The following is a 57,671-nucleotide window of genomic DNA, read 5'->3' as shown; positions in this document are numbered from 1 at the left end:
CCTATAGTTGCTGTGGAATCTTTATCAAATGATGTTTTATAATCTGAATTATAAATTTTATTTAACTCTTGATTTTCAACTACAACTTCATTTTTAGTATCCAAACTATCCAAAGCTTTCATTTCTTCGTTCGCAGAATTTACAACATGTAATTGCTTTACAAACCATGCATTTCCATTGGCCTCTAAATTCGTTTGCACTTTATCTTCTCCTACAATTATATATTTAGTGTTTAGCATATTTAACACTTCCATATTATTCTTAGCTATTTGGTAATCAAACAATTCTTGATAACGTTTCATTTTAGCTGCATGATAGCCTCCTATAGATTTATGAAAATAAGAAGTTCGTCCATCTTGCATCGGATCTGTACTGAAATTACCAACACGATAATATGAAGTATCTTCTAAAATTTCTTTATCGGCTGCATTTGCTGTAAATGGTTTTTGTACTTTTCTGGCTGATGTAAAATCTTCTTTATTTACGTACTTCATATCTACAGAAACTAAATCAAACAAAATTAAAGCGGCAAGAGCTACTAAAACAGGTGCCTGTTTTATCTTTTTATTCAAGAAAAACCATAACAATCCGCCTGAAATTAAAATCAATATAAACGAACGTAAACTGTCATAAAACAACATTGATTTTCTATCAGCAATTAACGCATCAATTAATACTGGCAATTGCTGGTATTGCGCATCTCTAATTCCTTCAAAAGCAAATAAACTTGATCCGAATAAGGTAAAAAACAAGGTGATTCCTCCCATTGTGTAAAATGCTTTTTTAAGTGCATTTTCTTTTTCTTCAGATGAGATTTCTGATGAGAAAAAATTTCTTAAAGCTAAAATACCCAGCAACGGAACACATAATTCTGCTATAACTTGGATTGAAGATACCGCTCTAAACTTGTTGTATAACGGAACAAAATCAATAAAAAAATTAGTAATCCCTGAAAAATTCTTTCCCCAACTCAGAACAATAGAAAAAATAGTTGCTGAGACCAACCAGTACTTTAGCTTCCCTTTTACTAAGAAGATTCCTAAAAAGAATAAGAAAAATAAAATTGCGCCGATGTATGCAGGTGCTTCAACGATTGGTTGTTTCCCCCAATAAGTTAACACTTGACTCGAATAATCTTTCGCCACACTTTTACCAGCATTTTGCTCTAAAACTTGGTAAAAATCTGAATTTTCATCTAGCTTTTCTACAGTTCCTCCACCCATAAAACGAGGAATTATTAGATTAAAAGTTTCCCAAATTCCATAGCTGTACTCGGTAATATAACTTTTATCTAAACCAGAACTCACTTCTTTTGGACTTCCATCTGGATTAATTGTTAATTCTGATTTTCCTCTTGTACTGAATTCAGAATATTCTTTCATTGATAGTAGCCGAGTCGCGTTTACTCCAATTCCAATAACCATCGCCCCAATTAAAACAGCTGTTTGCTTTCCAAACGTTGGTAATTTTTTCGATTTAAAGGCTTCTATAAACTCAACAACTCCTAAAATCAATAAACAAAACCCGAGATAATAGGTCATCTGCGGATGATTGGTGTAAATTTCTAAAGCCATCGCGAGTGCAGTAACTACAAAACCGAGTAAGTATCTTTTTTGAAAAACATATAAAACTCCTGCTATTACCATAGGCATATACGCAATTGCATGTGCTTTTGCATTATGACCTGCTCCAAAAATAATGATTAGATATGTTGAAAATCCAAAAGACAAACTACCGATAATGGCTAATTTCCAATCAACCTTTAAAGCATTGAGTAAAAGAAAAAATCCAAGAAAATATAAAAAAAGATAATCTGCAGGTCGTGGTAAAAAACGCAACACTTTATCAACATATAACATAAAATCATTCGGAAAATATGTACTTACCTGATACGCTGGCATTCCGCTAAACGCATTTCCTAACCAATAAGGCTCCTCTCCTTTTTCAGCTCTGTAATCAACAATTTCTTTAGCCATTCCAGAAAATTGTGTGATATCACTTTGCTTAATTTGTTTTCCGCTTAAAACTGGATTAAAATACAATAAGGATGCAATTACAAATACAAATACCGTAATTGCATAAGGAAAAATATTTTTAAAATTCATAGTTAGTCTATTTCTTCAAAATCCACATACTCTCCAACTGAGTCGTTACTTTTTTTGTCGTTTTGTGGCTTTTTATCAATAACTGTTTCGCCTTCTTTTACTTTTGATTCTTGTTTTGACTTACCAAATTGCTGTTCTGCTTTTTGCTGCATTTTATCTGCCATCTTTTTCATTAAATAAGGCGCAAATAACTTAGCAAAAAATTTAAAAGCGTAGTAAATTATAAGGATTATAAGGATTGTTTTAATAAAATTCATAGGTCCTGCTTGGTGTATCTCTGTCATAAAAATAATCTTCTTCTTAAAAACAATCAAAAATAACAATTTGAACTAAATTGATACGTTAATAGTTTGGTAATCTTGTATGGATGATTAATTTTTTTACTGTATGTTTGTAATATCCCTAAATTGTTATGTTTTTAGTATGATTAAAAGGCTTTTTGTATCTTTTTTCTTATTGATTTCAGTTTGTGCTTCTGCACAATATACAGAAGTTATCAACTCAAATAGACCAGGTTTTTCTGAAAGTCCATATAGTGTTGGGCAAAATGTATATCAATTTGAATCAAGTTTGTTTTTTAGAAAAGCAGATGCTATTCCAACTTTTAGTAATCCACAAGCGTTAGGGTTAAACCTTCATATTAGAACAGGATTATTTACCGAAAAACTTGAATTAAGTCTTACAACTGCTTTACAAAACGATAAATTAGCTTTTAAAAACGTTTTTGAATCTTCTTATAACAAAACAGGTTTATCACAACTTACCTTAGGTGCAAAATATTTAGTTTTCAGACCTAAATACGATAAAAAGTCAAAAGAGATTAGAAGCTGGAAAAAAAGACATTCTTTTGATTTTAAACGATGGATACCTCATGTTTCTGCCTATGCAGGTGTTAATTTTGGAAGTATCTTATCTGATTACCATGAACGTGGAGGAATTACACCAAAAATAGGAATTTTATTACAAAACGAGTTTTCTAACAAACTGAACTTGGTTACTAATATTTATTATAATTATATCGGTGGTTATTTACCAGAATGGTCTTTTATATTAACAGAAACTTACAATTTTAATGATTATTGGTCTGGATTTGTCGAATATCAAGCTCTATTTAACGAAGTTGAAAAACAAAGTAATTTAGGATTAGGAGCTGCTTACTTATTTAGCAACAACTTACAAATTAATGCTTCATTAAAAGCCACTTTACAAGAAGAAACTGTTGGGATGTACACGAGTATAGGTGTTTCTTATAGAATAGATAATCATAAAGATAAGTTTATCGAACTAGATGAATTTGGTAATAAAGTAGAATCAATAGAAAAGAAAACATATAACAAAGGTTTCTTTGGAAGATTATTTGATAAAATTGGTGGTGTCTTTAAGAAAAAAGACAAACCAAATCCTAAAGTTGATTTAGATATTTCTAAACCTCAACCAGAAGATGGAAAGGAAACAGGCAGAGGAAGAAAACGTCAAAAATCTATTTTAGATGATATTACTAAAGCAGATAAAAAAGATAAAAAGAAAGTGTCTAAAGCAGAGAAAAAAGCTGCTAAAAAGAAATCAAAAGCAGAAGAAAAGGCGCTTCGTAAATTGGAAAAAGAAAAAATAAAAGAAGAAAAAAATAAAAAGAAAGAGCAAGAAAAACTCGAAAAGGATATTAAGAAATTAGAAAAAGAGCTAAAAGAGGAAGAAGAGAAAGCTAAACAAGATGAGCTAGATAAAAAATATCAAGAAGAAAAGAAAAAGCAAGAGGAAGAAAAAAAGAAACAAGAAAATAATAAAAAGAATGACGGATAGAAATTATACTTTTGTCTTATGATTCAACTAAAAGAAATACAATCTAAAAAGGAAATGAAACAATTTGTTACATTTCCTTTTTCATTATACAAAAACAATAAATACTGGGTTCCTCCTATTATTAAAGACGAAATAGAAAGCTTTGATAAAACTAAAAACCCTGTTTTTGAACATGCTGATGCTCGTTTTTTTATTGCTAAAAAAGAAGAGGAAATTGTTGGGCGAATTATAGCAATCATCAATAATCATGAAGTAGAAAAGCAAGGCATTAAAAAAATGCGTTTTGGTTGGTTTGATGTTATTGACGATATAGAAGTTACAAAAGCTTTGCTTAGTAAAGTGAAGGAAATTGGTCTTCAAAACAATTTAGAATATATAGAAGGACCTGTAGGCTTTAACAACCTCGATAAAACAGGTGTTCTTATTGATGGTTTTGATCATATTGGCACGATGATTACTTGGTACAATCATCCGTATTACAAAGATCATTTAGAGCAATTAGGCTTTAAAAAGGAGAAAGAATACCTCGAAAATAAATTCGATTTTAAAAATGTTGATGGTGTATACTACTCAAGAATTTCAAACATCATTAAAAAAAGATTTAAGTTAAAACCACTTAATTTTTCATCAACTAAAAACATTATGCCATATGTTGATGAAATGTTTGATTTGTTTAGTAAAACCTACTCGAAACTATCAACATTTGTTCCGATTTCAGATGCTCAAATTCAGCATTTTAAAAAGAAGTATATTAGTTTTATCAATCCTGAATACATTAAATTTGTAGTAGATGAACATGAAAAACTAGTTGCTTTTGCAATCGTAATGCCTTCTTTTTCTGAAGCATTACAAAAAGCAAATGGTAAACTATTTCCTTTTGGTATTTTTCATTTACTGAAGGCAAGAAAGAATGCCAAAGATGTTACATTTTACTTAATTGGTGTACATCCCGATTATCAGAATAAAGGTGTAACAGCAGTTATTTTTGAAGAATTTTATAAAACGTTTTCTGAAAAAGGAATTAAGAATTGTATTCGCACGCCCGAATTAGAAGAAAACGAAGCGATTCGTAAAATTTGGGAGAATTTTAACCCAATTATTTATAAAAGGAGAAGAACTTACAGATTAGACATATAATACAATGCAACTTTTTTATAATCCTAACATAGATAACCATACACAACAAATCGTTTTTAATAAAGATGAAAGTCGCCATATCGTAAAAGTTTTACGTAAAAAAGAAGGAGATATATTACATATTACAAACGGTAAAGGATTTTTATTTTCTGCGGAAATTAATATAGCCAGTGACAAAAAATGTATCGCTTCTATTATTAAATCTGAAGAAAAATTAAAAGGCTGGGATTATTATTTGCACATCGCAATTGCTCCAACCAAAAATAACGATCGATTAGAATGGTTTTTAGAAAAAGCTACTGAAATTGGCATTGATGAAATAACGCCTATTATCTGTCAAAATTCAGAAAGAAAAGTATTAAAAATGGAAAGGTTAGAGAAAATTACTCAATCTGCCATGAAACAATCTTTAAAGTTTACATTACCCATATTAAATGAACCTATAAAATTTTCTGAGTTTGCAAAACTGAACTTTGATGATGATGTTTTTATTGCACATTGCGAACCATCTGACAAAAAATTCTTAAAAGAAGTTGTAAAACAAAACTCAAAAATCACCATATTAATAGGTCCCGAAGGTGATTTTTCACTAGAAGAAATTCAAAAATCCATAGATAAAAATTTCATACCCATAACTTTAGGGAAAAGTAGATTACGTACAGAAACTGCTGGTTTAGTGGCTGTACAAAATGTTTCATTTTTACATCAATAATTCGTTTTTTTTAGTATTTTGGAAGTAAAATTCCCCAAAAATTGAATACTTCAGATTTTTTTAACCTTTTTTTAATTGTTAGTGCTATTCATGGTTTTGCCTTTAGCATCATTATGTTTTTTTCAAAGAATGGAAAAGATAAAAGTATGAGGTATTTATACCTGATGATATTATCTATTTCATTAAATAATTTTCAATCTTGGGCTCTTGCCAATTATTTATTTCAGCATAAATTTATCTTAGATTATTTACAACTTCCTTGGCACTTTTTGAGCGCTCCTTTTTTTTATATGTTTCTCGTACATTATGTAGATATTGCAAAAAAAAGCATAAAAATATTAAAGGTTATTATACCTCTTTTTTTACTTGCTTGTGTTTTACAAATAGGTTTTGTATTATATTTTAAAGACAAAGGCACGCATGAAGAATTAGATTTAATGTACGAAAAATACACTTCTATAGAAGAAGTACTAAGTTTTATAACTTCTGTAAGTATTTTTACTTATTCTTTTTACATTCTATACAAAAAGGAAAAACTTTTCCTTAAAATATTATCTTACGATAATTTGAAATGGGTTTATACTTTCTTTAAATTATTAGTCTTTGTTTATGTATTCTGGATACTAGCTCTAATCGTAAAGTTTTCTCTAAACTTTACGGGTTTTTTATTTTCCTACTATCCTCTAAGAATCTTTACAACTATTATTATTTTCTTACTAGGCTATCAAGGAATAAGGCATTTGAGAATTTTTAAAGAGCGAAAACAAATTCGTGAGAATATAGAGATTGAAAACACAGAAGAGACTAATACTCTTGAAATCCCTACTTCAATTAATGATGTTTCTGATGAACAGTTTATAAAAATAGATAATTTTATAAATGAAAATAAAAAATATTTATGCCCAAAATACACATTACAAAACGTATCTCAAGATTTAGGTATTGGTCTTAGTACTTTGTCTGCCATTATAAACAACAATGCAAATAAAAGCTTTGTTGATTATATTAATGAAATGAGAATTAATCAGGCAAAAAAATTACTGGTAGATCCTAAATACAACAACTATACTATAGTTTCTATTGGATTAGAATCTGGTTTCAACTCAAAATCAACTTTTTATAACGTTTTTAAAAAACATGTAGGCTGTACGCCTTTACGATATAAAGAATCCAAAAAATAATTCTTAACGTTTACATAATATAAAACTTGTCCTAAAACGTCCAAATTGGACGTTTTAGGACTCTCTTTATATTCTAAATATTATATTTGAGTAGAATTTTTTATTATTATTAATTAAAATAGCTGAAGGGGTTTTAATTTTATAAAAAGTAATGAATTCTAACAATACTTATTGGGGTAGCCCTCGTTATCTCAGTGTGAAAAAGGGGAAGATAAAAACACCATTACTAAAGTAGTGGTGTTTTTTATTTGCATTAAAGTTAATCCTAAAACGCCCTTAATCAGTACCTTTTAATATTGCTTGATTAGTAAAAAACATTCACACACTTTTATCTTAAAAAGAATACACCTATTCTAAAACACCTATAACACACTAATTATTAGTTTTTTATGTAAATATATCCAGATTCATCCAAATTGGACGATTTAGGACTTTAATTTTTTAATTCTAGTTAACTTTAACCTACAAAACCTTAAACCTCTATAATTATGAAAACATTATTTTTAAAAACCGCCCTACTATTAGCAGTAGTCACATTTTTTAACTGCTCCAACAACGACGATCCACAAGACCAACTTCCACCCATTACTCAAACTGGAGCGAATACTTTTGGGTGTATTATTAATGGCGAAATATTAACCCCTAAAGATGGTAGAGGAGTTCCTCAAGCTAAAGGTTTATTTGTGGCTCATTATTCCAATAATAATATAGTTTTCGATGTTGGAAACTTTAAAGATGATAACGGAGACAGTATATATATATATATATATAATTTAACTTCAATAGGAACATATTCTTTTGGCTTAAGTACTGGGCAAAGTATTTCAACTTTTGAACCCGATTTTAATCATTGCTGGACGAGAACTTTTGATACCACAACAGGCGGAAAAAAGTATTTATCAAACATCAATTCAGGAACTATCATCATAACTCGTTTTGATCCAATAAACTTTATAATTTCAGGAACTTTCGAATTAACAACTTTTGAAGAAAATGATCCTAACAATACAATTGAAATAACCGATGGTAGATTTGATATTAACTGGTCTACAATATAAAAAGACGGTTGCTACTAACAACTGTCTAAAAACATTAAATGCAATAACACTTTATTAATATAAAACCTCTATAATTATGAAAACATTATTTTTAAAAACCGCCCTACTATTAGCAGTAGTCACATTTTTTAATTGCTCTAATAACGATGACCCATTAAACGAATTACCACCTATTACCCAAACCGGTGCTAATACTTTTGGTTGTGTTATTAATGGCGAAGTTTTAACACCTAAAGGTGCAAGGGGGAGTTTAGGAGGGCGTGGAGGCCCTCGAAAAGGATTAAGTGCTTATTATTTTCAAAATAAAAATTTTGAAATAGACGCAGGAAATTTTAGAGACTCTAGGGGAGATAATATATATATATATATATATATATATATATAATTTAACCTCTACTGGAACTTACTCTTTTGGTTTAAGTTCTTCTCAACCTACATCTACATTTGAACCTGAATACCCTCATTGTTGGGTAGGAATTTCTGACGCTATAAACGATGAAAATAGGTATTTGTCTAATACTAATTCAGGCACCATAACTATAACACGATTAGATAATGATAATCAGATAGTATCAGGCACATTTGAATTAACTGTTTTTGATAGCAATGACCCTACAAAAACTGTAAGAATTACAAATGGAAGATTTGATGTCAATTTAAACACTGTGAATAACTAAGAAAGAAGATTACGCCAATAACTTTTTAAAATTAGTAACGAATATTCATAAAAAACTGCCTGATATTCATAAATATCAAGATATACTTCTTGCTTGGTATATTTTTAATATATTGATTTACAGAGGTAATTACGAACTTAATAGAAATTTTTCCAAAAAGAAGAAAAACAAAACCTTAAACCTCTATAATTATGAAAACACCAACCTTAAAAACAGTTCTATTATTAGCAGCAATCACCTTTTTTAATTGCTCTAATAACGATGACCCAATTGTTCAAGACCAATTACCCCACATTACCCAAACAGGAGCCAATACCTTTGGGTGTATTATTAATGGAGAAGTATTAATACCAAAAAATAGTAATGGTGTCCCTAATGCAAAAGGTTTAGAAGTATACCATAAAAGCAATAATAATTTAATAATTGATGTAAACAATTATAGCAATACTAATTCAAATGGCAGTATATATATCTATATTTATGACTTAACATCTGCCGGAAATTTCACATTAGGATTAAGTGAAGGTTTGAGGATTTTTATTTTGAACCAAATTATTCTCACTTATGGTGTAGAACATTTGATAAAAATAATGGTAATAAAAAGTACATATCTACCACTGATAGTGGCATTGTAAATATTACTCAATTTGATAGTTCGAATAATATAATATCTGGGGTATTTGACAATATAACTTTAGTAAATATTGACGATTCAAATGATATTATTCAAATAACTAAGGGAAGATTTGACATCAATTTAAATACAGTAAACAATTAAAAAAAGACGGTTGCTACCAACAACCGTCCAAAAATTATTAAACTTAATAACACAATTTTATTAACATTTAACCTTACAAAGTTATGAAGAAAATTACATTTTGGGTACTTACATTGATAATATCAATGCAAGTACAAGCACAATTAACCAATGGAAACTTTACCACAGAGATAGACGAACGGATTAAAAACCTTGATAAAACTCCTATAACTTCTAATATTTTAGTAGACAGAGTATTTCCTGTAGCAAGTTTACAAATTTTTAATCAAAACACACAAAAAGACACCTCTAATGTAGCCCATTTTAAACAAGCTTGGAGCGAGTTATACAGAGCTTCATACATTAAAAATTTTGCTACTGTAGAAAACTTTAAACAACAATTAAAAAATAAAAATTATGCAAAAAATGTAGTACCCATTGGTATTATCAATACCGAATTTCACCAATGTAATTTTGGTACTACCGAACAAAACGCAACGGTAGATTTTAACCCAACTACTGGGTTGTTTGCCAACAAACCTAATAAAAATCCGTTTATTAAAAAACAAACCACCATTATAGCTCCTTTGGTAGCCAAAGTATCTGGAAACGCTATTACATTTACTACAGATAATCTATTTAAGCTGTATAAACATGGTAAACGAATAAAAACCTTACAACTCTACACCAATAATACCTCATTTAATCTGGTAAGTAATTATAACTTAGTAACTACAAATTTTTCTACCACATACCCTAGTACTGCGCTACAAACACTCCGTTTTGTAGTTACTTACAGTGATAATACCACAAAAACTACTTATGCAACTATAAAAATTATAAAACCCATTACCTATGCACAACGTGGATTAGTTTCTAATTTAGATTCTATTGAAGCACACAACGATTTACTTTTTCAAGGCTATGATGAGAACCAAGCCTATCGTGGTAAAAATGAATACAGAATTTATTATAATGATAACAATGAAATAATAGACAAACCTTTATATATTATTGATGGTTACGACCCAAATGATGCGAGAAAAATAGATGCAGAAGACTATATAGATTTTGATCCTGATAAAAACCAAAGTATTTATCAATTAATGAGTTATAAGGATAATAGTAACAATAATGTTGATTTAGTAAAAGAATTAAACTTAAAAGGTTACGATGTTATAATTGTTAATCACCCAGTATATAAGCGAGGTAGTAAAACTATTGATGGAGGTGGTGATTATATAGAGCGTAATGCTTATACTTTTATAAGTTTATTACGCCATATAAAAAGTATACAACAAGGTAATGAAGAAGCAGTAGTCATTGGCCCTAGCATGGGAGGGTTAATAAGTCGGTATGCACTTGCATATATGGAGAAAAAATACGCTGAAACTGGCGAAGAAAAATGGAACCATAACACGCGTTTATGGGTAAGTTTTGATAGCCCACATCAAGGAGCAAACATACCTATTGGTGTACAAAAAGGGATACAATATTTTGCTGAAACGTTAGGTAATGAAAGCGCAAAAGAATTTATTAATGAAGAATTAAATAAGCCAGCACCCAAACAAATGTTAGTAAATCATTATACCAATAATACAAGTTTTCCTGTTGGTGCTCCTAATTTTAGAAATCGCTTTCAAAACAGTTTAGAAACTTTAGGGATACCAACAAACTTAAGAAAAATAGCATTGATTAATGGGAGTATGAGTGGTGTTTTAAACGGTACTTCTTCTTCTAAATATTTAGAGATTGATGATGATTTAAGACATTTTGGACCAATAGGAGGAATTATTAGTGTTTTTGCCGATAGATTTTTAGCTAAATTTTATCATACCACAAACCAAAAATCTGGCAATAGTGAAACTTTTGTTTTTGATGGGGGTATTAGAGGTAAATTTTTATGGTGGGAATGGTGGACAACTAGAACTAATTATAAATCCAAGCCTAAAACCAAAGGTAGTTATGATATAGCTCCTGGGGGTTATTTTAATGCTCAGCAATTACTTGTAGATGAAACAACTAATCCTGGAACTGATTTTACTTGGTATTTATTAAATTGGACATTTCATGATTTGAAATCAAATTTAATAGACCCAACTCATAGCTTCATCCCCACTAAAAGTTCTTTAGCTTACACAGGAAGTAATGTTTTAGATGAAAATATAGGGAATGAAAATAGAGTTTGTACAGGAGAAACACCTTTTGATAGTTATTTTGCTCCTCAAGAAAACCAAGAACACATATTTTTAACACAACAAAATGTAGATTGGTTAACCCAAGAAATAGAAGGTAATGAACAATTACCTAGTAATGTTGTAGAAGACGATTTATTCTCAAAAGAAATACGAGGTCCTGAAAAGCTTTGTTTTGTTGAAACTGGTTCTTATTCTTATACTCCGAAATGTAAAAATACCGAGATTGAATGGAGTGTTACACCTAATTTACAAATTGTTGAAAATCATCATGACAATATTAAAGTTATGTTTATAGGCCCTGATTCTGGCAGTGGAGTTATCACCGCAACGGTAACTCTTTTTGGCATTACTAAAGTGATAAACAAATATATTAGAATATTAGAAATTCCTGGTTCACAAATACCTTTTGGTTTTGATGTAAAAGTAAGAGATGTTTCTGGAATTTTGGGCCTTGGATGGTATAGTTTTTTTATTCCTTCATCAGAATATGCCGAAGGGGAAACATGGGAATGGAATATACCAAGTGCTCAAATTACACAAAATAATAGCTATCCAGATTATGGTTCTTTAACATTCACTAATTTTTACAATATGTGTTTCACAAATATAAAACCAGACTTCCCTTTTACCCACAGTGCATATTTAATTAAATTTCTTTATTCTGCTCCTTTTATCATACAATTTAGAAGACACAACAGGTGTGGTTGCGGAGAGTGGATCACCAAAGAGTTTAATCCTTAAAAAACACCTTTTTATGTAACATAAAATATCATAAGCAAATTTGTAATTATTTTTAAGAAACAAGAGCATCATTATTCTTATGATGCTCTTGTTATTTTCATTTAGTATATTGCTAATTATTCATAAATGCAATGAACAAATTCTTATCTCTTTTTTTTCTGCTAATATTTAATTTAGTCAGTGCTCAGCAAATTGCTATTTTGAAATATAATGGTGGTGGAGATTGGTATGCAAATCCAACTGCTTTACCTAACCTTATAGATTTTACCAATCAAAACTGTAGAACTTCAATCGATAAGAATATCGCCACTGTTATACCAAATGATGAGGACATTTTTAACTACCCTATACTATTTATAACCGGACATGGAAATATTTTCTTTTCGGAAGATGATATTAAAAATTTAAAAAGGTATTTAATATCTGGTGGCTTTTTACATATTTCAGATAATTACGGATTAGACAAATATGTGAGAAGAGAAATTAAAAAGGTTTTTCCAGATTTAGAATTTAGAGAAATCCCTAAAAACCATCCTATATATCATCAAACTTTTTCATTTGTTAATGGATTACCTAAAATTCATGAGCACGATAAAAAATCACCCCAAGGGTTTGGGCTTTTTTATGAAAATCGACTAATCATTTTCTATGATTATGAAAGTGATTTAAGTGATGGGTGGGAAGACGCAGAAGTTCATAACGACCCAAAAGACGTAAGAGAGAAAGCCTTAAAAATGGGAGCTAACATAATTGAATATGCTTTTAAAAACTAATCTAAATTTACAAATAGACGATATAAAAATCAACTTTGATACAGAAGCTCTTTGGATGCTTAATATTGCTCTTGCTATAATTATGTTTGGGGTTGCCTTAGGTATTAAAATTGATGATTTTAAAAGATTACTTAAAAACCCCAGGATATTATTTATTGGTATGTTATCACAATTTATTCTACTTCCTTCTCTAACATTTTTCGCTATTTTGTTAATAAAACCACATCCAAGTTTTGCTTTAGGTATGATGATGGTAGCAGCATGTCCAGGGGGTAATGTTTCTAACTTTTACAGTAAAATGGCAGGTGGGAATGCCGCTTTATCTGTTAGTTTAACTGCTTTTGCTACAATTATATGTATTGTTATGACACCTTTTAACTTGCAGTTTTGGGGAAGCTTACACGAACCTACAAACGCTATCTTAAAGACTGTAGAATTAAACCCATATGAATTGTTTAAACTAGTATTACTAATCTTAGGAATCCCTCTTATTTGTGGTATGCTCGTAAATCATTATCATCCAAATATGGCAGAAAAGATTAATAAAGTCATACGTCCATTTTCAATTATGGTCTTTTTAGTTTTAATTATTATTGCCTTATATGATAATGTTCATGTTTTTAAAAACTACATTCACTTGGTTTTTTTCTTAGTAATTTTTCACAATGTTTTTGCTTATATAATAGGCTATGCAACAGCTAAAATATTTGGTTTAAACAAACAAGATTGCAAAACAATTTCTATGGAGACTGGTATACAAAACAGCGGCTTAGGCCTATTACTTATCTTTGGTTTTTTTAATGGTTTAGGTGGTATGGCTTTATTAGCTGCTTTTTGGGGAGTTTGGGATGTTTTTTCTGGGATGGTCTTAGCTACTTATTGGGGGCGAAAACAATAATATGAAATTTATACTTTACTATATAATCAAAGCTATTATTCGAGCTGGATTATTTTTTTATGCTAAAAAAATAAAGATTTCTGGTAAAGAAAATATCCCCAAAAAAGGAGCTATTTTATTTGCCGCTAATCATCCTAACGGATTAATAGATCCTTTGATTATTGCTAGTAATATTTCAAGAAAAACATTTTTTTTAGTAAGAGCTGCCGTTTTTAACAACCCTATCATTGCTATTTTTTTTGATTGGTTAGGCATGATGCCTGTATACAGAATTCGAGATGGATATCAACAATTAACAAAGAATAATCTAATTTTTAAAAAATGCAGAAGACTTTTACATGATGAAAAAACTTTATTAATTTTCCCAGAAGGAACTCATTTAAGAAAACGTACTATTCGCCCTTTAAGTAAAGGTTTTACAAGAATTTTATTTGGAGCTTTAAATGAATACCCAACTTTAAAAATTTATGTAATTCCAGTAGGTATAACATTTCAAAACCCTTCTAAATACCCAAGTAAAGTTGCTATAAATTTTGGAATTCCAATACTAGCTAATGATTTTTATAACCCAAAGGAATTAAATAACTCAACCAACTTAATAAAAAAACAAGTCTCAGATCAGCTACAAAACCTATCAGTTCATATTCCTGATGATGAAAATTATCAAAAAAAAGAAGATCTTTTAAACAATCTACAAGTTGATTACACTGATGTAAATAACATCAACAAAATGATAATATCTGATAATTACCCTTCTAAAAAAGTAATTTCAAATAACACATCTCTTTTAAAAAATGTAATTATACTAAATAGTTTGTTTCCTTATTTAATCTGGAAAAAAGTCGCTAAAAAAATAACAGAAATTGAATTTGTAGATACTTTCCGCTTTGGATTGAGTATTATTCTTTTCCCGCTATTTTATTTTATTCAAAGTTATTTAATTTCTATTTTTTTTGGATGGAACACAGCTATTATTTATTTTACAACCTCTTTACTTTTAGTAGCCATTTATACAAAATTAACTCCTACTCCTACTGAATAGCTTCTTGAATTGTTTGTTGAATTTTAGTTCGAATATTACTTCTTACCAGTCCCATATTTTTCATTGTAGGATATGTTCTGTTAGATAAAAACACATACACTATACCACTTTCAGGATCTGCCCAAGTATACGTACCTGTAAACCCACTATGTCCAAAACTTTTATCAGAAACACAACCACAAGTTGGTTTTTCTTGTGGATTAATTTGTGGTTTATCAAAACCTAATCCCCTACGATTCCTCACATCTGCATAATAACGTGTATTGAATTTTTGTACTGTCTCGGGTTTAAAGTATTGTACACCTCCATAAGTACCTCCTTGTAAATACATTTGCATAATTTTAGCTACATCATTTGCATTTGAAAATAATCCTGCATGACCACCTACTCCTCCTAACATAGCAGCTCCCATATCATGAACATATCCTAGAATTAATTGATTACGGAAATATGTATCTTTTTCAGTAGGAACAATTTCTTTCACAGAAAATTTTTGTAAAGGCAAATATGAAGTTCTATCTAAACCTAAAGACCTATAAAACTCTTCATCTACTAATTCATTTAAAGGCTTTTTATATTTACTTTCTAAAACTTCTTTTATTATATAATATCCTAAGTCACTATACTTATAACCTAATCTTTCTCTTTGCTCAGACTCTCTAACAAGTCTTTGTATAGAATCCTTGTAAGAAGTATTTAAATATAAATTTTTAGCTACTTTGATATTGTATTTTTTTGATTTTTTAGAACTATAATAGCCTTTTAAATTTCTACCCGTTTTTTCATCTTTTGTTCTTAAATAAAAAGGAATCCAAGAACGTAAACGAGCGTAGTGGGAAAGGATTTCTCTTAACTCTAAAGTATCTTTATTGCTATCTTTATATGAAGGTAAAATATCTCTTAAACTCGAGTATAAAGATATTTTTTTATCTTCTTCAGCCTTCATTAACATAGGCAAGGATGCTAATATTTTAGTAAGAGACGCTAAATCGTACACATCGGAGTTTACTACTTTTAACGACCTACTTCCTGCATGATGTCCAAAACTTTTGTAAAAAACTACCTTACCATGTCTAGCTACCAAAACTTGTCCTCCCGGAGCCATTCTTTCATTTAAAATAGTATCTATGTATTGATCTATCTCTTCTAGTTTTTTAGACGACATACCTGCCGCTTCTGGTATGGTGTATTCTAATCTTCCTAAAGAATTTACAAAAATTCCATGACCTGCTTTAAAATTATTTTTTATAGAAACTGGTAATTTCCCTTTCATATCAAAAGCTCCAAAAAGTGCTTGTGCTGCAACTTCTTGGGATAATTTACTGTTTTGATAATCTACAATAATACCTTCTATGTTTTTAAAAGTTGTTACCTGTAACAAACTATAAGGACTTGCAAAAACATTTAGAATTACATTGTTCGTACGTGCAATTTCTTGCAACCAAACCAAATCTTTATTTGAAAACTTATATGATTTCCATGGATGATCATCTGATTTATGAAAACCAATAATCACCAAATTATAAGATTTCAACTTTTCGATAAGCTGATCTAAATGTTTTCCTACAACAACATCTACTCTAGTATAATTTTTAAGCATATCTACAAATGGAGTTCCGTCTCCATCTCCTAGAGAAACATATGCAATTTTCTTGTTTTCAAGGTTTGTTATAGGAATATCACCATTTTCATTCTTTAAAACTGTAATGGCATTTTTCATCAACTCGCGATGTAACAATTCATCTGTGGCTGAGTTTAATTCTAAAAATACATTTTCTTCATTAACTGGTTTATAGTTATTTAAACCTGCTAAATACTTAGCTCTTAATATTTTTCTTACTGAATGATTTAGTCTCTCTTCAGTTAGCATTCCTTTTTCTATAGATTCTTTAAATAATTTAATTGTTTGTGGAACATCTTGAGGAATTAACAATATATCATTTCCTGCAAGAATTGCTGCTAAATTTATTTCGGCTGGGGACGAATAATTAGCTGCTCCTTTCATATTTAACCCATCAGTAATCACCAACCCTAGAAATCCTAATTTTTGCTGTAACAAATCTGTTACTACATTTTTAGATAATGAAGAGGGTAATTTAGGATTATCTTCTAAAGACGGTATATTTAAATGTGCTGTCATTACACTCGCAACACCAGCGTCAAATTGTTTTCTAAAAGGATAGAGTTCTAAGGTGTCAATTCTTTCTTTTGAAAAATTGATTGTAGGTAATGTATAATGAGAATCGGCAGCGGTATCTCCATGTCCTGGAAAATGTTTTGCATTTGCTAATACACCAACTCTTTGCATTCCTTTCGTAAAAGCAATTGATTTTCGAGTTACATTTTCTTTCTTCTCACCAAAAGAACGATTTCCTATAATAGGGTTGTTAGGATTTGTATTAATATCTACTACAGGAGCAAAATTTATATGAATTCCTACTCTTTTACAATGCTCCCCTATGCGTTCTCCTAATTGTTCTATTAAACTTTTATCTTGAATGGCTCCTAAAGTCATGTTCCAAGGAAAACGATATGTATTTTTTAAACGCATGTCTAAACCCCATTCTCCATCAAAACCTATCATTAAAGGGACTTTGGTTGTTAATGCTTGATATTTGTTATTTAGTTCTACTTGTTTTTCTGGTGTACCTTGCATAAAAATTAAATTACCAACATGATATTTTTCTATCATCTCAGCAACATAGTTTTCATTTTTTACATCTTTGGTTGAATACGCTTGTATCATAAACAACTGTCCTATTTTTTCATTAATAGACATAGATTGCATAATAGTATCAACCCAAGCTTTTTGAACATCTGCATTACTTGCGCGTAACGGATCTACGCTTTGTGCTTTTAAACTCAAAATGGTTGATACAAAAAATAGTATCGTAAATATTTTTTTTAGCATTTAATTTCCCTTTATTTTCTTTTACTCTCAAACAATTACTACGCCAAAAAACGGTTATGCCAACTTTGATTTGCTTGTATTTCCCAATTGGTTTCAAAATCTTGTTTTGTGTTTACCATATTATTAAACACAATAGTTTCTCTTGTTATTTTTTTCTTTTTAGCAAATTCCTGAAAATCTGGTAGTTTTACAATATTAATAGTATCTCCATCTTTAAAAGAAACATTCATTTTATCCATTAAATCTACATTTAATTCTTGTTCTAATTCTTTTATAAAACGAACAGAAGCATCGATAGAACATCCCGAAACATTATTGAAATTTTCATCTACAGCTAATATTAAAAACTGATTATATTTTATAGTAAATGATCCTTTTAAATCGTCTCCATGACGCGTCCATTGATCGATGAACATAATTGCTTTTGCGCTTATATATTCAATTTCTTCTACAGTAAATTTTCTATCTGCTTGGTAAATCCAAACTCTTGAATTATCAGGTAATTTTTTATATTCTGTAAACATAATTATCAAATATTAATTGAATTTAAAACTATCATAAAGTTCAATTATTCTTTCTAATTTAACTCTTCTAAGCAAATTTCCATCTGTTGCTTGCAACCTTAAATATTCTCTTCGTAGTGACTTAATTCTTTCGTTTGCTTCATTAAATTCTAAAATATTATCAGAATTAAGCTCTTTAAAATCTGACGAAGACAATTTAAAATACAACAAAATAGCTTTTAAATCTTCTTCGCTTAACACTGATTTTGATTCAAATCCTTTGTTAGAATTTAAAACTCTAATATTAATATTATCAAAATGTATTTTTTTCTTAGAGTTTTTTAATAATTTAAAAGTTCTCTTTCCTTTAGTTTTATCTACTCCAGATGTAGTGTCTATAAAACCATTACTTAATAAAATTTTCACTAAGTTTTCGTTTGCTTCAAACATTTCCATATTTTATCTTAAGTTGAATTTTTGCTGTAAAGCTTCTAGTTTTTCCTTGTCTGTCATGGTCTCTTTAGGAACAGACATTCTTTCTTTTATTTGTCGTAATACCTTTTTGGTGTATAATGGAAAGTCTGCTTGTTGAATCCAAGAATTATATCCAGGGTTTTCTTTTAATACTTCTTCAACAGTTCTTCCTTTATATTTTCCAAAAGAAAAAATTTCTTCTTCATCTTCATTAAACAAAATGAAACCAGCAAAATCTGCTCGTTGTGTATGAGAAGAAAATTCACTTAATGCATCAATTGAATTTTCTATATCTTCATACTTATCCAACTGTGCTTTTAAAATTTCATAAGTTGCTAAGGTATCCGCTTCTGCTCCATGAGCACCTTCTAATTCTTTTCCACAATAAAATTCATATCCCGCACTTAACGTTCTCTGTTCTTTTTTATGAAAAATAACCTGTACATCTACCGCTTTTCTATTTTCCATATCAAAATCAATACCAGCACGCATTAATTCTTCTGCCAATAAAGGAATGTCAAATCGATTAGAATTAAATCCTGCTAAATCACTATCAGCAATCATTTCATCTATCTTTTGTGCTAATTCTTTAAAAGTAGGTTCTGTAACTACTTTTTCATTAGTAATGCCATGAATTGCTGTTGCTTCTGCTGGTATTTCAACTTCCGGATTCACTAACCAAGTTTTGCTCTCTTGCGTTCCGTTTGGGAAAATTTTTAATATCGATATTTCTACGATTCTATCGGTAGCAATATTAACTCCAGTAGTTTCTAAATCGAAAAATACGATTGGTTTTTGTAATTTTAATTCCATTTTTTTTAGGGTAACCTATTTATTTTGCTCTTAACTAAAGTTGATATTTTACGAGCAATTTGATATTTATTCGTTATGTAATTGTGCTTTAAACTCATCTATTTGGTCTAAAACTTTTTGTTGTAATTCGGGTTCTTGAAAATTATATTTTTGCATCTCTTCTAACAATGTTTTTGCAACAATATAACGCGCAGAGTCTTTATCATCTGCAGGTACTACATACCAAGGTGCATAATCTGTAGAAGTTTTATTCAATAAATCTTCATAACATTCTTCGTATTTATCCCACAATTTACGTTCCTTTAAATCCCCTGCTGAAAATTTCCAATTCTTTTTTTCAATTTCTAATCTACGTAATAACCTGTTTTTTTGTTCTTCTTTAGATAAGTTTAAAAAGAATTTTAAAACAATAGTACCGTTATCACTTAAATGTTTTTCAAACTGATTAATACGTTCCATTCTAGAATGGTAAAAAGCATCATCTAAATCGTCTAAACTATTTACAGTAGGTATATTTTCTGCAAAAACATATTCAGGATGTACACGCGTAACCAATACATTTTCATAATGGGTACGATTAAACACTCCTATTTTCCCCTTTGGTGGTAGCGCAACATAATGACGCCACATAAAATCATGTTTTAACTCTAACTCTGTGGGTACTTTAAAACTATGCACTATTACTCCACGGGCATTTACATCTTTAAAAACTTCACGAATTAGGCTATCTTTACCAGAGGTATCCATACCTTGTAAACAAACTAATATGCCATATTTACCTTCAGCATACATGGTGTCTTGTAGTTTACTTATCTTTTTTCTAAGTTTTTTTAATTCTTGTTTAGCCTCATCTATTATTTCAAAAGTTTGGCTATTTGCAAGTTTAATTTCTTTTGAAACCTTGTATTTTTTTAAATCCATCTACATTTTCGAATAATACGCTAAATGTATGAAATTTCTAGCGTTATACTATTGATTTCTTCTTGGTTTTTATCAATTTTTACAATGATTATTAACAAAAACTTTAATTTTTAAGTATGATTTTTAGCACTCAAAAATTAAACTAATGAATACAAAAGTTATTATACAAGGAAGTTCTCAAAGTTTTGGGAACACCTTTAAAATTGTGAATTATTTAAACAAAAACAACGATTTTGATGTAATAGATTTGGCTACTAAAAATATTGGTCATTATAGCTATAAATATATAAATTCAAATGATGATTTTTTACCATTGGTGGAAGAAATTATAGCTAAATACGACACGTTTGTTTTTGCAACTCCAGTATATTGGTACACGATGAGTGGAATATTAAAGGTTTTTTTTGATAGAATCTCTGACCTTATTCGAGTACATAAAGAACTTGGCAGACAGCTTAGAGGTAAAAAAATGGCAATGATTAGCAATTCTAATGGAAACGATTTACGTAACGGATTTACCATGCCTTTTATAGAAAGTGCCAATTATTTAGGTATGGAGTATTTGGCCGACACACACGCTTGGTTTGAAGGTGATAAGATTGATTCTAAAGCTAAAGAAAAAATAGACGCTTTTAGAAAATCCATTTAACTTGTTTCTAAACTTCTTTTTCAATAACTTAGCTATCGATGTATAAAATTTTTTAAGCCATTATTTTATCTTCAATTGTTATATACCCAATTAAAAACAACTATAATAAAAACAAATCAATGACATTTATAGATTATTATAAAATATTGGGCGTTGGAAAAACTGCAACAGAAAAGGAAATTAAAAATGCCTACCGAAAGCTAGCAAGAAAGTATCATCCTGATTTAAATCCTGACAACAAGGAAGCCGAAAAAAAATTCAAAGAAATTAATGAAGCCAATGAAGTATTAAGTAATTCTGAAAATCGTAAAAAATACGATCAATACGGAAAAGATTGGCAACATGCAGAAGAGTTTGAAAAAGCAAAACAGCAGCAACAATCTCAACATCAATATAGTCAGCAAGGGTTTTCAAGTGAAGATTTTTCAGAGCAAGATTTTTCAGATTATTTTGAATCTATGTTCGGAAGAACAGGAACTTATTCAAGACAAAGAAGTAAAACAAAATTTAAAGGTCAAGATTTTAATGCTGAATTACACCTTAATTTAAAAGATATTTACGAAGCTCATCAACAAATCATAACTGTAAATAACAATAAAATACGACTTACAATTCCAGCTGGTGTAGAAAACAATCAGATAATTAAAATACAAGGAAAAGGTGGAAAAGGGGTAAACGGGGGGCCAAATGGAGATTTATACATTAAATTTATAATAAACAACAATACACAGTTTAAGCGAGACGGAAACAATTTATATGCAAATATTGATTTGGATTTATACACATCAATTTTAGGTGGAGAAATTAATATAGATACTTTTAAAGGCAAAGCAAAACTTAAAATAAAACCAGGAACCCAAAACGAAACAAAAGTAAGATTAAAAGGAAAAGGATTTCCTATTTATAAACAAGAAGGTAAATTTGGCGATTTAATAATAACGTACCATCTTAAAATACCAACAAATTTAAGCGCAAAAGAAAAAGAATTGTTTAAAGAATTACAAAAATTAAGGTAAGATGACAAATAAGAATTTAATCTCAATAAAAAACCTTTGTTCTCATTATGAAATTGAGTTTTCTTTTGTTGATGCTTTAAACAAAATAGGACTCATTCAAATTGAAATTATTGAACAAAACCATTTCATCCATCAAGATCAAATAGGTGATTTTGAAAAAATGATTAGACTGCATACTGAATTAAATGTGAACTTGGAAGGTATTGATGTTGTGTTTAACCTTTTGGAAAAAGAAAAGGAATTACGTAATGAATTAAATACTTTAAAAAACAGGCTAAGACTTTATGAAAACGACTAACAACATTCTATAAAAGCTGGTTTTAATGATATAAATATTTTATTTCATCTAAAAATTGACTCAATTAATATTAAAAAACAAGGAGTCTTAATAGAAAAAAGGTAACTAAGTATCAGAAGAAACGATGACACAAAGATCATTTGCAAAACAAGACAGTAACAACTCTACCTATATTAAATTTACTCACCAAAAAAAATGCTTTTTTTAGAAATCAAGTTTAACTTGTTTCTTACTATATTTTTATTGAACTTCGCTATCGGTGAATATCCACAATTAAAACAGATAGATATTCTTTCACCTGTTGGCGGTAATGTGAAAAAAGCCGAAAACGATTACAACAAAGCAAGATTTGACTAAATTTATCGGCTGAATACTATGAAGCTTTGCATAAATCAAAAAGCAGATAATTATGCAAATATTAGTAACAGGAGCTACAGGTAATCTTGGTAGTTCGGTAATTGAAACTTTATTAAAGAATATTCCAGCTCAAAATATCTCTGCCCTTGTTCGAGAAGAGGAAAGAATAGTAGAGATACAAGCAAAAGGAATAACTATTTTTCAAGGCGATTATGATAATGTGTTCGCTCTTGAAAGTGCAATGGCGAATGTAGATACCGTGCTTTTAATTTCAGCAGGCGACCAAGGTGACCGAATGCAGCAACACAGAAATGTCATTGATACCGCTAAAAAATCAGGAGTTAAAAATATTGCCTACACAAGTAGGGCAATGCGGAATAGAGAAACACTCGCTCATCAACTTATGGAAGAACACTTTCTTACTGAAGATTATATTAAAGCAAGTGGACTAAACTATACCATTTTTAGAAACACCTTGTATATGGATGTTCTTCCTCTTTTTGTAGGCAAAAAAGTGTTTGAAACGGGTATTTTTCAACCTGCGGGAGATGGAAAAGTAACTTTTGCATTAAGAAAAGAAATGGGCGAAGCAATGGCAAATGTGCTGTCAAATGAAGATTGTAAAAACAAAACATACAAATTCACAAACAATGAAGCCTATTCATTTTATGATATTGCCAAGGCATTGACAACACTTTCAGGAATAGAAGTGAAATACAATCCAGTAGATATTTCTACATTTCAAGAAAGAATGAGACCGACAGGAATTCCAGAACCAATGCTTCAAAAAGTAGTTGAATTCAACACCGATATAAAAAACGGACAGGAAGACGAAATAACCAATGATTTAGAAACCAAATTGAGTCGTAAACCAACAACGCTAAAAGAAGGGTTAAAAATGCTCTTTGGATTATAAAAAATAACTTTGCTCTATGTTGAACTCAAAGCCATATAATATAAAATCCATAACTGAATATCATAAGGTTATGGATTTGCAGAAACCCGAACATCCGCTTATTAGTATTATAAAATTTGAGGATATAAAGCGTCACCAATCTAGTCCAATAAACATCACTAATGATTTCTATTCCATCGCTTTAAAAAAGGATTTTAATGCCAAATTAAAATATGGTCAACAGGAATATGATTTTGATGAAGGTGTATTGCATTTCATGTCTCCAAAGCAGGTGCTTTCTTTTGAATTCAGAACAGATGAAGAATTAAACCATAAGGGATGGTTATTACTTGTACATCCCGACTTCCTTTGGAACACTCCGTTATCAAAAAAAATAAAGGAATATAAATATTTTAATTACAAAATAAACGAAGCGCTGCATTTGTCTGACAAAGAGGAAAAAATGATTATTGGTGTAATGCAAAATATTGCTCAAGAATATCAAGCAAATATTGACCATTTCAGTCAAGATGTAATCATTGCACAGTTAGTTTTATTACTGACTTATTCAGAACGTTTTTACCAACGACAATTTACTACTCGAAAAATTACAAATCACACTATCTTAAACCAATTTGAAGAATTGCTGTCGGCTTATTATAGTAAAGAAAATTTAATAAGAAATACTATACCAACAGTTCAGTATTTTGCAAATGAGTTGAATCTATCTGCCAATTATTTAAGTCGCTTGTTAAAAAATTTAACAGGGCAAAGCACCAAACATTTCATACAAGATAAAGTAATTGAATTAGCAAAAGAAAAATTATCAACCACAGATTTAACAGTTAGTGAAATTGCATATGAATTAGGCTTTGAGCACATACAATCTTTTAGCAAATTATTTAAAAGTAAAACTGACTTTTCACCTTCTGAATTCAGGCAATCTTTTAACTGAAATAAAACACTACCACCAACAACACATATAAAAAATAGCGGTTTGGGTGCTAGCCTGAACCGTTTTTGTTTTTTATTAAGTATCTTGCTTATCGGAAAATAAAAGCATCTAAACCCGTAACTATTCTTATACTAAACCGATAGTGAAAGCACTAATATTAAATAAATATGCCAAAAAAAGGAAAAGCAAAAAACACCGTAAACAAAGCTAAACACACGAAGCTTTTAAACAGAAAATTAAATAAAGTGAAGCTAGAAAAAGAGCAAAACAAAGCGCGTTTAAAAGCTATTGTTAAAAAAGCTAACGAACTTAAAAACAAGGAGTCTGAAAAATAAATACACATAAAATTATTTTTTAAATATATTTATCGTAATATTGCAATGTATAAATTATGGGACTTACAAAATCAGAAATATTTACCAAAGAGCAAAACGAAATTGCTGCTATCGCCAAAGTGTTGGGTCATCCTGCACGTATTGCGATTATTCAGCATTTAATAAAAATGAAGTCTTGTATTTGTGGAGACTTGGTAGATGTTATCGGTTTGGCTCAACCTACTATTTCTCAACATTTAAAGGAATTAAAAAATATAGGTATAATAAAAGGAAACATAGAAGGCACAAGTGTTTGTTACTGTATTGATGAAAAGAATTGGAATGTTATAAAAAATACATTGAACGAATTTTTCTCTTTAAATTCAGACAATAACAATTGTTGCTCTTAAAAAAATTTGAATCTATTCATCGTAATATAACAATGAAAACAAACACAGCATTAAAGGAAACGATTTCAAAATTAAATATCTCTTCAATATCAAACGAAAGAAAAAAGGTTTTAAATCCGTTTGCTACTTATTTAAACGAAAAACTATCAAAAAAGGAACCTATACAAATTAATTTTATTTGTACTCACAACTCCAGAAGGAGTCATTTAGCACAAATTTGGATGCAAACCTTAACAGCACATTTCAACATGAATTCAATTTCTTGTTATTCTGGCGGAACGGAAGCTACTGCATTAGCAAAACCAGCTATAAAAACGTTACAAAAACAAGGTTTTCAAATAGAAAGTATTTCAGAAGGAAACAATCCTGTTTATGCTGTGAAATTTGATGAAAACTCTCATCCTGTAATTTGTTTTTCAAAAGAATATGCACACCCATTTAACCCAAAGTCTAACTTCCTTGCTATTATGACATGCTCTGAAGCAGATGGCGGGTGTCCTTTTGTTTCTGGATCAGAAAAAAGAATTCCAATAACTTATGAAGACCCTAAATTATATGACAACACAGATTTGGAAGAAGAAAAATATTTAGAAAGAAGCAATCAAATTGCAACCGAAATGTACTACATATTAAATCAATTATAATTATGAAATTATCAGAAATAAAAAAAAATTTACGTAATTTAGAAACCATTGCTTTTGAATTACCAGACGGAAGTTTAGTTCCTTCACACTTTCACGTTACCGAAGTTGGTAAAGTATCAAAACATTTTATCGATTGTGGCGGAACCGTTAGAAAAGAAGAAGTAATCAATTTTCAACTATGGAACGAAAATGATTACGATCACAGACTACATCCAGAAAAATTAACTCATATTATCGAGTTGTCAGAAAAAACTTTAGGTTTAGACGATTTAGAAATTGAAGTAGAATACCAAGGAGAAACTATTGGTAAATATGGCTTAGATTTTAACGGAACTAACTTTTTGCTTACAACAACTTTAACCGATTGTTTGGCAAAAGATAAATGCGGAATTACGCCAAAACCAAAAGTTAAAATGTCAGAATTACAAAATCAAACTTCTTGTTGTGATCCAACAAGTGGTTGTTGCTAATGTTTCTTTTGTAAATAATAAAACAGAATTCCGCCCAAAAAATACAGTATTACATCAATAAAATCTGCTGTATATCTCAGATGAAATTTTGGTAAAAAATACTCAAAAAGAACAGCATACATAGCGCATAAGTACAAAACTACAGATAACGGAATGGTATAATTTATATCATTCCGTAATTTTTGCATTGTAATCAAACTAATTGTTAAAACGATAGGTATTATTAAAAAGTCGTTTACATAAAAACGAATTATATCTGGCAAATGAAAATGATAAAAAGACGCTAAGTATATAGCTGTACCTGTAACAAAAGAGAATATAAAATAATAATACAGTGGTTTTCTCATCCTGCTGCAATCATTGCTATTACCCAAGCTAAAAAAGCGCCTATTAAGCTTACAACAAACCAAACTGAATATAAAATCCATCCCAAAATTCTAACAAAGAAGTTAGAATGTTTTTTTAATCTTTGAGGTAAATTCAGATTTTCTATATCCTTTATGGCATCAGAAAGCTCTTCTTCTTTTACTTTTTGTGCTCTAAGTTCTTGTTTCTTTTTGTATGAAATTAGCTCCCCACAATTTTCACAATACTCTTTATCAGTATTAAAAACTCCACAATTAGGACATTTTATGTAGGATTTATTAGCCATTAATTTTCTTCAAAAGAATATTTATCTTTCTTTTTATACGGACGAATAATTAAACGTGTTTCTCTATCAAAACGGATATAATTATACACCCAATTCATAAAAACAATTACTTTATTTCTAAAACCTATTAAAGAAAAAAGATGAACAAACATCCAAACAAACCAAGCAAAAACTCCTTGAAATTTCCACTTAGGCAAATCTACCACCGCTTTGTTACGCCCAATAGTTGCCATAGATCCTTTGTCGTTATAAACAAACTCTTTTTGTTTTTTACCTTTAAATTTGGCGAGTATATTTTTAGCCAATAATGTTCCTTGTTGAATAGCTGGTTGCGCCATCATTGGGTGTCCATATTTATATACTTCTGTCTGCATGCAAGCAATATCTCCAACTGCGTAAATATTTTCGTAACCAACAACCTTATTATACATATCTACCTTAAATCGATTCGCTCTTTCTACCAAACATTCTGCTTGCAAACCATTTACAGTTTCTCCCTTTACGCCTGCTGCCCAAATTACCGTTTGCGCATTAAAATGATCTTCTCCATTAGTTGTAACCGTTTCCCCATCGTAATTAAGCACACGTAAATTTTTCCATACATCTACCCCTAGTTTTATTAGGAAATCTTCTGCTTTTTCAGAAGCTTTAGAACTCATCCCCTTTAATAACTCTCCTGAGCTTTGTATCAGGTTAATCTTCATTTGACGAATATCTAAATCTGGATAATCTTTCGGTAAGATTCCTTTTTTCATTTCAGCTAGTGCTCCTGCTAATTCAACCCCTGTTGGTCCGCCACCAACAATTACGAAATTCATTAAGGCATGTCTTTTTTCCAAGTCCTTTTCTAACAATGCCTCTTCAAAATTTTCTAATACCAAACTACGAATATTCAATGCTTGCGGAACAGACTTCATTTCCATAGCATACTTTTCAATATTCGTATTCCCAAAGAAATTAGTGGTAGAACCTGTCGCAATGATTAATTCATCATATTCTAACGTCCCAATAGAGGTTTCGATAGTATTCTTATCAGCATTTACATTTACAACTTCCGCTAATCGAAAATAAAAATTTTCAACATCATTAAATCTTTTACGTAGCGGAAAAGCAATACTGTCTGGTTCTAACCCACCAGTTGCTACTTGGTATAATAAAGGTTGAAAAGTATGGTAATTGTGTTTGTCTATTAACACAACTTGTAACTCTTGTTCTTCTAATCCTTTTGCAACAGCTAATCCTGCAAAACCTCCGCCCACAATTACTACTCGTGGAAAGCTTGTTTGAGGTATATTCATTTGTTATTTTTTAGGTGAAGCAAATTTAATTAAAAGATTAAATGACTTGTTAATTTTTCTTAATAGCTTTACAGGATCGAAAATTAACTAATTGTAATTACTTATCAAACTATGTTTAATTTATTTAAAAAGAAGAAAATAAGCGATTTAATTATAAAGTGTGATACTGATTTTATTACTATTAATGAAAAGGAAATTACTTTCCCTACTAATTACAATACACTTATTGAAGTTTTAGGAACTCCTTCTAGAGAAATTAATAAGACAAATAATTATCTAATGTGGGATAATCATGGTGTTTTTTGTGGATATACCGACAAAGACAATATTTTATCTATTAACATCTATCAAAATAAGCAAGACAGGAGTGAATACAATACAAAAAGACAGTTTAAAGGAGAATTGTTTTTAAATGATGAGAATATTACCAACAACGAATTTGGTAAAATTGCCTTGGGTAAATTAGCTATTCATAGATTAGGTAGTGAGAGTGAAATTCGTTTTGGTTTTAGTATAGGAGTTAATAGAGACTATAAAAGTTAACTATCGTACTTCTCTTTTAATTTGTTGTAATGTTTTTTTACTAGAAATAAGTGCTGTAATTACTTTTTTGCGTAAAACATCTATCTCTTCATTATAATAAGTAGCCCATTTATTTTCTTTAAATAAATTTTGAACTTGTTTTAAACGCTGATGGGCAAAAGTCGAATTCATTAAAAAAACAAAAGTTTTTTCCTGAGGATTTATACGCTCTATTTTTACTTTTTTTTGATTAAAATCAACAACTAAAAAAAACACTTTATCATAGTCGTTTAAAGGGTAAAAGTTTTCCCATTTTGAATATCCAACATAATAATGTTGATTTTTATATTCCTCAATTCCTTTGATTTTCCACCTGCAACTAGCCACACGCCCCCAATGGTTAGAGTATCTATAAACACCTTCTTGCGTATAAAAGTAATAACTCCCTGATTTACTTTGAAAATGCGTTGTTTTTTCTTTAAAAAAATCTATTCCTTGCATTTCAAACTCGCAATATGTGTATTTGAAAAAATTATGTTTTTGATAGTTTTTCATAACAATAAAAAAAGCCTCATAGGTTTAAAACATATGAGGCTAAAATATAATTTAGATTTTAATCTATTTTACTTCTTCGAAATCTACATCTTCAACATTGTCATCTGCAGTTGTTTCACTTCCAGCTTCTGGTTGTGCTCCTGCATCTGCTCCACCTGCTTGTTGTGCTGCATACATTTCTTCTGATGCTACTTTCCAAGCTTCGTTAATTTTCTCCATTGCAGTATCAATTTGAGCTAAATCTTTACTCTCGTATGCTTTTTTCAATTCTTCTAAAGCTGCTTCGATCGGACCTTTTTTATCCGCTGATAATTTATCTCCAAACTCTTTTAATTGCTTTTCGGTTTGGAAAATCATTCCATCTGCTCCGTTGATTTTATCTGCAGTTTCTTTTGCTTTTGCATCTGCTTCTGCATTTGCCTCAGCATCTGCTTTCATCTTTTTAATATCTTCATCTGTTAAACCAGAAGAAGCTTCAATACGGATGTTTTGCACTTTACCTGTTGCTTTATCAGATGCAGATACGTTAATAATTCCGTTAGCATCAATATCAAAAGTAACTTCAATTTGAGGAACTCCTCTTTGTGCTGGTGGAATATCTGTTAATTGGAAACGACCAATTGTTTTGTTATCTGCCGCCATAGCTCTCTCACCTTGTAAAACGTGAATTTCTACAGACGGTTGGTTATCTGCTGCTGTAGAGAATACTTGCGATTTCTTCGTTGGAATAGTAGTATTCGCATCGATTAATTTCGTCATTACATTCCCCATAGTTTCGATACCTAATGATAATGGAGTAACATCTAATAAAAGAACATCTTTTACATCTCCTGTTAAAACTCCACCTTGAATTGCAGCTCCTAAAGCAACAACTTCATCTGGATTTACACCTTTACTTGGCGATTTTCCGAAGAATTTCTCTACCGCTTCTTGCACTGCAGGAATACGTGTTGAACCTCCAACTAAAATGATTTCATCAATATCAGAAATTGATAAGCCTGCATTCTTTAAAGCTGTTTGACAAGGCTCAATCGTTCTTTTTACTAAATCATCGATTAACTGCTCAAACTTTGCTCTACTTAATGTACGAACTAAGTGTTTTGGTCCACTAGCTGTCGCTGTAATATATGGTAAATTAATTTCTGTAGAAGTTGTACTCGATAATTCAATCTTCGCTTTTTCTGCAGCTTCTTTTAAACGTTGTAAAGCCATAGGATCTTTACGTAAATCCATATTTTCTTCAGCTTTAAACTCCTCCGCTAACCAGTTAATAATTTTTTCATCCACATCATCACCTCCTAAGTGCGTATCACCATCTGTAGCCAATACTTCAAATACTCCATCTCCTAATTCTAGAATAGAAACATCATGTGTACCACCACCAAAATCGAATACAACAATCTTTTTATCTTCACTTGCTTTATCTAAACCGTAAGCTAATGCAGCTGCCGTTGGCTCGTTAATAATACGACGAACTTTTAATCCTGCTATTTCACCTGCTTCTTTTGTAGCTTGACGCTGTGCATCATTAAAATAAGCTGGTACTGTAATTACGGCCTCAGAAACATCTTGACCTAAATAATCTTCAGCAGTTTTTTTCATTTTTTGTAACACCATCGCTGAAATTTCTTGTGGTGTATACATACGATCGTCAATTTTTACACGTGGCGTATCATTATCCCCTTTCACTACTTCGTAAGGTACTCTAGCTGCTTCTTTTGAAGATTCCGAGAACTTATTTCCCATAAAACGTTTAATAGAATAAACAGTTTTTGTAGGGTTAGTAACTGCTTGACGCTTTGCTGGATCTCCAACTTTACGCTCTCCACCTTCTACGAATGCTACTACAGACGGTGTTGTTCTTTTTCCTTCTGAATTTGGGATTACAACTGGTTCGTTTCCTTCCATTACAGAAACACACGAGTTCGTTGTACCTAAATCAATTCCTATAATTTTACTCATAACTTGTATTTATCTTGTTAAGTTTTTAATTCAATTTTACGAGTACAAATAGTCAAAGTGTGTGCCAACAGGTTTTTACTATTATTTTGGCAGAAAGTAGTGTTTTTATGATATTTTTAAATGACAGAGTGTCACATAACATTAATTAATTAGCTTTGTAAGCTTCATATACTAATATAATATTGGCATATGTATTTTTAAAAACTTCTTTGATTTCTACTTCGTTTTTAAAAACCACCTCGGTAATGCCCTCTTCGAGTTGAGGAGTTAATTTACCTGTATAATTAGAGTACATTAAGTACCAATAAGTTTGTTTTAAGCGTATTTCACTACCTTGATAAAATATATGATACGTTTTTAACAAGAATTGATGAAGCTTTAAATGATCTATACCACATTCTTCTTCTACTTCTCGAACTGCAGTATCTTCAATACTTTCTCCTACTTCAATTCTTCCTTTGGGTAAGTCCCATTTCTCACCTCTATAAATAAATAGTATTTCTTTTTTTGAATTGACAACTAGCCCCCCAGCAGCCGTAATAAGTTTAAAATTATTACAAAACTGCTGCCAATCTTCTTCTAAATTGGTAGAAAAAAGATAAACCCCTTTTAATTTCCCACCTTTTAACCTGTATATAATTTCATCAACCAATATATTTTTGAAAATAAAAACAGGAAAATTTTCTTCCTTTTTTAACGAAGATGTTAAAATTATCGGCTTATCATTAACAAAAACTTTATACATTTGTGCCATGAGTTTAAACAAAGATACGGCAAAAAAAACTGCTGAACTTCTTTTACAAATTAAAGCTATAAAATTAAACCCAAATTCTCCTTTTACATGGGCGTCTGGATGGAAATCCCCAATTTATTGTGATAACCGAGTTACACTTTCATATCCACCAGTACGTAATTTTTTAAAGGAACAAATTGCTAAATTAGTAGAAGAAAAACACGGAAAACCAGATGTAATTGCTGGTGTTGCCACAGGTGCCATTGCAATAGGCGTATTAGTTGCACAAGAATTGGGGGTACCATTTGTTTATGTACGTCCCGAACCCAAAAAACACGGTAGAGAAAACCAAATTGAAGGGCACTTAGAAAGTGGTCAGAATGTTGTGGTTATTGAAGATTTAATCAGTACAGGTAATAGCAGTCTAAATGCTGTTAAAGCTTTAAAAGAGGCTAATGCCACTGTAAAAGGAATGATTGCCATCTTTTCTTATGGATTTAATCTTGCTGCAGAAAACTTCAAAAAACAGAATGTTGAATTAACAACTTTAAGTACTTACGAATTTCTGCTAGAACAAGCTCTTGATAGTAAATACATTAACAGTGATGAATTACGAACACTAGAAGATTGGAGAAGAAATCCAAATGAATGGAAACAATAATGGTAATGTTTTTGCAATACGCCAACCGAACACAAAACAACAAAAATGAATATTGAAGGAAATACAATTAAGGTAAAGAAATCTGCAAAAGATTTATATGAATTTTTAATCAACTTAGAAAATTTCAAGCAATTAATGCCAGAAGGAACTGAAAAGTTTGAAGTGGATGGTGATTCTTTTATCTTCGGACTAAAAGGAATGCCAGAAATTAGATTGGTAATGAAAGAGAAAACAGAGTATTCTAAAGTTACATTAGGTGCAGCAAGTAGTAAATTACCTTTTACTTTAACAGCAGGTATTAAAGAAATTTCAGAAAATGAAAGTGAAGCCCAATTAAATTTTGAGAGTAGCTTTAACCCTATGATGGCTATGATGGTAAAAAAACCATTAACAAAATTCATCGATACATTAACTGAAAATTTAGAGAAATTATAATTTAAACAAACGAAACTTCTTTCAAGCCAAACTCTTGAATAGTTTCATCGTTTAATTCAATTTGGAGTTTTCCTTCTGAAGAAATTCCAACGATTTTACCCATAAATAAAACGTTCTGACTGTTTTTAAACATACTTGGAACGTTTTTTTTATACAACACTCTTAAATACTTTTCTTCCAATAACTCATATTGTTTATCTCTTAACAATTGTATATTAAGTTGAAGTTGTTGTAATACTAAATTCAATATCTCTTCTAAATCAACCTCTTTATTAATTTTCTTTTTAATTGAAGAAGCATTGGGTAAATCAACAGGAAAAACTTCTTGATTAACATTAAGACCTACTCCTACTACCGAAGACTGAATTTTATCCTTTTTTAGTGAATTTTCAATCAAAATACCGCCAATTTTATCCTTTTCTGACAGAATGTCGTTGGGCCATTTAATAGCTAATTTAGGTGGTTTGTAGTTCTTAACAGCTTCAAAAACACTAATGCTAACGGCGTAATTTAAAAATTTTTGTTGTGCAATAAATAATTCTGAAAATTTACAAAAAACACTCATAATCAGGTTTTTACCATTTTCTGAAACCCATTTTGTATCCATCTGCCCACGTCCTGATGTTTGTTTTTTTGCAACAACTACCGTAAAATCATCAACCATTGAATCAGATACCATTTCTTTCAAAAAAGAATTAGTAGAGTTAATGGCACTAAGTTTGATTATTTTCATACGAGTATTAATGTAAGAACTCGTTTCAATATTACATAAAATACTCATAAAAAAGTAATAACTTTGCTGAAAATTAAATTTTTTTAATGACAAAAAAACAAGCTAGTACAGACGAATTGGTTGCTGCAATTATAAAAGGGATTGATGATGTAAAAGGTGAAAACATACAATTACTTGATTTAAGAGAAATTGAAAACACCGTATGTGATTACTTTATAATTTGCTCAGGAAACTCAAACACACAGGTAAATGCCATTTCTGGTGCTATACAAAAACTGGTAAGTAAAGAACTTAAAGACAAACCTTGGCATATAGAAGGTCAAGGAAATTCAGAATGGGTTTTAATGGATTATGTAAATGTAGTAGTTCACATTTTTCAAAAACAATTTCGCGAATTTTATGACATTGAAAGTCTTTGGGGTGATGCAAAAATTACCGAAATAAATCCTGTTTAATTTCTAATTATTTTGACACACATTTTATATGAGCGATAAGAAAAAAAATACGCCAAAATTTACATTTAACTCCTATTGGATTTATGTTCCAATTATACTGTTTTTTATAGCTTTACAGCTTTTTAACTCAGGTGGATTAGCTTCTAAAAATATTTCTAAAAACGAATTTACCAAAGTTTTAGAAGCCAATGATATTAAAAAAATTGTTATTGAGAATAACACTATAGCTCAGGTTTTTTTAAAAGACGATGCCTTAAAAAAAGAAGAATATCAAAAATTAGTTAACTCTCCTTTTTATAGAAAAGGAAGCCCTTTATATTCTTATAATTTTGGTGATTTACAAAACTTTGAAAATGAACTTGAAACTCAGAAACAAGCCAAAGGCTTAGATTTTGATAAAGTAAATGAAGAACGTACAAGTATGATGGATACCATCATTGGCTTACTTCCATTCATTTTATTAATTGGTGTTTGGTTATTCTTTATGAGAAGAATGTCTGCTGGTGGCGGAGGAGCTGGTGGCGGAGGTCAAATTTTCAACATTGGTAAGTCAAAAGCTAAATTATTTGATGAAAACACCAAAGTAAAAACTACGTTTAAAAATGTAGCTGGTTTAGAAGGTGCTAAAGAAGAAATTCAAGAAATTGTAGACTTCTTAAAGAACCCTGAAAAATACACTAAATTAGGAGGTAAAATTCCTAAAGGAGCTTTATTAGTAGGACCTCCAGGAACAGGTAAAACTTTATTAGCTAAGGCCGTTGCTGGTGAAGCTGGTGTTCCTTTTTTCTCATTATCAGGTTCTGATTTTGTGGAAATGTTTGTAGGTGTTGGTGCATCTCGTGTTCGTGATTTATTTAAACAAGCACAGCAAAAATCACCTTCTATTATTTTTATTGATGAAATTGATGCTATTGGTCGTGCTCGTGGAAAAAACAGTATGACAGGTGGTAACGATGAACGTGAAAATACCTTAAATCAATTATTAAGTGAAATGGATGGTTTTGGTACTGATACCAATGTTATTGTGTTAGCAGCAACAAACCGTGCAGAAATTTTAGATAAAGCATTAATGCGTGCTGGTCGTTTCGACCGTCAGATTTACGTTGATTTACCAGATCTACACGAAAGAAGAGAAATTTTTGAAGTGCATATAAAACCTTTAAAATTAGCAGATGATGTTAATTTAGAGTTTTTAGCACAACAAACACCTGGCTTTTCAGGAGCTGATATTGCTAATCTATGTAACGAAGCTGCATTAATTGCTGCTAGATTTAATAAAAATGCTATTCACCATCAAGATTTTCTAGATGCTGTAGACAGAATAGTTGGTGGATTAGAAAAGAAAAACAAAGTAATTACTCCAAAAGAAAAGGAAGTAATCGCTTTTCACGAAGCTGGTCACGCAACGGTAAGCTGGATGTTAGAGCATGCTGCTCCATTAGTAAAGGTTACGATTGTACCTAGAGGACAATCGTTGGGTGCTGCTTGGTATCTTCCAGAAGAAAGAAAGATTATTCAAACAGAACAAATGTTAGATGAAATGTGTGCTACTATGGGGGGGCGCGCGGCTGAAAAATTAATATTCGATAAAATTTCTACAGGAGCTTTAAGCGATTTAGAAAAAGTAACGAAACAAGCTCGTGCTATGGTTACCATTTATGGTTTAAATGAAAAAGTGGGTAATATTACTTATTACGATTCATCTGGTAATGATTCTTTTGTAAAACCTTATAGTGAAGATACTGCAAAAAAAATTGATGAGGAAATTTCTAAAATCATAGAAATCCAATACAAACGTGCTATTCAAGTCCTTGAAGATAATAAAGACAAATTAACCACTTTAGCTGAAAAACTTTTAGAAAAAGAAGTTATCTTTAAAGACGATTTAATAGAAATTTTTGGTAAAAGACCCTTTGAAAAAGAAGAAACTAAGAAAATAGACGTAATTATAGATAATTCAGAAAAATAGCTTTACCCCTTAAATGAATTTTTTAATAAAATTATTTAAAACATTTACAGAAGCAAAAAGAAATCAAGAGATAAAAAAACAACCTGTATATTTATCTCTTGATGATTCTTTCGTGCATAATTTTATTAACAAAGGAGGGAAATTTTTATACTGCACAAAAATTGAAGAAGTAAAAACTCACCTTAATCATGTTTTAGTAGAAAATAATTGGAAACGGATTCTATGTTCAGATTTGGATTTATTAAAACTTCTTAAAAAAATTGATGTTAATACTCAGTCTCAATTTAGCAACAATATTCCTTTTTTTACAACCTGCGAACACTTAATAGCTGACAAAGGAGATATTTTATTCTCCTCTAACCAGTTAGGAAGCAATAAACTTCCTTCTTTTTCCGAAAATTTTATAGTATACGCAACCACTAGTCAAATCGTTAAAAACACAAGTGAAGGTTTAACAGGTATAAAAACTCATTTTAGTGGAAATATACCAACAAACATTAGTGCCATTAAAAATTATTCAATAAAAAATAGTGACGATAATTTCATGGATTATGGTAACACTAATTCAAAAAATTTATATTTGCTACTCTTTGAAGATCTTTAATATGGAAAACCTTTTAACAAGAAGTATCTCAGCTCTTATTTATGCTGGTCTATTTCTTTTTGCTATTCTTTTTTCTAAAGAAACTTATATTGGACTAATTACTATTTTCGCAGGAATCTCTTTGTGGGAATTTTCTAAAATTATTGGACTAAAAAATATAATTCCATATATTCTACTTTTAGTATTAAGCATATTCGCTTATAAAGGAAATTCTACATTGGAAAAAACATGGACTCTATTTTTATTAGCTCTTAGTATCTTAAGTGGCATAAAATTATTAATTAATTTATTTTCCGAAGGCTTTAAAAAGAGAAATAAATTTGGTTCTATAATTATTCAAATTGAATATGTAGTACTTTCTTTTTTCTTTCTAATGTTACTTCCTTTTATTAACAATGAATATCATCCAAATATTATTATTTATATTATCTTAATTATTTGGACCAATGATAGTTTTGCATACTTGGTAGGAAAAAATATTGGAAAAAATAAATTATTCGAACGTGTTTCACCTAAAAAAACCATAGAAGGATTCATTGGTGGATTAGTATTTGCTATTATAGTAGGTGGTATTATTGGTAAATACTCAAACGAGTTTTCTATTTTAAACTGGGTTATAATAGCCCTTATTATTTCTGTTTTTGGAACCTTAGGAGATTTAATTGAAAGTAAATTTAAAAGACAAGCTAATGTTAAGGATAGCGGGTCTATTATGCCCGGTCATGGTGGTTTATTAGATAGACTAGATAGCTTATTTTTCCTTGCTCCTTTCGTATATTTGTATATACATTTTTTAATGTAATACATGACTTCTAAATTAGACATACAATTTAAAGAGGCGGTTGAAAAAATTTCTAAAACAGAAGAAAAATTACCACCAGATATACTATTACGTTTATATGCATATTATAAACAAGCCATTAAAGGTGATAATTTTTTGTATAATTATAATGATAAAGACATTCGAGATGCTTTTAAATTTAATGCTTGGATGCAGTTAAAAGGAATGTCTGAAAATCAAGCAAAACAAGAATATATAAATTTAGCAAACACAATATTTAAATAATTTATCATGAAAAAAATAATAGCCCTTACAAGCTTATATCTTGTCGCTTTTCAATTTACAGCTTGTAAAACTGAAGTAAAAAAAGAAGAAATAAAACCAACTGTTATAGAAAGTGTTGCTCCTTTTTCTTTGAAAACTTCGGAAAACACAATTAATTTTACAGCTTATAAAACAACTGAAAAAGTCCCAGTAAAAGGAATTTTTAAAAAAGTAGAAATCACTAAAGGAGGTGAAGGAAACTCAATAAAAGAAGCCATAAATGGTACTGAATTCAATATTCCTGTAAGTGGAATTGAAACCAACGATTCTACTAGGAACTTTAAAATTCAGAAGTTCTTTTTTAGTGTAATGGAAAATTCTTTAACCTTGTCTGGTAAGTTAAATTTAGAAGAAAGTGCCGATAAAGGTTTTGCTGAATTTACCATGAACGGAATAACTCAAAAATTACCTTTCGAGTATACTATTGATGGAAAAACATTTACGATGAACACTACTATGGATGTTGAGAAATGGAATGGTCAAAGCGCTATTGCATCACTAAACGAAGCATGTAAAGATTTACACAAAGGTACAGACGGAGTTTCTAAAACTTGGAGTGAAGTAGCTATTACTATCGTTTCAACTTTTAAATAGTTAAACAACATAAAATATAAAACAAAGCCTTAGAGGAAATCTAAGGCTTTTATTTTAACTCAAAATCTTATTTACCAATTCTTTTTTAGATTTTTCATCATCTCCAAACAACCACCGTAACACATTATCTTCCCACATCGCGTCTCTTTCCTTTTCGGTAATAATTTCTCTATTAATTGCTAAATCAAGAATTTTACCCGGATAAGAGGATTGTTTTTCGCTTTCCATTTCTCCTAATGGGTATGGGTCATCTAGCCCTATCAATACTTGTTTTGCTCCTTGATTTTTAATCAATAATTCTAAAGACCCTGTGTCATGCACCAAAGTATCGAAGAAAATATTTTTATGCCCTACTGCTTTTCTAGGATGAACCTTTCCTTCAAATAAATCTGGACGACCATCAAAACCTTGAATACGACGACCTAAATTAATTTGTGCTAATTGACCTCCGTGTGCAAAACAAACTCGCATATTCGGATACTTTTCATAATACCCATTTAAAGTTAAAAAGTGATATGCATCAGCACATTGCGCTAACATCCATATTAAATGAAAACGCCATGACGTATTTTGAAGTTTAATGAATTTCTCACCATCATATGGGTGGATTTCAACTGCTAAATTATACTTATTTGCCAGTTCAAAAATAGGTTCATTTTCTTCATCAAAAATACAACGCCAAGTACCAATCGTATCCATATAATGTGTAGGAAGACACAATAATCGCATCCCTAATTCTTCAACACAACGCTCTATTTCCCAACACGCTCCACGAACAAAACCTGGATGTACCACAAATCCACAAGTAAATTTAGATGGATTATCATGCTGAACTCTTGCATTAAAATCATTTTGAAAACGCAATGCTTGTTTCATTTCTTCTACACGTAAACCATTTCCATATAATTGAGAAAGATTTAAAACTACCGCATGATCAATCTTAAAATGCTCCATCCATTCTAACTTTTCATCTAAAAAGAAACTAGAATCAGTTACAGGACGGCTCCAATCTTTCTGAAGCATATATTTACGATCTTTATCTACCCAAAAAATCCCCTTGTCTTTCATGTACTGCGGAATTTCTTCTGGGTAAGGAAGTAAATGCGAATGTCCGTTTATACGTAATTTACGTTTCATTTTATTCTTTTGGTTTTAGACTAATCATCGTTGCTTGCATGGTTGCAAATATTTTCTCTTCTTTCTCATCAGTGATTTTAGCTTCACAAAACACTAATGTTTTACCTGATTTTATCACATTAGCTGTAGCTATGATAGCATCAGAAATAGCTGGTCGCATTAAATTGGTTTTAAACTCAACCGACAATACATCAGAACCTTCTGGCATTGTTGTTAAGGCTGCATACCCACAAGCCGAATCTGCAATACTTGTGATAACTCCTGCATGAAAAAAACCATGTTGTTGCGTTAAGCCTTCATTTTTTGTACACTTTATTTTCACGAAACCTTCTTCAATATGGATAAGCTCAGCACCCAACGTTTTCATAAAACCTTGTTTACCGAAACTCTCTTTTGAAGATTCAATCATACTATTATTATTCATTATAATCTGCAGAATTTATTTTTTTCGGTGCTTGCATTACTGTTCCACATTTAGAACAAGTACATTTTTTCTTATCTGAATAATATTTATCGAAGATAATTGGCATATCTGTTTCAATATTCTTCAAAGCAAATTCTTCTCTATACAATTGATTTCCACAGTTTTCACAATACCATTCTAATGCATCCATCATTCCTTCAGAACGTGGATATTCTATGACCAAACCAACAGTATTTGCTTTTCTTTGAGGTGAATGTGGTACTCCCGCAGGTAATAAATAAATATCTCCTTCATTAATTGCTACATCAACCATTTTTCCTTCATCATCAATGATTTTCAACACCATATCTCCTTCTAATTGATAGAAAAATTCTGGAGTTTCATTATAGTGATAATCCTTTCTACTATTCGGCCCACCAACAACCATCACAATATACTCACCGTTATCCCAAACACATTTGTTTCCTACCGGTGGTTTTAGTAAATGACGATTATCATCAATCCACTTCTTAAAGTTTAAAGGTTGTACTAATTTACTCATGATAGCTGTGTTTTTAATGTTGTTATAAAGTTACAAAGATTTTGTTCTACCTCCATCAACAGGTAAGTTAATTCCGTTGATATAACTTGCGCGTTCACTTACTAAAAAAGTAACTGCACTAGCAGTTTCTTCAGGTTGCGCAAATCGTTTAGCAGGAATAACATTTTTCATTGCTTGTTCTACTTCTTCAGCAGACTTTCCTGTTTTTGTAGCTTTATTATTAATGATTTCATTTAAACGTTCTGTAGCCGTAGCTCCTGGTAAAACATTGTTTACTGTAATACCAAATTCTCCCAACTCGTTAGCTAATGTTTTGCTCCAATTTGCCACAGCACCACGGATAGTATTTGATACTCCTAATCCGTCTAAAGGTTGTTTTACAGAAGTAGAAATAATATTGATAATTCTACCATAGTTTTCTTCTTTCATAAACGGAACAACCGCTTGCACTAATACATGATTACATTTTAAATGCATGGTAAAAGCACGCTCAAACTCATCTAAAGTTGCATTGAAAGCAGGACCTCCTGCTGGACCTCCTGTATTGTTAATTAAAATATGAAACTTTGTTCCATGCTTTTCTAAAACCTCTTTTAGTGCTGTTGGATTGGTAAAATCTGCCACCAAATACCCATGACATTGTTCTCTACTGCGCTCGAACTGACAAGCTTCTCTTACTTCTGCTAAAACAGATTGTAACTTTTCTTCATTACGGGCAACCAAGGTTACATTTACACCTTCTTTTGCCAATGCAATTGCTGTTGCTTTACCTATTCCTTGTGTGCTTCCGCACACTAATGCGTTTTTATTTTGTAATTGTAAATCCATATTTATGTATTGGTTTCAACCATCTTTTTAATCTTAACTGCTTTTTCAAAGTGATCTAATTGATGCGTTTTAATCCACCATTCGGCAACTTCCATTAACAGATCAGGATTATCATTTTTATTCTTGAAGAAAGCATAGAACGAAAGTCCGACATTCTCTCCTTTCTTTTCTATCTTCTCATCACAAATCCTGATTATTTTTTCCCGGATTTCTTTATTCATATTTTATACAAACGTTTTTGGGTTCGGTAAAAAAACGTAAAGCTTCAAAACCACCTTCACGTCCTACTCCACTTGCTTTTTGTCCTCCAAACGGCGTTCTTAAATCACGTAACAACCATGTGTTTACCCAAACAATTCCGGTATGCAAATTTTTACTCATTCGCATGGTTCGTTGTAAATTATTCGTCCATAATGTTGAGGACAATCCGTAGGTAACATCATTCGCCATTGCCAATACTTCTTCTTCCGAAGTAAAAGGCATAATGGTTACTACCGGTCCAAATATTTCTTCTTGATTTAATTTACACTGATTACTTTTTACCTCTATAACAGTTGGTTGTAAATAATATCCTTTTTCTGAACCTTTAACCTCAACTTTATTACCTCCTTGTAATATTTTTCCTCCTTCTTGTTCTACAATATCAATGTATGATTTTACTTTCTCTAAATGTTGTTTAGATACCAAAGCACCTATATTTGTATCAACTTCAAACGGATTTCCGATTTTTAATTCTGATACTTTTTGAACAAAATCTTTTTTGAATTTCTCGTAGATAGATTGTTCAACAAAAATTCTGCTTCCGCATAAACATATCTGACCTTGATTTGCAAACGAAGAACGAACCGTTGTTGCCAACATATCTTCATAATTACAATCGGCAAAAATGATATTCGGATTCTTTCCCCCTAATTCCAACGACAACTTTTTAAACATTGGCGCAGCCACACGTGCAATGTGCGCTCCTGTTTTAGTTCCTCCTGTAAATGAAATTGCTTTGATATTGGGATGCTCTACAATAGCTTGTCCTGTGGTAGTTCCTAATCCGTGAACAATGTTTAAAACACCTTTAGGGAGGCCAGCCTCGTTACAAATTTCACCCAATAAATACGCTGTCATTGGCGTAACTTCACTAGGTTTTGCTACCACACAATTACCGGCAGCAATTGCTGGAGCGATTTTCCAAGTGAATAAGTACAAAGGTAAATTCCATGGAGAGATACAACCAACCACACCAATAGGTTGACGCAAAGTAAAATTCATCGCGCCTAAACCAACACTTTCATGAGCCTCTGATGAAAACTGCGTAATGGCATCTGCAAAAAACTGAAAGTTTGACGACGCTCTCGGAATATCAATTGCTTTGGCTAAACTTAAAGGTTTTCCATTATCTTTAGCTTCTGCTTCAGCTAAAATAGCTAATTTCTGTTCGATTAAACGAGCTATATTAGAAAGAATTTTACTTCTTTCTGCTAATGTTGTATTTGACCAAGCAGGAAAAGCTTCTTTAGCCGATTGATACGCTTTTTCTACGTCTTCTTGGGTTGAATTAGGAATTTGACCATATACTTCACCAACTGATGGATTGTAATTATCAATCCACTGATTTTGAATTGGATTTACAAATTTGCCGTTTATGTAGTTTTTGATGTTCATTTCATTTATAGATGTTAGAACCAAGAACAAAGAATCAAGACCTCTTTGTCTTGTCTCTTGAATCTTGTTTCTCTATTCTTGTTTTTTGTAGGCAGTTACTTTAATCTCCACCACCAAATCTGGGTGTGGTAATTGATGAACCGCAACTGTAGTACGTGTTGGTCCGGTTTCTTTATCAAAAAACTCTGCATAGGCTTTGTTGTAGCCTGCAAAATCATTCATGTTTACCAAAAACGTAGTGACATCTACCACGTCTTTTAAACTAGCTCCTACTTTTTGTAAATTTTTATCAATATTTTTTAAAACTTCTCGTGTTTGTACCTCAGCATCTAACTTTTTGGTATTCATTTCATCGATCAATTCTACACCAGCAATGGTATTGTCTGGTCTACGAGAACTGGTTCCTGAAACAAAAATAAAATCACCCACCACTTTTACATGTGGATATGCGCCTCTTGGTGTTACTATTTTTTCCATAATTTTATATATGCCATTGCGAAACTCTATAAAAGTTGAAGCAATCTTTTTAAGAGATTACTTCGTCGTTTCTCTTCTCGTAATGACGGTTAATTATTTTGTTGCTAACTCCAGCAACTTTAACGTAGTTTTTAAGTTACGTGTGGTTGCATTGACTTTTAATTTATTTTCAAAAAAATTGTTATTTAGTTTTGTTGTGCCATATCCTCCTACAGCATTTACATATACTACTTCATCGATCAATTTAAACTCATCCTCTTTGGCATCAATTTCAATAGTTACTTGTGAAGGCTTTTGACTTAAAAACGTAAAATACTGTTGCTTCTCATCAACTGTTGTAAACGGATTGTTACCAATTGCATTTTTCCATTCTTGAATAGTTTTTACTAAAACCGGAACTTCATATCCGTACCTATCTTTTATAACCTTACATACATTGTGTACAACTTCTTCCTTACCTATTTGAGATTGTATCACTATATTTCCGCTTTGAATATACGTTTGCACATTTTTAAAACCCGCATCTTTTAAAAGTTGGCGTAACTCCGCCATGGGGAGTTTGTTTTTTCCCGATACGTTGATTCCTCTTAATAAAACTATATAAGTTGTCATTTTCTTTTTTTGCGTTAGTGATTGAAATTACTTCAACCCTGCTATTTTATCTTCTTCTAAAATTTCGTTTGTTTCTTCTTGCACTTTTTGTAAGATGATTTTTAATTCATCTTTGGTCATCTCCAACGAAGTTGACACCTCATCATCTGCGATTAAATTCAACAACGCTTTGTCTTGCGCTCGTCCTTTTTTCATTGCCTGTGCATACGGAATTTCTTCATTAAACGTAACCATAGAATATTTTGAAAAATACTCAGCTGGGAACGTTTTTTCTAAATCCATTTCAATTTTTCTTTTTTGTTTGAACAATGGATTTGCCACATGATCGCGCATTTCGTAATAATTATCAATCGCTAAATCGGCAATGGCATCTGTGTCTTGTTTTCTAGCTTTTTCATACGCTTTAAAAACAGTTTGCCAATCGCCTTCGTATTTATCTAAAATAGCGTCAAATACGGTTACATCTTCAAAAGAAGCGTTCATTCCTTGTCCGTAAAACGGAACAATCGCATGAGCAGCATCTCCCATTAGCAAAGTTTTATTTTGATAATGCCAGGGCGAACATTTTACAGTTCCTAACGCTCCTGTTGGGTTGTTAAAAAACTCATCTTTTATACTCGGAATTAATGCCAATGCATCTGGAAATTCTTTCTCGAAAAACTCAGTTATTTTTTCTTCGGAAATTAAATTGTTGAAGTTGTATTCTCCTTCGTCATAACTTAAAAATAGGGTTACGGTAAAGCTTCCATCTAAATTTGGTAACGCGATTAACATGTATTCACCACGAGGCCAAATATGCAAATGATCTTTACTGATTTGGTGTTTACCTAGTTTATCCGCTGGAATTTCTAATTCTTTATAACCGTGAGTTAAATAGTTTTGTGAATAACTAAACAAAAATTTCTTTTCTAAATAGTAGCTCTTACGCAACGCAGAACCTGCTCCATCTGTACCAAAAATAACATCTGCATCAATAGAAAACTCTTTTTTTGTTTCGTAACATTTAAAATGCGCTACGGTATTTTCGATATCTACGGATTTACATTTTTTATTAAAATGAATGTTTACATTTTCGTGTTTTTCGGCTTCGGTTAATAAAATTCCGTTTAAATCACCACGAGAAATGGAATTGATATATTCTCCTTCTCTACCTGAATAATTAGATGAAAATGTATTTCCTTTTGTATCGTGAATTAATCGACCATACATCGGAATACAAATCTCTCTTGCCTTATCCTCTACTCCAGCCAAACGGAGGGCTTTAAAACCGCGGTCGGACAATGCTAAATTGATAGAACGTCCTGCAGAAATATCGGTTGTTCTTAAATCTGGTCTGCTTTCGTATAGTTCTACTTTGTAACCTCTTTGCGCTAAACGCAAAGCCAAAAGAGAACCACATAAACCAGCTCCTATAATTAGTATATTATCTTGTTTGTTCATTTTATTTTATGTCATTGCGAAGCAAATTGTAATTTGCTGTGGCAATCTTTTATTTTTATGAAATAACTTCGTTGTTTCTCTCCTCGTTATGACGATTATTTTACAATAATCCTTTTAAAATCTCTACCATTTTAAATACATCTTCAAAACTATTATACATTGGTACCGGTGCACAACGGATTACGTCTGGCTCTCGCCAATCAGTAATTACATTATTTTCGGTTAGTTGATGATGTAAACTTTTATCAGCATTAATTACTTGAATAGACAACTGACAACCTCTTTCTTTTGGATTTGAAGGTGTAATAACTTTAATTCTATCTGTATCTATTTGATTGATCAAATACTCAAAATAACCTGTTAGTTTTTCTGATTTTTCTCTTAAAGCGTCCATTCCAACCTCATCAAACATATCTAACGAAGCTCTAATCGCAGCCATTGATAAAATTGGAGGGTTACTCAACTGCCAACCTTCTGCTCCAGGCATTACATCAAACGGTTGACGCATATTAAAGCGTGTTTCTTTATTATGATTCCACCAACCTGCAAAACGAGGTAAATCTTTATTATGAGCATGTTTTTCGTGCACAAATAATCCTGCCAAACTACCAGGACCTGAATTCAAATATTTATAGGTACACCAACATGCAAAATCTACTCCGCTATCGTGTAACTCTGGATTTATATTACCTGCTCCATGTGCTAAATCGATACCCACAAAACAATTTTTTGCATGACCAATTTCTGCGATTCTTTTTAAATCTAAAAACTGACCTGTATAATAATTCACACCACCAATCAACAACAACGCAATTTCGTCTCCTTGTTCATCCAGAATTTGCTCCAAATCTTCCATTCGAAGTAGTTCTTCTCCTGCTCTTGGCTTCCATTCAATCAAACCTTCTTGCGCATCAAAACCATGGAATTTTAATTGCGATTGAACTGCATATCTATCCGAAGGAAATGCATCACTTTCAATAACAATTTTATATTTAGTTTTAGTTGGCTGATAGAAAGACACCATCAACAAATGCAAATTGGTCGTAAGCGTATTCATCACTACCACCTCAATAGGTTTTGCACCAACTATTTTTGCCATTTTATCTGTTAAAAACTCATGATATGGCAACCATGGATTTTTGGCTTCAAAATGGCCTTCTACTCCGTAGTGAGCCCAATCATCTAGCTCTTGCTGAATGTATTTTTGGGTTTGTTTAGGTTGTAATCCGAGGGAGTTTCCTGTAAAATATAACCAGTTGTTACCGTTTTTATCTTTTGGAATATGAAATTGATCGCGTAAGTAAGAAAGCTTATCTTCTTTATCTAATTGCTGTGCGTATGCTAACGTGTTTTGGTAGTTCATCAAACAAAAAAATGATTGTTTTCAAATATAAAAAACTAAACATAATTATTTCTAACTTACCTATTTCTTTTCATGACTTCTTTTGGTGTTCTTATACCTTAATTAAAATCGTTTGTACCTTTTTAAGATAGTTTCATTCATTTAAAATTTAATTTTATAACTGAAATCAAATCATTTACCTATGAAAACTATTAAACTTTTAACTTTGGTATTTTCTTTTCTAATTGTAGTTTCTTGTAATGAAGAGAATAAAAAAGAGGTTTACTCTAAAAAAGAAACACTTGTAGAAAATTATCAATACCCTTCAGATTCCACAACTATTAATAAGTGGATAGCAAACAATAATTTTAATGCCATGTATAAACATAGTTGGTATATATGGAAACATTTAACCACACCTGTTGCAAATGGCAAATTACGTTATCAAACATGGTCAAGTCCGGCGCAGATATTAGAAAAAATGAATCATCCAGAAAAAAACATGGTATCTGGAATAAAATTCAAAAAACCTAATCAATTTAGTCATGCTAAAATCAAACAAACTGATTTTGACGATACTGACATTGTTGAAATTGTAGCTTATAATGAAGCAGCAGAGAAATATGCTGTAGACAATAAAATATTTTACATTTCAACTTTAAAAAAATTCCAAAAAGGAGAATATAGTCAAGTTCCAGAGTTTCCTGACGAAGCCATTACTATAAAACCTGTATACAAAGTTTTGACTCAAGATAAGTTAAGTACGGATGGTATTTATACAATGGCTGCATGGCATGGGCCTGAATATAAAAATAGCGGTTACCCTGAAAAAGAATGGAAGTCTTGTATTCATGTTAACACTAAAGAAAACAAATCAAATCCAAATGGAAGATTAGATTACAACTGTAATGATAAGAATGAAGATAACACTTACTTTTTAAATGACTTTATTCATTTTAAAATAGATCAAACATTGGCTGATTCATACAATAGTGAAAACACTATTAAGAATGACAACCAAAAAGCTCAGGCTGGTGATATAGCTTTATTGGTAGGTATGCATGTAGGAACAAAAGAAATTAAACGCTGGGTTTGGCAAACATTTTGGTGGTCTCCTATGCCTTTAACTCCATCTATTCCTAGTTCAGATGATATCGCATCCTCTAAAAATGGTATCGGATTATCAAAAGTTGCAAGCCATTATGCCATGGATATTGCTTACTCAATGATTATTCCTGCACAACCTTATATTGGTGGTGAAAATGAAGGTGAAATTGTTGTTGGCTTTAATCCTTATTTAGAATCTGGTTTTGGTACTAATGTGTTCAACACAAAAATGAGTTATGTAGAAAATAGCGGTACAAAAATAGCAACAAACCTTGGTGCTACTTCAAACTGTATGAGTTGTCATATGGCAGCTGCTGTACACACTAAAGGTAAACCTTCAAACGGTTATGATTCTCCAGATTATATTGGAGATAGATATTTGAGTTATAAAGACTCAATATTTAAAAATAGATTGATGTTAGATTTTGCATGGTCTATACAAGCCAATATAGATTCATTGAAATAAAGCCTTTCTATTCAAAAAATGCTTCCAAAAAATATTTGGAAGCATTTTTCTTTTAAAATATTAATAAAGAACTCTAAATTTTATTGTTCCTTCTACATCTTTTAATTCTGTAATTACATCTTGATTGTAATCTTTATCTAAATCGGTAATTACATAACCTACTTTAGCATCTGTTGATAAATACTGACCAGAAATATTCAATTCATATTCTGCTAACACTTTATTAATCTTAGCCATAATACCAGGAACATTTTTATGAATATGTAAAAATCGATGTGCGTTTTGCTGTTTTGGCAAACGAATATTCGGGAAATTTACAGCATCTACGGTATTACCAGAATTAATGTAGGCCATAATTTTACTCGGAACAAAATCAGCTATATCTTTTTGCGCTTCTTCGGTACTTCCACCTACGTGTGGCGTTAAAATTACATTCGGCAATCCTTTTAATTCGGTATAGAATTCACCATTTTTTCTTGGTTCTTCAGGATACACATCTACAGCAGCTCCTGCTAACTTTCCGCTCTTTAAAGCGGCAGTAAGTGCTTTTATATCCACTACAAATCCACGAGAAAGGTTTACCAAATGTGCACCATCTTTCATTTGTGAAATTTCTTTTTCACCAATATAATTTTTGTTTAATGAATTATCATCAACATGTAAAGTAACGACATCAGAAATAGCTAATAAATCGGCCAATGAATTCATTTTGGTTACGTTACCCAATGCTAACTTATCTTCAACATCGTAATAATACACATCCATTCCTAGTGCTTCTGCAAGAATAGAAAGTTGCTTACCAATATTTCCGTAACCAACAATTCCTAGTTTTTTACCACGCACTTCTCTCGAACCATGTGCTGTTTTATTCCACTGTCCGTTATGCAATTCTGTACTTCGTTGAAAAACACTACGCATTAACATAATAATTTCACCAATAGCAAGCTCAACCACCGAACGAGTATTACTATATGGTGCATTAAAAACAACAATTCCGTTTTCTTTACAAGTCTCTAAATCTATTTGTTTTGTTCCAATACAAAAAGCGCCAACTACCAATAATTTTGGAGCATTTTCAATTACTTTTTTAGTTACTTGTGTTTTAGAACGAATACCAAGAACATGTACATCTTGTAATTTTTCTATCAATTCGTCTTCCGATAAACTTCTAGAAACTGTTTCTACATTAAATCCGTCTTTGGTAAATTTTTCTAACGCATCAGGATGCACGTTTTCTAACAGCAAAATCTTGATACGGTTTTTTGGGTATGATATGTTTCTTGGCAAATCGTTTATATATAAAAATTCATCTAAATTAGGTGTAATATAATCAGCATTCTTTATTGTTTTAGCACGCGTTACATTTTCGGTATAGGCAAAAAATTTATCGGCAACACCAGCTTTTCTAGTTACTGCATCACTATAACCATCTCCTATTACCTGAATTTCTCCTTCTAAATTCAAATCGCGTAAGCATTGAATTTTTCCATCGTGTACAGATAATACATTTTCACGATCGAAACCTATGATTTCACCATTTCCGTTAAACTCAAACGTATTGGCAAAAACTCTTTCCGAAGGAATATTATATTCTGCAACAATAGGATCTATAAACTCTTTAAATCCTGCTGAAATTACATAAATGTTTTCTGAAAAACTCTCAAAAAACTCTCTATTTCTTTCTATAGAGTGAGAAACATGCTTTTTTAATTCTGTAATTAATAAATCTAAATCCGACTTTTTTGCATTCAGTAATTTAATACGTCGCTCTAAAGATTGGGTAAAGGATATTTCACCGTCAATTCCTAAGTTCGTAATGTTTATAATTTCTCGAACTACTTCCTCTTTTTTGGGATTACCAACTAACGTAATTTCTGCTAAAACATCTAACGCTTCAACTCTAGTTAACGTACTGTCAAAATCAAAAATAAAATTTCTTTTGGGTTTGCTCATTATTAAAAGCTGATTTTTACACTCGAAAAATACGACCATTTTTACAGAAAATCTACTACAGAGAAAAGAATTATCAACCTTTTACGAAATCATTTTCTAATCTGCTTTTAAATTGGTGAAGTGATAAAAATTGATTTAATTTTTAAGAATTACTAAAAGTAAAACATACCAAAAAATTGGAATTGCTTCTACCCAAAAGGATGTGTAATATTTAGTTTGCTTCCTTTTAGCTCTTTGTAAAAAAACCAATAAAACAAAAAATACTATTAAAAAAGTAGTTTTGAAATTTGAATTTGGCGAAATAAAAAACTCGATGATCATGGTTATTGCTAGTAAAATAAATCCTAACTTTTTTGCGCGTTCTACACCTAATAATTGCGGAAGCGTTTGCAATTGTTTTTGATCAAATTGTAAATCTCTAATATCAAACGGAAGGGTAAGTACAATTACAAACAATATACGTTGAATGAACTGTAAAACAACTTTAGAATTAATTGGTAATTCGGCATCTAAAACAGGTAACAAAACAGTAGTTCCTGCCCAAACCAAAGCGATTACCATAATTTTTAAAGAAGCAACGTTTCGTAGGTTTTTGGTTAATCCTTTTAAAAACGGAATTGCGTAAAGTAATGTTAAAACTCCGAAAGGAATAAAAAACAGTAATGTATTTAGCTTAAGTTGCCTTCCGTAAAACAGCATCAACACAAAACAGATCAACGAAAAAACCTGAATAATTTTTAAATTCTCTGTCAAACTTCTATGATGTAACTTAGCTACACCAGCATATTTAATAAAGTTATAACCAGTAATTGTTCCGTAAAAAATAAAATAGTCTAACGGTTCATTATACGAAAGATTAAAATACACCTCTGTAATACGCACCAAAGCATATACTGCTAATGCTACATGAATACTTGAGTTTATGTAAAAGTCGAAAAGTGTTTTTAAAAGCTTCACTCGGCAAAAGTAATCTTTTGTTCATAACCATTCAAAACAGTTAATAAATTACATTTTAGAAGTCTAAAAACTCTCCTAATTTCATTATTTTTGAACCACTAAATAACAAACAACACAAATGAATACAAATTTGTTTCAACTACGCCATATTGGACCTCGTACCAATGAGCAGGAAACTATGCTGAAAACTATCAGTGTTGATAGTTTGGATCAATTAATTTATGAGACTATTCCAGATGATATTCGCTTAGCAAGTAAGTTAAATTTAGCTCCTGCTATGAGCGAGTACGAATACTTAAATCACATTAACGAGTTAGCTGCTAAAAACAACGTTTTTAAAAGTTATATCGGTTTAGGATATCATGAAGCCATCGTGCCTAGCGTTATTCAAAGAAATATTTTAGAAAACCCAGGATGGTATACGGCTTACACACCTTACCAAGCAGAAATTGCACAAGGTCGTTTAGAAGCTTTGTTAAATTACCAAACTATGGTTTGCGATTTAACAGGAATGGAATTAGCCAACGCGTCTTTATTAGATGAAGGAACAGCTGCTGCTGAAGCAATGGCTTTATTGTTTGATGTTCGTGAGCGTGCAAAGAAAAAAGCGGGTGCTAATAAATTCTTTATTTCTGAAGAAATTTTACCACAAACCTTATCAGTTCTACAAACACGTGCAATTCCTATTGGCATTGAATTAGTTATTGGAGATCATACTAAATTTAATTTTGAAGATGATTTCTTCGGAGCAATTTTACAATACCCTGGAAAACACGGACAGGTATATAATTATGCTGATTTTGTAACAGCTGCAAACGAAAAAGATATTAAAGTGGCTGTAGCCGCTGATATTTTATCTTTGGCTAAATTAAAAGCTCCTGGAGAATTTGGCGTAGACGTTGTTGTAGGAACCACTCAGCGTTTCGGGATTCCGTTAGGTTATGGTGGTCCTCACGCAGGTTATTTCGCTACCAAAGATGAATACAAACGTAGTATTCCTGGACGTATTATTGGTGTCACTAAAGATGTAGATGGAGGTCGTGCATTACGTATGGCTTTACAAACTCGAGAGCAACATATAAAGCGCGAACGAGCAACTTCTAATATTTGTACTGCACAAGTTTTACTTGCTGTTATGGCAGGAATGTACGCGGTATACCATGGAAAAGACGGAATTGAATTTATTGCCAATAAAGTTCATACAACAGCAACAACCTTAGCAGCTTCTTTAAACAGGTTAGGTTTCAAAAATAAAAACACATCGTATTTCGATACTTTATTAATAGAAGTTGAAGCTGACATATTACGTCCGGTTGCAGAAAACAATAAAATAAACTTTAATTACATCGACAAAAACCATGTTTCTATTTCATTAAACGAAACTGTTGGTTTAGGAGAAATTAATGATATTGTAGATTGTTTTGAACAAGCTTTTAATATTAAGGACATTATTGTTACAGAGTTTGTTACCGAAGATGCAATTCCTTCAGCAATTAAAAGAAATACGTCATTTTTAGACAATGATGTATTTAACACGTATCAATCGGAAACAGATATGATGCGTTATATTAAAAAATTAGAGCGTAAAGATTTAGCCTTAAATCATTCAATGATCTCTTTAGGTTCTTGTACCATGAAGTTAAATGCAGCTTCAGAAATGTTACCTTTAAGTAATCCGCAGTGGGGAAATATACATCCATTTGTTCCTTTAAATCAAGCAGAAGGCTACCAAGCAGTCTTAAAAAACTTAGAACATCAATTGAATGTTGTTACTGGTTTTGCAGCTACTTCTTTACAACCTAATTCGGGTGCACAAGGAGAATTTGCTGGTTTAATGGTTATTAGAGCGTATCATCAAGCCAATGGAGATAATCACAGAAATATCTGTTTAATTCCTGCATCGGCACACGGTACCAATCCTGCATCTGCAGTTATGGCGGGTATGAAAGTAGTGGTTACAAAGACAGATGAAAAAGGAAATATTGATGTAGCTGACTTACGTGAAAAAGCTGAAAAACATAAAGATAATTTAGCTGCTTTAATGGTAACCTATCCTTCTACTCACGGAGTGTACGAAAAAGCCATTAAAGAGGTAACTAAAATCATTCATGATAACGGCGGACAAGTATATATGGACGGTGCGAACATGAATGCTCAAGTAGGCTTAACCAATCCTGCAACTATTGGTGCCGATGTTTGCCACTTAAACTTACACAAAACCTTTGCCATTCCTCATGGTGGTGGTGGACCTGGAGTTGGACCAATTTGTGTAGCTCCACAATTGGTTCCGTTTTTGCCAACCAATCCTGTTGTGGCTACTGGAGGAGAAAATGCTATAACCGCAATTTCTGCTGCTCCTTGGGGTTCTGCTTTAGCCTGTTTAATTTCTTACGGATATATTACCATGTTAGGTGCCGATGGATTAACCAACTCAACCAAAAATGCCATCTTAAACGCAAACTATATTAAAGAGCGTTTACAAGGTCATTTTAGCACATTGTATACAGGTGAAATGGGACGTGCTGCACACGAAATGATTTTAGACTGTCGTGCTTTTAAAGAAAAAGGAATTGAGGTGGTAGACATTGCTAAGCGTTTAATGGACTACGGTTTCCACGCACCTACGGTATCTTTCCCGGTAGCAGGAACCATTATGGTTGAACCAACTGAAAGTGAAAGTTTAGCTGAGTTAGATCGTTTTTGTGATGCGCTGATCTCTATTAGAAAAGAAATTGATACAGCTACTAAAGATGATACTAACAACGTGTTAAAAAATGCTCCTCATACGCAAGAAATGCTTACTTCGGATGTTTGGAATTTACCATACACACGTAAACAAGCAGCTTTTCCATTAAGTTATATTGCGGATAATAAATTTTGGCCTTCTGTACGAAGAGTGGATGATGCCTACGGAGATCGTAATTTAATTTGTTCTTGTAATCCTATTGAAGATTATATGGAAACTGAAGCTTAATTATCATCAACATACATTTTTAAAAAACCTCGCCTTTGGTGAGGTTTTTTAGTTTCGTCATTTTTTAAACTATATTTAAATCGAAGATTCTGTAAAGTGGATATAAGAACCCTAATGTTCTTATATCCCAAAATATTAACCCATAAAACAATATATTTGTTTGCATATAACCAGTTGGCAATAATTATGACCAGCCTTATGTAACACAACCAAAACCGAATCGTCTCATAATAAACAACCAATGAAAAATATTATATATTTCCTATTACTTACAGCGGCAATTTCAAGTTGTCAATCAAACAAAAATGAATTAACCAAACAAAAAGATTATAGCTTTCTTACTGACAGTCTAAAGATTGACAAACAATTAGAAAGTTATAAACTTTCAGGGTTTAGTCTTGTAGTGTTTGAAAATTATGAGATAGTTTATTCAAACCAGTTTGGACTTAAATTAGCAAATTCTGACGAAAAAATAGACGGTAAAACAGCATTTTCTACGGCATCAATTTCAAAACCAATAACCGCACTTCTATGTTTTATACTAGAGGAAAAAGGGTTAATCGATTTAGATGAACCTATAGACAACTATCTTAAACGTTGGCATTTGCCTAAAAGCCAATTTACTGAAATCAAAAATCCGACTTGGAAACAATTTTTAAATCATACGGCTGGAACAAGCCAACACGGTTTTGCAGACTTTTACGAAGGAGATACAATTCCCACAATAAAACAAAGTCTTTTAGGGGAATTACCACGATATGACAAAGAAATTGAGTTTTTATTTACACCAGGAACAAGTTGGTCATATAGTGGAGGCGGTTATGTTATTGTTCAAATGGCATTAGAGGACACTTTAAATAAGTCGATTGCAGAACTTGCAGATGAATACATATTCTCACCTCTCGACTTGAAAAACACAACAATGATTCAGCCCAACCAAAAAGGATTTTTAACGAATGTCGCTCTTGTTCACGACAAGGACAACAAGGTTATAAAAACAGGTTTGCCAATAACACCCCAAGTTGCACCTTCAGGGTTATGGTCAACACCAACGGATTTAGCCAAACTAACCATAGAAATACAAAATGCCTTACGAAATAAAGAAAACAAAGTAATTTCACATAATGTTGCCAAAAATGTAATAGAAGTTACAGCCTTGAAAGATGCAGTCGGAGGTTGGAGTTATGGATGGCAAAGGTCTTTTGGTTTTGATAACTACGACTGGTTTATGTGCAATGGTTCCAATACTGGAGTTGGTGGCGATATTTTTGCCACTACAACAGATGGGAATGGTTTTGTTTTTCTTGCCAATGGAGAAAAACCAAATCGTTTTCCAGTCATTGACGAAACTCGAAAAAATCTCTTAACTCTTTTGAATTGGAAGAGAGAATTACCAAAAGAGGAAACGCAAGAAATCCCAAATGAACTAAAAGAAAATCTGAAAGGAAATTACGAAGACTTTCTTTACGGACAAGGAATGCCCACCAAAATTATACAAAGGAATAACCGCCTTTACGTAGAATCCCCATTCTTTGAACATTTTAAAGGACAAAAAGATAGTGAAATGGTTTACTTGAAAAATGGAATATTTAAAATCATTGACTATCCAAATTTCTTAACATTCAACATAAAAGATGAAAAACCAAACTCTGTAATTTTAACAAGAGACAATCTGAATGTTGAAATTCAATTAAACCCCAGCGAGAAATAACTATTGCCAACACGGTGTATAAGTAATAGCTGTTTAAGTGATAAAACGAAAGTATAAACATAAAAACAAAAGTCTGTGCTAAACTGGAAAGTTAGTGCATAAAAATCCGCTACTACTCATACACTAGACCGTTGTAGGTAATTAAAAATCAAAATCAGTAAATGAAATTAGGAAAAATAATAATCATACTTTTAACAGGTTTTATTGTTAGTTGCTCAAGTAAATCTGAAAAAAATGAGGAATGGACGGAAATTACACGAGAGAAAAAAACGATTGATAACATAACTTATTATTTCTCCTCCAAGATTGATATTTCTAGAAGAAACTCTGCGATTGAAGAGTGCCAAAATTCCATTACCGAAAATCTAAAATTGATTAAAGAAACTGATTTTACAAATGAAATGGATATTGAGTTCTTGGAATCTAGAACAGAAATGTTAAAATATACCGGAATGGGAGCCCAAGGAATGGCTTTTCCTGATAGAAATACTTTTTTTACTTTATTAAAAGATAAAGGTTCGCCGATTAAACACGAGATGATGCATATGATAACGATGTATAAATGGGGAACTCCGCCCGAAACATCGACTTGGATGAATGAAGGACTTGCAACTTATGCTGGTGGAACTTGCTCTGAATATTCCTTATCAGAAATTTATAAATATTTTATCCAAAGTGAAAAAGTGATAACTATGAACAATCTAGCTGATAATTTTTATGGAAATCCTGATATGATAGCTTATACTCAAAGTGCTTTTGTATGTAAGTTTTTGATTGATAATTATGGCTTGGAAAAATTTATATTATTATGGAAAAAAGGGTTTAACGAATTACAATCAATTTACGGTTTTAATAATAAACAATTAGAAATAAATTTATCAGAATTTGTAAATAAAAAACACCCAACTGAAATTGAATTTAATTGGGAGGAATTTAATAAAGGATGTTAAAATAACTACCTACTACAAAGAACTGAGGTAAAAAACAAGTAAATTTTACACTTTTTTAAACCAAAGTACTTTTATAATTTGCATCATAAGGCAATCCGCTTTTTACAAT

At 31.2% G+C, this 57,671-nt stretch carries 59 protein-coding genes (1 of these 59 running past the window's edge); 34 read left to right on the top strand and 25 right to left on the bottom strand.

The window, feature by feature from the left end:
* Together C7447_RS13970 and C7447_RS13965 are read right to left on the bottom strand one after the other, a co-directional pair.
* A protein-coding gene (locus tag C7447_RS13970; protein WP_148871137.1) for a YfhO family protein crosses the window boundary here: on the bottom strand, positions 1-2,105 show its 5' portion. 304 nt of this gene lie to the left of the window's left edge; only the first 2,105 of its 2,409 coding nucleotides appear in the window; its start codon is at positions 2,103-2,105; its stop codon lies off the left edge, out of view.
* A gap of 2 nt (positions 2,106-2,107) precedes the next feature.
* On the bottom strand, positions 2,108-2,389 hold the full coding sequence (locus C7447_RS13965; RefSeq protein ID WP_246143083.1) for a DUF4834 family protein: 282 nt from the start codon (positions 2,387-2,389) through the stop codon (positions 2,108-2,110).
* Positions 2,390-2,528: 139 nt separating this feature from the next.
* On the opposite strand from C7447_RS13965, the gene C7447_RS13960 reads away from it, so the two are divergent.
* The 12 genes from C7447_RS13960 to C7447_RS13910 all read left to right on the top strand — a co-directional run bounded on the left by C7447_RS13960 (position 2,529) and on the right by C7447_RS13910 (position 15,079).
* Complete coding sequence (locus C7447_RS13960) at positions 2,529-3,905, top strand: transporter (protein ID WP_170246052.1); 1,377 nt, start codon at positions 2,529-2,531, stop codon at positions 3,903-3,905.
* 18 nt (positions 3,906-3,923) lie between these two features.
* Positions 3,924-5,042 (top strand): GTP cyclohydrolase, encoded by a 1,119-nt coding sequence (locus C7447_RS13955; RefSeq protein ID WP_148871135.1) that lies wholly within the window; start codon positions 3,924-3,926, stop codon positions 5,040-5,042.
* 4 nt (positions 5,043-5,046) lie between these two features.
* Positions 5,047-5,754, top strand: a complete 708-nt coding sequence (locus tag C7447_RS13950; protein WP_148871134.1) for a 16S rRNA (uracil(1498)-N(3))-methyltransferase — start codon at positions 5,047-5,049, stop codon at positions 5,752-5,754.
* Positions 5,755-5,900: 146 nt separating this feature from the next.
* The gene (locus C7447_RS13945) at positions 5,901-6,935 is read left to right on the top strand and encodes a helix-turn-helix domain-containing protein (protein ID WP_148871133.1); all 1,035 of its coding nucleotides are present in this window, start codon (positions 5,901-5,903) and stop codon (positions 6,933-6,935) included.
* A gap of 488 nt (positions 6,936-7,423) precedes the next feature.
* The gene (locus C7447_RS13940; protein WP_148871132.1) at positions 7,424-7,993 is read left to right on the top strand and encodes a hypothetical protein; all 570 of its coding nucleotides are present in this window, start codon (positions 7,424-7,426) and stop codon (positions 7,991-7,993) included.
* A gap of 76 nt (positions 7,994-8,069) precedes the next feature.
* On the top strand, positions 8,070-8,378 hold the full coding sequence (locus C7447_RS13935; RefSeq protein WP_148871131.1) for a hypothetical protein: 309 nt from the start codon (positions 8,070-8,072) through the stop codon (positions 8,376-8,378).
* Positions 8,323-8,670 (top strand): DUF6252 family protein, encoded by a 348-nt coding sequence (locus C7447_RS15010; RefSeq protein ID WP_317128815.1) that lies wholly within the window; start codon positions 8,323-8,325, stop codon positions 8,668-8,670. Before C7447_RS13935 ends, C7447_RS15010 begins: the two co-directional genes overlap by 56 nt.
* A gap of 191 nt (positions 8,671-8,861) precedes the next feature.
* Positions 8,862-9,305, top strand: coding sequence for a hypothetical protein (locus C7447_RS13930; RefSeq protein WP_148871130.1), 444 nt, complete (start codon positions 8,862-8,864; stop codon positions 9,303-9,305).
* Positions 9,306-9,531: 226 nt separating this feature from the next.
* A complete protein-coding gene (locus C7447_RS13925; RefSeq protein ID WP_148871129.1) occupies positions 9,532-12,366 on the top strand; it encodes an alpha/beta hydrolase in 2,835 nt (944 codons plus the stop codon).
* 131 nt (positions 12,367-12,497) lie between these two features.
* Positions 12,498-13,139, top strand: a complete 642-nt coding sequence (locus C7447_RS13920; protein ID WP_148871128.1) for a DUF4159 domain-containing protein — start codon at positions 12,498-12,500, stop codon at positions 13,137-13,139.
* Complete coding sequence (locus tag C7447_RS13915; protein WP_148871127.1) at positions 13,123-14,037, top strand: bile acid:sodium symporter family protein; 915 nt, start codon at positions 13,123-13,125, stop codon at positions 14,035-14,037. The genes C7447_RS13920 and C7447_RS13915 overlap by 17 nt, the downstream gene beginning before the upstream one ends.
* A gap of 1 nt (position 14,038) precedes the next feature.
* Complete coding sequence (locus tag C7447_RS13910; protein WP_148871126.1) at positions 14,039-15,079, top strand: lysophospholipid acyltransferase family protein; 1,041 nt, start codon at positions 14,039-14,041, stop codon at positions 15,077-15,079.
* On the opposite strand, the gene C7447_RS13905 is transcribed toward C7447_RS13910, so the two are convergent.
* The 5 genes from C7447_RS13905 to C7447_RS13885 all read right to left on the bottom strand — a co-directional run bounded on the left by C7447_RS13905 (position 15,069) and on the right by C7447_RS13885 (position 20,701).
* Complete coding sequence (locus C7447_RS13905; protein WP_148871125.1) at positions 15,069-17,990, bottom strand: glycoside hydrolase family 3 N-terminal domain-containing protein; 2,922 nt, start codon at positions 17,988-17,990, stop codon at positions 15,069-15,071. The two genes, C7447_RS13910 and C7447_RS13905, sit on opposite strands and share 11 nt — an antisense overlap.
* A 38-nt stretch (positions 17,991-18,028) precedes the next feature.
* A complete protein-coding gene (locus C7447_RS13900) occupies positions 18,029-18,514 on the bottom strand; it encodes an ABC transporter ATPase (RefSeq protein WP_148871124.1) in 486 nt (161 codons plus the stop codon).
* Positions 18,515-18,526: 12 nt separating this feature from the next.
* Positions 18,527-18,943: a hypothetical protein gene (locus C7447_RS13895; RefSeq protein WP_148871123.1), complete on the bottom strand. Its 417-nt coding sequence runs from the start codon at positions 18,941-18,943 to the stop codon at positions 18,527-18,529.
* Between the two features lie 9 nt (positions 18,944-18,952).
* Entirely contained in the window at positions 18,953-19,780 is an 828-nt protein-coding gene (locus tag C7447_RS13890) for a 3'-5' exonuclease (RefSeq protein WP_148871122.1), read from the bottom strand.
* Positions 19,781-19,846: 66 nt separating this feature from the next.
* The gene (locus tag C7447_RS13885; protein ID WP_148871121.1) at positions 19,847-20,701 is read right to left on the bottom strand and encodes a PPK2 family polyphosphate kinase; all 855 of its coding nucleotides are present in this window, start codon (positions 20,699-20,701) and stop codon (positions 19,847-19,849) included.
* Positions 20,702-20,846: 145 nt separating this feature from the next.
* Here C7447_RS13885 and C7447_RS13880 point away from each other — a divergent pair, with 145 nt between their 5' ends.
* From C7447_RS13880 to C7447_RS13845, 9 genes are all read left to right on the top strand, one after another.
* A complete protein-coding gene (locus tag C7447_RS13880) occupies positions 20,847-21,350 on the top strand; it encodes a flavodoxin family protein (protein ID WP_148871120.1) in 504 nt (167 codons plus the stop codon).
* 119 nt (positions 21,351-21,469) lie between these two features.
* Positions 21,470-22,366, top strand: a complete 897-nt coding sequence (locus tag C7447_RS13875; protein ID WP_148871119.1) for a DnaJ C-terminal domain-containing protein — start codon at positions 21,470-21,472, stop codon at positions 22,364-22,366.
* A gap of 1 nt (position 22,367) precedes the next feature.
* Positions 22,368-22,664 (top strand): chaperone modulator CbpM, encoded by a 297-nt coding sequence (locus C7447_RS13870; RefSeq protein ID WP_148871118.1) that lies wholly within the window; start codon positions 22,368-22,370, stop codon positions 22,662-22,664.
* Between the two features lie 409 nt (positions 22,665-23,073).
* On the top strand, positions 23,074-23,937 hold the full coding sequence (locus C7447_RS13865) for an SDR family oxidoreductase (protein WP_148871117.1): 864 nt from the start codon (positions 23,074-23,076) through the stop codon (positions 23,935-23,937).
* A 16-nt stretch (positions 23,938-23,953) separates the two neighbouring features.
* Entirely contained in the window at positions 23,954-24,871 is a 918-nt protein-coding gene (locus C7447_RS13860) for a helix-turn-helix domain-containing protein (RefSeq protein ID WP_148871116.1), read from the top strand.
* Between the two features lie 167 nt (positions 24,872-25,038).
* Positions 25,039-25,206, top strand: coding sequence for a hypothetical protein (locus C7447_RS14875; protein ID WP_170246047.1), 168 nt, complete (start codon positions 25,039-25,041; stop codon positions 25,204-25,206).
* A 56-nt stretch (positions 25,207-25,262) separates the two neighbouring features.
* On the top strand, positions 25,263-25,595 hold the full coding sequence (locus tag C7447_RS13855; RefSeq protein ID WP_148871115.1) for an ArsR/SmtB family transcription factor: 333 nt from the start codon (positions 25,263-25,265) through the stop codon (positions 25,593-25,595).
* A gap of 32 nt (positions 25,596-25,627) precedes the next feature.
* Positions 25,628-26,239, top strand: a complete 612-nt coding sequence (locus C7447_RS13850) for an arsenate-mycothiol transferase ArsC (RefSeq protein WP_148871114.1) — start codon at positions 25,628-25,630, stop codon at positions 26,237-26,239.
* A 2-nt stretch (positions 26,240-26,241) separates the two neighbouring features.
* Complete coding sequence (locus C7447_RS13845; protein ID WP_148871113.1) at positions 26,242-26,709, top strand: DUF6428 family protein; 468 nt, start codon at positions 26,242-26,244, stop codon at positions 26,707-26,709.
* 343 nt (positions 26,710-27,052) lie between these two features.
* On the opposite strand, the gene C7447_RS13840 is transcribed toward C7447_RS13845, so the two are convergent.
* Together C7447_RS13840 and C7447_RS13835 are read right to left on the bottom strand one after the other, a co-directional pair.
* Positions 27,053-27,361, bottom strand: a complete 309-nt coding sequence (locus C7447_RS13840; protein WP_148871112.1) for a hypothetical protein — start codon at positions 27,359-27,361, stop codon at positions 27,053-27,055.
* Positions 27,361-28,659 (bottom strand): NAD(P)/FAD-dependent oxidoreductase, encoded by a 1,299-nt coding sequence (locus C7447_RS13835; protein ID WP_148871111.1) that lies wholly within the window; start codon positions 28,657-28,659, stop codon positions 27,361-27,363. The genes C7447_RS13840 and C7447_RS13835 overlap by 1 nt, the downstream gene beginning before the upstream one ends.
* A 111-nt stretch (positions 28,660-28,770) precedes the next feature.
* Here C7447_RS13835 and C7447_RS13830 point away from each other — a divergent pair, with 111 nt between their 5' ends.
* Positions 28,771-29,202 carry a DUF7738 domain-containing protein gene (locus C7447_RS13830; RefSeq protein ID WP_148871110.1) on the top strand — a complete coding sequence of 144 codons (432 nt, stop codon included), beginning with the start codon at positions 28,771-28,773 and terminating at the stop codon, positions 29,200-29,202.
* Here the strand turns inward: C7447_RS13830 and C7447_RS13825 are convergent, their stop codons facing one another.
* The 3 genes from C7447_RS13825 to C7447_RS13815 form a co-directional block, all read right to left on the bottom strand.
* Complete coding sequence (locus C7447_RS13825) at positions 29,203-29,682, bottom strand: hypothetical protein (RefSeq protein WP_148871109.1); 480 nt, start codon at positions 29,680-29,682, stop codon at positions 29,203-29,205.
* 117 nt (positions 29,683-29,799) lie between these two features.
* Entirely contained in the window at positions 29,800-31,698 is a 1,899-nt protein-coding gene (dnaK, locus tag C7447_RS13820; protein ID WP_148871108.1) for a molecular chaperone DnaK, read from the bottom strand.
* Positions 31,699-31,843: 145 nt separating this feature from the next.
* Entirely contained in the window at positions 31,844-32,452 is a 609-nt protein-coding gene (locus C7447_RS13815; protein WP_148871107.1) for an NUDIX hydrolase, read from the bottom strand.
* Between C7447_RS13815 and pyrE the strand changes: the two genes are divergently transcribed.
* Both pyrE and C7447_RS13805 read left to right on the top strand, forming a co-directional pair.
* Positions 32,451-33,092 carry an orotate phosphoribosyltransferase gene (gene pyrE, locus C7447_RS13810; protein WP_148871106.1) on the top strand — a complete coding sequence of 214 codons (642 nt, stop codon included), beginning with the start codon at positions 32,451-32,453 and terminating at the stop codon, positions 33,090-33,092. The genes C7447_RS13815 and pyrE overlap by 2 nt on opposite strands.
* A gap of 45 nt (positions 33,093-33,137) precedes the next feature.
* Positions 33,138-33,527: an SRPBCC family protein gene (locus C7447_RS13805; protein ID WP_148871105.1), complete on the top strand. Its 390-nt coding sequence runs from the start codon at positions 33,138-33,140 to the stop codon at positions 33,525-33,527.
* 1 nt (position 33,528) lies between these two features.
* Here the strand turns inward: C7447_RS13805 and C7447_RS13800 are convergent, their stop codons facing one another.
* On the bottom strand, positions 33,529-34,260 hold the full coding sequence (locus tag C7447_RS13800) for a biotin--[acetyl-CoA-carboxylase] ligase (protein ID WP_148871104.1): 732 nt from the start codon (positions 34,258-34,260) through the stop codon (positions 33,529-33,531).
* An 86-nt stretch (positions 34,261-34,346) separates the two neighbouring features.
* Between C7447_RS13800 and rsfS the strand changes: the two genes are divergently transcribed.
* From rsfS to C7447_RS13770, 6 genes are read left to right on the top strand one after another with little or no spacing between them, the layout of a single operon-like run.
* The gene (gene rsfS, locus C7447_RS13795; protein ID WP_148871103.1) at positions 34,347-34,715 is read left to right on the top strand and encodes a ribosome silencing factor; all 369 of its coding nucleotides are present in this window, start codon (positions 34,347-34,349) and stop codon (positions 34,713-34,715) included.
* Between the two features lie 28 nt (positions 34,716-34,743).
* Positions 34,744-36,684, top strand: a complete 1,941-nt coding sequence (ftsH, locus tag C7447_RS13790) for an ATP-dependent zinc metalloprotease FtsH (protein ID WP_148871102.1) — start codon at positions 34,744-34,746, stop codon at positions 36,682-36,684.
* A gap of 13 nt (positions 36,685-36,697) precedes the next feature.
* A complete protein-coding gene (locus C7447_RS13785; protein ID WP_148871101.1) occupies positions 36,698-37,288 on the top strand; it encodes a hypothetical protein in 591 nt (196 codons plus the stop codon).
* Between the two features lies 1 nt (position 37,289).
* Positions 37,290-38,090 carry a phosphatidate cytidylyltransferase gene (locus C7447_RS13780; RefSeq protein WP_148871100.1) on the top strand — a complete coding sequence of 267 codons (801 nt, stop codon included), beginning with the start codon at positions 37,290-37,292 and terminating at the stop codon, positions 38,088-38,090.
* 3 nt (positions 38,091-38,093) lie between these two features.
* Positions 38,094-38,354 (top strand): acyl-CoA-binding protein, encoded by a 261-nt coding sequence (locus C7447_RS13775; RefSeq protein ID WP_148871099.1) that lies wholly within the window; start codon positions 38,094-38,096, stop codon positions 38,352-38,354.
* A 6-nt stretch (positions 38,355-38,360) separates the two neighbouring features.
* Positions 38,361-38,987 (top strand): YceI family protein, encoded by a 627-nt coding sequence (locus C7447_RS13770; protein WP_148871098.1) that lies wholly within the window; start codon positions 38,361-38,363, stop codon positions 38,985-38,987.
* A gap of 54 nt (positions 38,988-39,041) precedes the next feature.
* Here C7447_RS13770 and C7447_RS13765 read toward each other — a convergent pair whose 3' ends face one another.
* The 10 genes from C7447_RS13765 to kynU form a co-directional block, all read right to left on the bottom strand.
* A complete protein-coding gene (locus tag C7447_RS13765; protein ID WP_148871097.1) occupies positions 39,042-40,124 on the bottom strand; it encodes an amidohydrolase family protein in 1,083 nt (360 codons plus the stop codon).
* A gap of 1 nt (position 40,125) precedes the next feature.
* Positions 40,126-40,548 (bottom strand): PaaI family thioesterase, encoded by a 423-nt coding sequence (locus C7447_RS13760; RefSeq protein ID WP_246143082.1) that lies wholly within the window; start codon positions 40,546-40,548, stop codon positions 40,126-40,128.
* Positions 40,541-41,089 (bottom strand): 3-hydroxyanthranilate 3,4-dioxygenase, encoded by a 549-nt coding sequence (locus C7447_RS13755; protein WP_148871096.1) that lies wholly within the window; start codon positions 41,087-41,089, stop codon positions 40,541-40,543. The genes C7447_RS13760 and C7447_RS13755 overlap by 8 nt, the downstream gene beginning before the upstream one ends.
* 30 nt (positions 41,090-41,119) lie before the next feature.
* Entirely contained in the window at positions 41,120-41,917 is a 798-nt protein-coding gene (locus tag C7447_RS13750) for an SDR family oxidoreductase (RefSeq protein ID WP_148871095.1), read from the bottom strand.
* A gap of 2 nt (positions 41,918-41,919) precedes the next feature.
* On the bottom strand, positions 41,920-42,138 hold the full coding sequence (locus tag C7447_RS13745; protein WP_148871094.1) for a DUF6500 family protein: 219 nt from the start codon (positions 42,136-42,138) through the stop codon (positions 41,920-41,922).
* A complete protein-coding gene (locus C7447_RS13740; RefSeq protein WP_148871093.1) occupies positions 42,131-43,573 on the bottom strand; it encodes an aldehyde dehydrogenase in 1,443 nt (480 codons plus the stop codon). Before C7447_RS13740 ends, C7447_RS13745 begins: the two co-directional genes overlap by 8 nt.
* 72 nt (positions 43,574-43,645) lie before the next feature.
* A complete protein-coding gene (locus C7447_RS13735) occupies positions 43,646-44,050 on the bottom strand; it encodes a RidA family protein (protein ID WP_211354929.1) in 405 nt (134 codons plus the stop codon).
* 93 nt (positions 44,051-44,143) lie between these two features.
* Positions 44,144-44,662: a DUF1697 domain-containing protein gene (locus C7447_RS13730; protein WP_148871091.1), complete on the bottom strand. Its 519-nt coding sequence runs from the start codon at positions 44,660-44,662 to the stop codon at positions 44,144-44,146.
* A 27-nt stretch (positions 44,663-44,689) separates the two neighbouring features.
* On the bottom strand, positions 44,690-46,102 hold the full coding sequence (locus C7447_RS13725) for an FAD-dependent oxidoreductase (protein WP_148871090.1): 1,413 nt from the start codon (positions 46,100-46,102) through the stop codon (positions 44,690-44,692).
* Positions 46,103-46,202: 100 nt separating this feature from the next.
* Positions 46,203-47,465: a kynureninase gene (kynU, locus tag C7447_RS13720; RefSeq protein WP_148871089.1), complete on the bottom strand. Its 1,263-nt coding sequence runs from the start codon at positions 47,463-47,465 to the stop codon at positions 46,203-46,205.
* Positions 47,466-47,646: 181 nt separating this feature from the next.
* Here kynU and C7447_RS13715 point away from each other — a divergent pair, with 181 nt between their 5' ends.
* Entirely contained in the window at positions 47,647-49,017 is a 1,371-nt protein-coding gene (locus C7447_RS13715) for a hypothetical protein (RefSeq protein ID WP_148871088.1), read from the top strand.
* A gap of 60 nt (positions 49,018-49,077) precedes the next feature.
* Here the strand turns inward: C7447_RS13715 and serA are convergent, their stop codons facing one another.
* Both serA and C7447_RS13705 read right to left on the bottom strand, forming a co-directional pair.
* Complete coding sequence (gene serA, locus C7447_RS13710; RefSeq protein ID WP_148871087.1) at positions 49,078-50,970, bottom strand: phosphoglycerate dehydrogenase; 1,893 nt, start codon at positions 50,968-50,970, stop codon at positions 49,078-49,080.
* 135 nt (positions 50,971-51,105) lie between these two features.
* Complete coding sequence (locus tag C7447_RS13705; RefSeq protein ID WP_148871086.1) at positions 51,106-51,927, bottom strand: UbiA prenyltransferase family protein; 822 nt, start codon at positions 51,925-51,927, stop codon at positions 51,106-51,108.
* 118 nt (positions 51,928-52,045) lie between these two features.
* Here C7447_RS13705 and gcvP point away from each other — a divergent pair, with 118 nt between their 5' ends.
* From gcvP to C7447_RS13690, 3 genes are all read left to right on the top strand, one after another.
* A complete protein-coding gene (gene gcvP, locus C7447_RS13700; RefSeq protein ID WP_148871085.1) occupies positions 52,046-54,901 on the top strand; it encodes an aminomethyl-transferring glycine dehydrogenase in 2,856 nt (951 codons plus the stop codon).
* Between the two features lie 241 nt (positions 54,902-55,142).
* Positions 55,143-56,612: a serine hydrolase domain-containing protein gene (locus C7447_RS13695; RefSeq protein ID WP_148871084.1), complete on the top strand. Its 1,470-nt coding sequence runs from the start codon at positions 55,143-55,145 to the stop codon at positions 56,610-56,612.
* 161 nt (positions 56,613-56,773) lie between these two features.
* Entirely contained in the window at positions 56,774-57,562 is a 789-nt protein-coding gene (locus C7447_RS13690; protein ID WP_148871083.1) for a peptidase MA family metallohydrolase, read from the top strand.
* Positions 57,563-57,671 lie beyond the last annotated feature (109 nt).

This window comes from Tenacibaculum adriaticum (assembly GCF_008124875.1).
Classification (GTDB): Bacteria; Bacteroidota; Bacteroidia; order Flavobacteriales; family Flavobacteriaceae; genus Polaribacter; species Polaribacter adriaticus.
This window is presented reverse-complemented; position numbering and strand designations above follow the sequence as displayed.

Bases quoted from the DNA above. Each gene is read 5' to 3' on its own strand.
- C7447_RS13965 (WP_246143083.1), bottom strand. From the start codon at position 2,389: ATGACAGAGATACACCAAGCAGGACCTATGAATTTTATTAAAACAATC.
- C7447_RS13960 (WP_170246052.1), top strand. From the start codon at position 2,529: ATGATTAAAAGGCTTTTTGTATCTTTTTTCTTATTGATTTCAGTTTGT.
- C7447_RS13955 (WP_148871135.1), top strand. From the start codon at position 3,924: ATGATTCAACTAAAAGAAATACAATCTAAAAAGGAAATGAAACAATTT.
- C7447_RS13950 (WP_148871134.1), top strand. From the start codon at position 5,047: ATGCAACTTTTTTATAATCCTAACATAGATAACCATACACAACAAATC.
- C7447_RS13945 (WP_148871133.1), top strand. From the start codon at position 5,901: ATGAGGTATTTATACCTGATGATATTATCTATTTCATTAAATAATTTT.
- C7447_RS13940 (WP_148871132.1), top strand. From the start codon at position 7,424: ATGAAAACATTATTTTTAAAAACCGCCCTACTATTAGCAGTAGTCACA.
- C7447_RS13935 (WP_148871131.1), top strand. From the start codon at position 8,070: ATGAAAACATTATTTTTAAAAACCGCCCTACTATTAGCAGTAGTCACA.
- C7447_RS13930 (WP_148871130.1), top strand. From the start codon at position 8,862: ATGAAAACACCAACCTTAAAAACAGTTCTATTATTAGCAGCAATCACC.
- C7447_RS13925 (WP_148871129.1), top strand. From the start codon at position 9,532: ATGAAGAAAATTACATTTTGGGTACTTACATTGATAATATCAATGCAA.
- C7447_RS13920 (WP_148871128.1), top strand. From the start codon at position 12,498: ATGAACAAATTCTTATCTCTTTTTTTTCTGCTAATATTTAATTTAGTC.
- C7447_RS13915 (WP_148871127.1), top strand. From the start codon at position 13,123: ATGCTTTTAAAAACTAATCTAAATTTACAAATAGACGATATAAAAATC.
- C7447_RS13910 (WP_148871126.1), top strand. From the start codon at position 14,039: ATGAAATTTATACTTTACTATATAATCAAAGCTATTATTCGAGCTGGA.
- C7447_RS13905 (WP_148871125.1), bottom strand. From the start codon at position 17,990: ATGCTAAAAAAAATATTTACGATACTATTTTTTGTATCAACCATTTTG.
- C7447_RS13900 (WP_148871124.1), bottom strand. From the start codon at position 18,514: ATGTTTACAGAATATAAAAAATTACCTGATAATTCAAGAGTTTGGATT.
- C7447_RS13895 (WP_148871123.1), bottom strand. From the start codon at position 18,943: ATGTTTGAAGCAAACGAAAACTTAGTGAAAATTTTATTAAGTAATGGT.
- C7447_RS13890 (WP_148871122.1), bottom strand. From the start codon at position 19,780: ATGGAATTAAAATTACAAAAACCAATCGTATTTTTCGATTTAGAAACT.
- C7447_RS13885 (WP_148871121.1), bottom strand. From the start codon at position 20,701: ATGGATTTAAAAAAATACAAGGTTTCAAAAGAAATTAAACTTGCAAAT.
- C7447_RS13880 (WP_148871120.1), top strand. From the start codon at position 20,847: ATGAATACAAAAGTTATTATACAAGGAAGTTCTCAAAGTTTTGGGAAC.
- C7447_RS13875 (WP_148871119.1), top strand. From the start codon at position 21,470: ATGACATTTATAGATTATTATAAAATATTGGGCGTTGGAAAAACTGCA.
- C7447_RS13870 (WP_148871118.1), top strand. From the start codon at position 22,368: ATGACAAATAAGAATTTAATCTCAATAAAAAACCTTTGTTCTCATTAT.
- C7447_RS13865 (WP_148871117.1), top strand. From the start codon at position 23,074: ATGCAAATATTAGTAACAGGAGCTACAGGTAATCTTGGTAGTTCGGTA.
- C7447_RS13860 (WP_148871116.1), top strand. From the start codon at position 23,954: ATGTTGAACTCAAAGCCATATAATATAAAATCCATAACTGAATATCAT.
- C7447_RS14875 (WP_170246047.1), top strand. From the start codon at position 25,039: ATGCCAAAAAAAGGAAAAGCAAAAAACACCGTAAACAAAGCTAAACAC.
- C7447_RS13855 (WP_148871115.1), top strand. From the start codon at position 25,263: ATGGGACTTACAAAATCAGAAATATTTACCAAAGAGCAAAACGAAATT.
- C7447_RS13850 (WP_148871114.1), top strand. From the start codon at position 25,628: ATGAAAACAAACACAGCATTAAAGGAAACGATTTCAAAATTAAATATC.
- C7447_RS13845 (WP_148871113.1), top strand. From the start codon at position 26,242: ATGAAATTATCAGAAATAAAAAAAAATTTACGTAATTTAGAAACCATT.
- C7447_RS13840 (WP_148871112.1), bottom strand. From the start codon at position 27,361: ATGGCTAATAAATCCTACATAAAATGTCCTAATTGTGGAGTTTTTAAT.
- C7447_RS13835 (WP_148871111.1), bottom strand. From the start codon at position 28,659: ATGAATATACCTCAAACAAGCTTTCCACGAGTAGTAATTGTGGGCGGA.
- C7447_RS13830 (WP_148871110.1), top strand. From the start codon at position 28,771: ATGTTTAATTTATTTAAAAAGAAGAAAATAAGCGATTTAATTATAAAG.
- C7447_RS13825 (WP_148871109.1), bottom strand. From the start codon at position 29,682: ATGCAAGGAATAGATTTTTTTAAAGAAAAAACAACGCATTTTCAAAGT.
- dnaK (WP_148871108.1), bottom strand. From the start codon at position 31,698: ATGAGTAAAATTATAGGAATTGATTTAGGTACAACGAACTCGTGTGTT.
- pyrE (WP_148871106.1), top strand. From the start codon at position 32,451: ATGAGTTTAAACAAAGATACGGCAAAAAAAACTGCTGAACTTCTTTTA.
- C7447_RS13815 (WP_148871107.1), bottom strand. From the start codon at position 32,452: ATGGCACAAATGTATAAAGTTTTTGTTAATGATAAGCCGATAATTTTA.
- C7447_RS13805 (WP_148871105.1), top strand. From the start codon at position 33,138: ATGAATATTGAAGGAAATACAATTAAGGTAAAGAAATCTGCAAAAGAT.
- C7447_RS13800 (WP_148871104.1), bottom strand. From the start codon at position 34,260: ATGAAAATAATCAAACTTAGTGCCATTAACTCTACTAATTCTTTTTTG.
- rsfS (WP_148871103.1), top strand. From the start codon at position 34,347: ATGACAAAAAAACAAGCTAGTACAGACGAATTGGTTGCTGCAATTATA.
- ftsH (WP_148871102.1), top strand. From the start codon at position 34,744: ATGAGCGATAAGAAAAAAAATACGCCAAAATTTACATTTAACTCCTAT.
- C7447_RS13785 (WP_148871101.1), top strand. From the start codon at position 36,698: ATGAATTTTTTAATAAAATTATTTAAAACATTTACAGAAGCAAAAAGA.
- C7447_RS13780 (WP_148871100.1), top strand. From the start codon at position 37,290: ATGGAAAACCTTTTAACAAGAAGTATCTCAGCTCTTATTTATGCTGGT.
- C7447_RS13775 (WP_148871099.1), top strand. From the start codon at position 38,094: ATGACTTCTAAATTAGACATACAATTTAAAGAGGCGGTTGAAAAAATT.
- C7447_RS13770 (WP_148871098.1), top strand. From the start codon at position 38,361: ATGAAAAAAATAATAGCCCTTACAAGCTTATATCTTGTCGCTTTTCAA.
- C7447_RS13765 (WP_148871097.1), bottom strand. From the start codon at position 40,124: ATGAAACGTAAATTACGTATAAACGGACATTCGCATTTACTTCCTTAC.
- C7447_RS13760 (WP_246143082.1), bottom strand. From the start codon at position 40,548: ATGAATAATAATAGTATGATTGAATCTTCAAAAGAGAGTTTCGGTAAA.
- C7447_RS13755 (WP_148871096.1), bottom strand. From the start codon at position 41,089: ATGAGTAAATTAGTACAACCTTTAAACTTTAAGAAGTGGATTGATGAT.
- C7447_RS13750 (WP_148871095.1), bottom strand. From the start codon at position 41,917: ATGGATTTACAATTACAAAATAAAAACGCATTAGTGTGCGGAAGCACA.
- C7447_RS13745 (WP_148871094.1), bottom strand. From the start codon at position 42,138: ATGAATAAAGAAATCCGGGAAAAAATAATCAGGATTTGTGATGAGAAG.
- C7447_RS13740 (WP_148871093.1), bottom strand. From the start codon at position 43,573: ATGAACATCAAAAACTACATAAACGGCAAATTTGTAAATCCAATTCAA.
- C7447_RS13735 (WP_211354929.1), bottom strand. From the start codon at position 44,050: ATGGAAAAAATAGTAACACCAAGAGGCGCATATCCACATGTAAAAGTG.
- C7447_RS13730 (WP_148871091.1), bottom strand. From the start codon at position 44,662: ATGACAACTTATATAGTTTTATTAAGAGGAATCAACGTATCGGGAAAA.
- C7447_RS13725 (WP_148871090.1), bottom strand. From the start codon at position 46,102: ATGAACAAACAAGATAATATACTAATTATAGGAGCTGGTTTATGTGGT.
- kynU (WP_148871089.1), bottom strand. From the start codon at position 47,465: ATGAACTACCAAAACACGTTAGCATACGCACAGCAATTAGATAAAGAA.
- C7447_RS13715 (WP_148871088.1), top strand. From the start codon at position 47,647: ATGAAAACTATTAAACTTTTAACTTTGGTATTTTCTTTTCTAATTGTA.
- serA (WP_148871087.1), bottom strand. From the start codon at position 50,970: ATGAGCAAACCCAAAAGAAATTTTATTTTTGATTTTGACAGTACGTTA.
- gcvP (WP_148871085.1), top strand. From the start codon at position 52,046: ATGAATACAAATTTGTTTCAACTACGCCATATTGGACCTCGTACCAAT.
- C7447_RS13695 (WP_148871084.1), top strand. From the start codon at position 55,143: ATGAAAAATATTATATATTTCCTATTACTTACAGCGGCAATTTCAAGT.
- C7447_RS13690 (WP_148871083.1), top strand. From the start codon at position 56,774: ATGAAATTAGGAAAAATAATAATCATACTTTTAACAGGTTTTATTGTT.